The organism is Pseudoalteromonas espejiana DSM 9414 (assembly GCF_002221525.1).
Lineage (GTDB): Bacteria > Pseudomonadota > Gammaproteobacteria > Enterobacterales > Alteromonadaceae > Pseudoalteromonas > Pseudoalteromonas espejiana.
On sequence record NZ_CP011028.1, the window covers coordinates 1692130 to 1749800 of the forward strand.

Genomic DNA, 57671 nt, shown 5'->3' on the forward strand with positions numbered 1-57671 from the left:
CAAATAGCCATAGGGTCCCATTCTGAGGAAATAGAGATGCCTTTATAATCTGGATGATTTTTTTTAGGGCTAGAGCTGTAATTAGACTTGATTAACTCTATAGAGAATCCTCCAATTATAGAAATACCAAGTATCATTACAATAATTTTCAAACGTTCCATGATTTAATTCCTCCAAAATAAATTATCTTTATATTATAAATGCTTAAAGTGAAAATTAGTACTTTTTAGTTATCAATCTTTTTAGTAGCTTTACTGTTGAAATATTTATTAGTAATAAATATAATTACTGTTATTCAAGGTGATGCCTTGTTAATCAATCCTGCCCCACAGCTCAGTTATGCCGTGCATTCATTTCGATAGACCCACGTTACGGGACGACTCAAAACATTTGGATTTAATAAGTCCACTGTTAGTCGTTTCGCGACAAAGCCAACGGCTCAGGGACTAACGAAGGGTATGCTTTAAATGGCAAAGACTAATTTCTCAGCGTTAGACGACGACGCTAAAAAAGTATGGTCACGTGATACGTGGCACCAAGCACGCGAAAAAATGTTCGTGTCAAAGTTCATGGGCTCAGGCCAGAACGCAATGATCCAACGCATTACCGAGCTAACTAAGTCAGAGCGCGGTACAGAAGCGATTGTGACATTAGTACCTGATATGCACGGTGACGGTATCGTTGGTGACAACGAATTAACTGGCAACGAGGCAACGCTAACAGCTCACCAAGATAAGGTTGAGGTTGACCAACTTCGTAACGCGGTTAAAAACACTGGTAAATTAAACGACCAAAAAACAGTTGTTAACTTCCGCGAACAAGCTCGTGACCAGCTAGCTTACTGGCTATCAGACCGTATGGACCAAATGACGTTCCTACAATTAGCTGGCCTAGATTTCGCGCAAACTAACGATGGTCGAGTACGTCCTGGTCAGGGTGCGAATGACGACAACCTTTCAGACTTAGCGTTCAACACTGCGGGCGGTCTAGCACCGACTTCTGAGCGTCACTTAATGTGTCTTAAAGGCGGTCAAGTTGTTGATGCTGATACGACTGCGATCACCGCTGACGACAAGCTGGGCTACGACCACATTGTGCGCCTGCAAGCAATTGCTAAGACTCGCTATATTCGTGGTATCCGTGGTAACGGCGGTTCAGAAGTGTACCACCTGTTCCTACACCCAATGGCGTTAGCAACGTTGAAGCTAGACCCAGACTTCAAAGAGAACGCGCGCCATGCTGGTGTTCGTGGTGATAGCAACACGCTATTTGCTGGCGGTGAGTCATACATTGTTGATGGCCTACACATTCACGAGTTCCGCCATGTACCAACTACTTTAGGCGCAGATAGCGGCTCTAAATGGGGCGCTGACGGCAGCGTAGATGGTTGTATGGGTCTGTTATGTGGTGCGCAAGCATTAGGCTTCATTGACCTAGACACAGCGTCTTGGGATGAGCGCGATCACTTTGACTACGGTAACAACTACGGTATTGCTTACGGCAAAATCTTCGGTATGAAGAAAATGCAGTTTAAGGACGCTAAGAAGTCTTTAGACCGCAACGTTAAGCAAGACTACGGTGTTTTACGTATCGACTTCGCTATCTAAGTTAGGCCAAGGGAGTGAGTCGACCACTCCCTTTCAAATGCAAGAGATTTATAAATGAAAGTTAGAAATTTTACACGCCAAACAATCCGAGTGACAGCACCAATCGGTGGTCATGTATTACTTGTTCGTTCAGGTGAAACTCGTGATGTTCCAGCGCATCTTGAAGATGCAGCTATCCGTTCTGGCCTAGTTCCATTAGAAGATATTGAGCTGCAATCGGAGCGCGAGGCAGCGATTCTAGCGGAAGAAAAAGCTAAAGCTGAGGCACAAGCCAAAGAAGAGGCGAAAGCTGCTGAGGAGCAAGCTGCGGCGCTAGAAGAAGCGGCTCGTAAGGCGAAAGCTAGTGAAGCTGCGAAGAAGGCAGCTGCAACACGCGCAGCGAATAAAGCGGCTGGTAAGTAATAGAGGCATATTGTCATGTTAACCGTAGGAACAATACTAACAAATCGCGTCCGTGTCCTTCTACGAGACATTGACGAAGGCGGCGTACAGTGGCGTGACCCAGAGTTGATCCAATGGTTCAACGAGGCATGTGCTGAGGTCGCAAGAGTTCGCCCAGAGGCGTGTAGCACTACAGGCCCATTCCAACTACAGGCTGGCTCAAAGCAGAGTGTGGCAACGCTAGGTGCGTCACGTGTGCTTGAGGTTATCTGTAACATGAAAGATGGTGCGGAAGGTCGCGCTGTTCGTCACGTTGAGCGCTCTACGCTAGATAACGAAGACCCTAATTGGATGGCGGGGAGCAAGACTGACACCGTATTTCGCTACAGTGTGAGCTTGACTGACCCACGTTCGTTCTACGTTTACCCCCCGGCTGACGGCACAGGTAGCTTGTTGATGGTTACAGGTACTACGCCAGATGAGGTTGAGTCACTAACCGACGCGTTTCCGCTACCGTCGATGTATGCGGCTTGTGTGGCTAACTACATTCTGCACCGTGCGTTCGCTAAGTTCACTGAGTCGGAGTCTATGCAGGCTCGGGCACAAAACTACTACAACGTATTTATGGCGCAGATTGGTGATACTCAAGCAAGCATGGAGAGCGACAACGCCAAGACCCGTGACCCAATAGGGGCGTAGCATGGCGAACGTTCAAGAATGGGTTGATAGCATCAGAATGGACGTGCCTGAGCCACTAGATACAACGGTGGCTCGCCAAGTTAGGTACGCTATTCAAGAGTTTTTCAGGGCATCCGAGGCATGGCTACACACGGAGCGCATCGAGCTTGTAGAGGACAATGCGCCACTTGAGAACATGCCTGATAAAACGTATGTCGCTGCTACCAAGTATGCCTACTTCGAGCCAGAGGACAGAGATGGGCGTTACAAGCTTGTGAGTGAGCTACCCCATCGGTTAACACCCGCAACACGCGTAGGGTGCTTTGCGCACAGTGGCAATAGAATCCTTTTAGACGCTTTTGAGAAGGGTACGCTTGAGGTGTCGGTTGTTGTGCAGCCCAACCGTAATATCGAGAGCGTACCTGACTCGCTAGGTGATAAGTGGTTCGACGTTATCCGACGTGGCGCTGTTGCTCGTCTGCTGTCTATGCCTGAAAAGGAGTGGTCAAACCCACGTGCTGCGGCCACCTATGAAGCGCACTTCCGCGAAGGTATCGCAAAAGCCAAGCGTGAGGCGCGAGACGACCGCAGTAGGCCAAAGCGTTCTGTTAGGTTCAATAAGGGTTTCGCATGGTAACTGACCCATTTGCAGTAGATGATATTGAAATGGTGTTCCCTGTGATAGAGCCGTATATCGAACGGCTCTATCGTTGTTTTGGTGGATACCCTGTGGAGGAGGTTAAACGCCTTCTGACTGTTCGAGCTGCAACGCTTCATCTAGTCGGTGATAACGCGTTTTTTATAGCGCAGTGGATTGACGACAAGGCGCATGTATTGTGTGCCGCAGCAATGAACGGCCACGCGGGTAATTGGCCTGAAATAATGGCAAGTGTGTCCGACTACCTTAGCAAGCTGGGGTGTAAGAAGTTCACATTTACAAGCCCACGTAAAGGGTGGTCGAAGGTAGCGGAACAGGTTGGTTTTAGTGTTGAATCTGTAACGTATGTGAAGGAGCTTTAATGTCTAGTCCTGACAAACCTAAAACATCTGAAGGTGAAAAACTACAGGTCGAGCTTGCGTCAAAAATGTTTGATGAAGGCTCAAAAGTAAAAGAGGCAACGCGTGACTCGTTCATGGCCTCAAATAGACGCGACAATCGTTCACAGCTTATGGCTCGTGTTGGTGCGGATTCCGCGAAAGTGAGTAAAGAGCGATTGCAAGAGTCCCGTCGACAAGGATCATACAAGACCGTAGACGGCGGAGTCGATGTTAAATCGGCTGGTATTGCGGCAACGGGCAAAGGTGGCCGTTCGTACTATACAGAGGGCGATATTGTTCGTCGTGATACGTCAAGCACAGAACGTGTGGCTCGTAGCATGGGTGCAGAAGGCCAACAACGTTCAATGAGCGACTTTGTTGAAGACAACAAGAAAAAACAGGCGGTCTTTGATTTAATTGGCGCGGGTGTGAACGCATACGAGTATAGCAAAGATTCAGGCAAGAGTGGTAAAGGTGACACAGGTAAAACGTCTGGAAATGATGCCAACGCAAGTGTCGCGGATATTTTAGGAGCGCTTAACTAATGGCTACAGCTACCAGCGAAACTAGCACAAACGATACCCAGTATTCTAAGTTTCCTTGGAATGCGAACAGTATGGGCAGCATATTTCAGTCGTCTACTGCTTCGGTGGTCAATAACATGATCAACAAGGCAAAAACGACGGTTGCTTCGGAGCTTGATTATGAGGCAGAGCTTGAGCGCATGTACCAAAACCAAATCACTGACTACGAGCAGAACACTCTCCCGATTATTAATGACTTGCTGGACGAGGCTGAAAGTACGTCGATTGTTGATAGGTCTAGGCAGTTAAGCGCTGGCCTTAATGCTAAAACGTCTGAGGTGGCTAGCCGCCAACTAGGGTACAGCATGGGTGGACAGTTGGCCTCGCAGCAGAACGCGTTAGCACGTAGCCAAAACAGAACGGTAGCGGCCTCTCGCTCAGCTACTATGACTCAGGCTTACGAAGATCAACGTGTTAAACAACAAGCGGCACGTACGCAGCTTATGTCTATTAGTGAACAGTTACAGTCATCGGGTACAGCTTCAATGTCGCAGGCGTACCAAGCTAAAGAGCAGCGCGACGCGGCTTACAAGGCAGCTAAAGGCGGCTTTATGTCACAAGTTGGTGCAGTGGCCGGTGGTGTTATCGGTGGTGTGTTTGGTGGCCCAATGGGGGCGGCAGCTGGTGCGTCAATCGGTGGCGCGGCAGGCGGAATGATAGGGGGTTAATATGGCAGGTTATGGAATGCGTGACGGCTCGGCCATTATCAATGCGATAGGCCAGTACGCACAATATGCGGAGCGACGCGAGGAACGAGAGTACCAACGTGATCGGCAAGAGCGCCTAGACGCGGAGAACATGCGTCGCCAGCGTTTGGCAGATGAGCGCAGTAGTGCTCTGTTTGAGCGCCAGATGAGCGAGTACGACTATAAAGATGCTGAGCGCCAAAGAATTGCGGGTGAGCGCCAGCGTTTACAGGACGCGCGACAGGGCTATGTTGATGATGTTGTATCTTCGGTCGACGAGCAGGAGCAGGCTGAGCTAAGCAGGTTCAATCGAGCGCTAACGCGTGATGGCGGCAATGTTGAAATCGCTAGTAATGGTGACGGCACTGTGTCATTTGCTGTACTCAAGTCTGACGGCCAACGAGCGCCATTGACTGTGAACCCGAATGACAATTCGAGTACGCCCCTTCGTGCAAAAGAAGAGGACTTAGAACGCCTACAGGCTCATGCAGCGAACAGTATTCGTGTAGCGGAGCAAAACGGTGTAGACCCTGAACATCATGCAGCGTATGTACGTGCGGGTTTTACAGCTGATGAGAACGGTATCGTGCGCGAGGCTTCACGCAATGAGTTCATGGATAACCTCAAAAAGCAGGGCTTATTAGACGCTATGCGAGGCAAACAGGTTTCGCCAGATAGTGATGTACCTACGCAAGAGAACCTTGACCGTTCAGCTGCGGGGCAAGAGGCCGCTAGTGAGTCTAAGCGAGAGGGCGCTCGTCGTTTAGCGGGTGTTAGTGGCCGTGTCGCTGCATTGGAAAAGGCTTTCGGTAAAAAGGCGCATGGCGAGTCTGCTAGAGCATCGTTCAAGGATGATGTTGCAACGGTTACACCAAGCAACAAGGTAAGCACGCCAGAGGGCGCTGAGGACTTAGCCAAGACTAAGGCTGCGATTGATCAATCAGGTGAAGAACCGCCGAAGGTGAATCGCGCCCTAGAGCCAATAGCACAGGTTGAGGACGTTGAGCAAAAGTTGCAGGCCATTAAGGACAAGTACGCGGCTAAACGCAAGCGTGCCGCTGTTGTTGGTGAGCTTTACTTGACGGGCAATATCAACGAAAAGCAAATGCGTAACTACATGGATACAGGCGATATGCGTTTTAGTACGCATGATATTGAAAAGCATAGAGCTGATATTTATGAGGCGCAGGCGGGTGCTAAGGCCAAGGTGATTAAAGCGCGTAAAGAGCTACTTAACGCTCAAGTTGCAGCGGCTAAAGCCACGACTACTAATGTTGAGTCACAGGCAAAAGCGCTTAAAGACGCACGTAAGTACCTTGGTGATGTGGGTGCATCTGTGGCTGGCTATATTGGTAGCATGAAAGGCTACAAGTCTGATCAAATCAAAGGGCTTGAGGCACAAATTAATATCCTTGCCGACCGCTTTATGGCTAATGGCCGCTACAGTGTTGAGGCTATGAGTACGCCAGAATTTGCTGCAATGTGGTCGCATGGTATCGAGTCTTACCTTCGTGCCGAGCCTAACGCTGACTTAACGGTGATGAGTGTTACGCCTTACATCACGGCGGTTGAGGCTAAGTATAAGCCAGAAACGGCTAATACGATCAAAGCTGTTAGCACGTACTCAGGCCGTGGGATTAGTGAGGTGAGAGACGCGTACAACAGCAAATACAATGAAAATCGTATGGAGTACGAGAGTAAAGGTGGTGAGTGGAATGCTGAAACTCAGCGCGATTTCGACGAGCTGTTCAAGGAAGAGTATCTTTATAAAAAGTAGTAACACTACTAAAAAATATAACAGTATTAATGTTAAAATCCCTAGCACTAAAGAGTGTTAGGGATTTTTTTATAAGTATGAGTAATTTCCTAGATGAGTTAATCCGAAGGGGCGAGGGCAGAGGTGACTTTGCCAAGAACAAACCAGAGGGTGCGATTGATGATGTTGAGCTGCGGGATGGCGACAGTGGTGGTATTGGGGAGCAAAAAGACGCGCGTTTTGAGGGCTTCAATACCGTTGAAAAACCGCATGATTGGCGTAGCGACAAGCACCCGAACGCAGATGACGCTCAGGCCGTAACGCAGGGCCTGCTTGATGAAGGTGGCTACGTTGTAAGTGGTGATGAACGAGGCAACTATGGCCGCTCATTGTCGCGTGTTTATGATAAAAATGGCAACGACATTGCGGGTCGCATGGTGGAATCAGGTGCAGCAGCGCCAGACAGAAGTGTTGACGGTACGCAGGCTGAAATGCTTGGTATCGCACGTCGAGCGCTAGGTTTTGCCCCGTCAAGCGACGAGAAGATGAATGAAGTAGGCCAGAAGATTCGTGAGAGCAACGATGAGTTCAAGCCGTGGGAAAACGCTATTCTTGAGTCAAAGGTGTATGACCGTCGCTCAACGTTCGAACGCGCATTCGAGCGTGGTACTGACGAGACTAAGGCTTCACTAGGCGGTGCGCTTAACTACATTGGTGAAATGGTAGGTAACGACGAATGGGTCGAGGAAGGCCGACAAATTGCTCGCAGGCATGGTGTAGATGCGGCCTTGAACAAGCGTAAGTTCGAGAATGTTGACCAAGTTGAGGGCTTTAGTGACGCTTTAGACTATGTGGTCGAAACTCTTGGCGAAGCCGCCCCTGGTCTTATAGTTGATGCGTTAGCTACTGCGGGTACTGTGGCAATCGGTGCTGCGACAGGTGGTTCAGGCGCGATTGCGGGTGCTGGCTTAATGGGGGCTATGAGAGCTACCGCTGGTCGGGCGCTTATGAAAGGGGCTAAGGCTGGCCTATATGCTGGTCCTGCGGTATCGGGATTCGTACAGGCTGCGGGTGCAATGGAAAACCGCTTAGATAGCACTGGCGAAGGTGAACATACAGCAGCTTCAACGTTGTCAGGTGTCACTGGCGCTGCGCTAAATGCACTGCCTTTTGTTGCTGTTTTTGGCAAATCGCTAAAAGCTAGTGGCCTATCTGATGAGGCGGTGAAACCAGTTCTGGATGCCCTTGCTAAACCGTCTGTGGCTAAGCGCCTTAAAGACGTTCTAGGCACTACAGCAATCGGTGCTGCGGCTGAGGGTGTAACTGAAACAGCACAAGTGATTACAGACGAAATCATTGCTACGGAAGTGGGTGATGATGAGTGGCGACTAGAAACGCGTGATGCTGTTGAAGCAGGTATCCGAGCTGTTATCGGCGGTGGTGCTATGGGTGGTATCGCGTCTACAGCGGGTAATACCGTTGGCTTTATGCGCGAGTACAACCAAGCACGTAAAGGTGCTGATGCCGAGGGTGAAACAGTAGATGCCGAGGGCTGGAGGGCTGACACAGTGGAAGAAGTTGAGGACGACGGCGTACCGTTCTCAGGCGATGATGCACTTGAGCAGAGTGTTGAACGAGCGGCTAAGAAACGCCCTAAAAGCAAGCCCAATGCGAAGGAAGGTGATGATGAGCCAAGCGTTGTAGGCCAAGGCCAATTTGATTCCCTCACCGCACGCGATGTACCTAACCTAAGTAGCGACCGTTACGACGAATTGCGCGAAATACTTGAGCCGAAGGGCAAGCCATTATCGGAGGCTGAAATAGGTGCGCTTGTGGATAATGGGACACTTACTGACGAAGAATTGGCGCGTTACGCAGCTGATAGTCACTATGGCGCAAGTACACCGCTAAGTGGCGGTTACGATAAAACGCGTGGTGATGAGGCGCTTGCTCGTGTGTTCAAGCAGGTTGTTCGCCTGTCTCGTGATGGCAAACTTAAGCTAACTGAGCAGGAACGTAACCGTTTAACCGAGGCTGAGGAAGAAAGCACAGACACCGCGTTAAGAGCGGCACTTGGCGCTATTAACCCAGAGTTCAACAACATTGTGTACCGCAATGCTAATCAGTTCGATGGTCGCGCTATGTTCCGTGACTACGTCAAAATCAAACGCGACCGAGTTAAGAACCGTGAACGTATCAAAAAAGAGGCGCAAGTTGAGAAATCAATCGAGAACGCGCCGACAGTTCAAATCCCAAAAGGTGAGGCACCAAAAGAAAAACCAAAAGGTGTCGTAAAAAGCGCACCAGATTGGATTAAAGAAGGCCGTAAGCCGAGTAAAGAGGAAGTCGATGAGGCTATGTCTATGCTCGATAATGCAAAGGACAAGCTCAAGGTTAGAATCAGAAGTGTCATAGAGGGCAAGGGCAAAAATACTCAGGCCGCGCGTGACATTTTCGCAGTCGAGGTGGCTAAGAACGCTAAGCAGTTAGCCGAGGTAGGCCAGCACTATGACTTTGAATCGACGGGCTCTATTGAGGCCGACAAGCTCACGCTACTTAACAAGATTGTTGATAGCAGTATCGCGGGGACAAAACCCGATGTGGCTAAGCCTAAGAAAAAGGCGCAGAAGCCCACTACCACTGAGGGTAAGGTTGAATACCTTAAGCAAGAGCTTGGCACACGTACAGCGAGTGACGGGGATATGGGCAAGCTGCTTGAATCACATGAGCAGTACGTTAAATTCGTCAAAGATGGTGATGCGGTCGACCCAGCTAAATTGTCCGATACTGCGCTTAACACGCTAAAACAACGTGAGAAGTTCGCTGATAATGAAGCGATAACTAAGCAGATTGACGAGCTACAGGCGCGTGTTGATAAGTTTGAGTTCATTCAATCATTCCGTAAAGCCGTTGACTCTATGTATGACGAGACCGCAGCAACTAAGTCGCAGCGTGAGTTAGGCGAAAGAACAGACCAGCAAGTCGCCTACGCTGAGCGTGATGAAAATGGTGATGAGCGAAATGTCGGTGACGTTCAAGGTGTTGTGGACACCGGTGATAACGACCTAGAAGTTGCGGCCAACTACACCCGTAGAACGCAAATGGCCGAGCGTGTCTACAAAGAGCTAAAGAAAATCAAGGGCATGAATAACGCTGCACTTGTTAAGTTCATGCGTGAAACGGTTAAGCCTACAGAGCGCGAGGCAGCACTTGGCGACCGTCTACCTAAGCGGACCCGTAAGCGCAAGCCTATTGATAACCAAAAAACGACGAAGGACAGCCAGTTCGATCAGTTCGATACAAGCAAGCCGTTATTTACCTATGGCGACCAAGAAAAGCGACCAGATACCCGCCACTTGTCGAAAGGCACGGTGAACCGACTTAAGGAGCACCTTGAGAATGAAGATTTTGAGGCGTTCGGTAAGCTACTCGAAAAGACGGGTATTATGCCTAAAGAGGCCACTATTGGTGAGGCCAAGATGACACCTAGCGAGCGCCTGGCATCGGTGGCTCGTAACTCGTTCGCAAGCAATAAGCTATACAGGGCAGCTCGCGCACGTTCGGGTGATAAACGAAGTGATCGGGGTCTTGTAGTCCGTGACAACGAATCGGGCAAACCGTTGAATGTCGACCTAGATGCAGTTACACGCTGGGTATTACGTGAAGATAAAATCGACCTAAATGACGGCGACGCAAAAGTGAACGAGGAGCTTGCAACTGCGGTGCTAAGTGGTATCTCAGCGTTGGCAGAGCTACGCCTTAGCGATGGTCGCCCTATGTTCAGCTTTAACCTAGACACTATCCGCGATAGCGCCGTTGTGTACCGTGTCGATGGCGATAAGCTGGCCTCAGTGACAATGGGTTCTATCCGAAATGGCATAAACTACAAAGGCAAAAAACGTAGCGAGGAAATTGATGTTGTCCAGCCCAAGCATGTTGACAGAGAACAGCGCGCTACGCTCCGTAAAATAGGGATTAAGCTATCAGATAAGCCTGAGTTCAATTCTATCATTGCAGCGGCTGAGAATGCCGTAGCGGTTGGTGATTTGCTACCTAAAGAGCTGGTTGCTCTTACTTCGTCAATAGAGCATAACCTAAGAGCTAACCGTACGCTGTCTGACTTGATGCCGGAAGATATAGGCAATGTGTACCGCGATGAAGTGTCTTACGATGATATTGCTTCATTGATTGCCGACTCAGTTAATGAGGGGAAAATCACTGAGGAGCGCGGTGATGAGTTGTTGCTTGACGCTAAAAACCGTGTGTTCGACAAAGAATTCGAACAAGCGGCTAAAGACAGTGGGGAGTTGACGATCAAAACACAGCGTATTGATGACGAGTTGGCAAACCGTGATGACGTCTCTATGGTGAACAGCACTCGCGGTGTTTTGCATAAGTCTAAGCGTAAAGCCAAGATAGGTGCGGGCAAACAAACAGCTGTTAGGCGATCACTTCAGGAAAGCGTTGAAGCGGCTAGGGCTGATTATGAGCTAGCTAAAAAAAGACCGGATAGAACTTCGCCAGAGGGCATCGACGTAAAGGCTAAATTAGTCGCAGAGGCTAAGCGAAAGTTAGATATAGCTGAAATCGCGCTTAAAAGCTATAGGGACACAGAGGTTGGCAAAGGCACGGACATGAGCAAAGGCCGTAAAATTCAACTTAACCGCAAGCTGAAAAAAGTCGTGCAGCGTAATCGAGGGCTAGCCAAGAAATCTATGTTCCGTTTCTTTGAAATGACGCGTACTAGGCTAAACCGTATTCACCCAGAGGCCGCAGCGAGAGCTGATAGCTTCACGTCGATCCAGAGAAATGACACGGAGTATTTCGCTTCACGTATTGGCAAAGAGGTTGGCGATAACAAGGCTATCCAAAAGGGCTATGAGGACTCACTGAAAAAGGTTAAAAGCCCAGAACGCGACAAGTACGAAGCTTTTATCTCAAAACTAAATACTTACGTTAAGAAACACGACAAAAACTTTAAACCGGTATTGTCTAAGGTTCATTTAGACTTGCACGCTGTTGAGCGAAATAGGGAAGGTTTCTTGTCGATACTGCGGGAGGCGGACGTTAAGAACCCAGAGGCGGTGCTTGATTCAATACTTGATGGTCGGGGCTACCCAGAGTTCGCCATTAGGCCAGAGCTGTCTAACCCGCCAAGGTCAGGCCGCAAGGTGCTAGAGCCACTTTACGATAAGTTGAAGGAAGGGGGGTTCGCGGATACTGATGCGCCTAGACACCTACTGCGCCTTGTTAACTCGTCGACTAGCTGGGCTGCGTGGAATCAAACGCATGGCGGCACTAAAAATGGCAAGTGGGATTCAAATGCTGAATTTGAGCGCATTCAGGGCGAGGTGCATTCAGGCAATCGTCAGGAGTTCGCCAAGTTGTACCAAGGCGTAACGGGGCGTTTGGGCATGAATATGTCACCTGTCTTACGTGGTGCAAACTCTGCGGCGCTGGCCTTTCAGTCGGCTACGGTATTGTGGTTCACTGGCCTAGCGAGTGTGCCAGAGGTTGCTGCGACTTATGCACGTATGCGCGGTGATACTAATGGTATGCTGGATGATGCAAAGAGCGTGTTGACTAGCGTTGGCCGTGAGAAAATGTTTAAGGTCGCACGAGACTTTGACATTATCACTGATGATGCAATCGAGCACTCGCTACAAGAAATGTATAATATGAACGACTTAACAATGGGGCGTGTGTCGCAGAGTGTGCAAGCGTTCGTGTTCAAATACAACGGCCAGAATTACGTAACCAAAATGACGCGTGCAATAGCGACTAAGGCTGCTGAGCGCTACCTTGTGCGTGCTGTAGAGGACGGGACAGACGGTGAAAAACGATTAAAAGAGCTAGGTGTAACTGCGGCGGATGTTAAAGTGTTCGCGTCGGATGCAGACTTAACAAGTCCTGCTGGCAAACGCTACCGTGATGCAGTTCACAAGTTCGTTAATGAGGCCGTGACTAACCCACGTTCTACGCAGTTACCGCTTGTGGCGAATGACCCGCGTTTCTTGCTTGTTACTACGCTTAAAAAGTTCTTCTACGGCTTTTACGACAACGTACACAAGTCGTTGGCTAAAGGCTTCAAGGACAAGAGTTCAAGTGTTGACCCTTGGAAAGCGGTCGCTGTTACGGCGGCGGTTGCGCTCCCATTAGCACTTGTTGCGGAGCTTATACGTGAGCAAATCAGATACCCGTTTGGTCGCCCTAAGTGGCAGGGTGAGCGCGATATAGCTGATTGGGGAGGCAGTGTCCTCGCTGCTACTGGCTTACTTGGTCCCGCAACGATGGCCGAGTCTATCTACGCGGGTACAACGTATGGTAATCACCCCGTAGTGGCGGCTTTGGGTCCGACTGCACAGTTCGCTGTCGATGTGGCTACGCTGGAAATGCAACCGAGTCGTGTTGTCCCGCTGGCAAACCAGATACCTTGGATGGCTAAGCCTATCAATGAGTCGGTCAAGAATTTAATTAAATAAAACAGTAATACTGTTATAATGCCGCATAAGTAATACTAATATTTATGGGGCTTTTTCATGGCAGAACCAAGAACAAAAAACTTCAAGCCTTCGGAGCTACGCTGTAAATGTGACTTTTGTAAGGGTGAGGTGCCAAATGAATGTGATCCGTATGCTTTGCGCATGTTGCAGAGAATACGTGATGAAGTTGGACCACTTGGCCTAAGTAGTGCGTACCGTTGCGCAAGACACCCAGAAGAGTCAAAAAAGGCGAGTCCTGGTCAACACTTCAAAGGTGTCGCTTTTGATATTCTTGTGCCGTGGGGCGTAAAACGAATGCAGATTGTCGAGCTTGCTCTAAAACTTGGGGCTAAAGGCTTCGGCTTTGCCAACTCGTTCCTGCATATCGACTGGCGCGTGTCGGGTGAACCTGTTAGTTGGACGTACCATTAATGAAAATCTTGTTTAATGCTTTTCTAGGCACTGCGCCTAAGTTTGACGAGGAACAACTGCCAGATGGTTACTCTGTGGTGTCGAATAACACCAAGTCAGAAAGAGGCATTCTTGAACCGTGGGCGCTCCCTACGTCATTGGGCAGCTTTGGCCGTAGCGACACGAAGTCTATGCACAAGTACCGTGACCAATGGTTTACGTGGCCTGAGATCACCTACGCGGTTAATGCACCGCTCAAGAATGATGCGTACGATTACGCACTGTTCGCGTCGGCAAATAGTGAGCCTAGAGTGGTTTACAACCTGAACGCGGAGGAGGGAGTCGGTCCTTATCCTGCGGTAACGTACCCGCTTAATGTGCCTGTGCCAGAGAAAATAGATTCTGTGATCACCGGTGACGCGGAACATTGGTACTACGAGCCACAAGAGGAAGGCGTAGACTCAACGGGTGACACTGATGGTGACGGCATCGTTGGCCTAAAGCCATCCCAAGACCCAGAGGACAGTGAGTATGACTACTCAGAAGTTGCGTACTCGTACTGCTATGTTGATGCTTGGGGGCGTTTAAGCGCGTTGGCCGACCCTACGGATATAGTGAAAATCCGTGAATGGGAGTACGTCAATACGACTGCGGTTACGCTTACTTTCCCAACACCGCCAGATACGCTGTTGCTAACTGACCCGTTGCGTGGGACAGATGCCAAAATCCGTGTATTCAGAACCAACTTAGCTAGCTCGGGTACGGCTGTATACCAGTTCGTTGCAGAGATACCAGCGACGCAGAGCACATACACAGACACCACATACAGCGGTGACTTGTTGGACTCGCCTATCAACGAGGATTGGGTTGGCGCACCAGACTTGAATGCGGAGCTTTACCCGAATGGACCGATGCAAAAGGTCGTCGTTATGGGTTCAGATATTCTCGTAGGCCACAACAAACGAATCTTGTGCTTTGCTGAACCAGATGCGTTCTACGCGTGGCCTGTCAAATACTACAAGGTGTTCCAAGAGGACATTGTGACGATTGAGACTTCGGGTTCAAACCTTGTTGTGCTGACAACTGGCGTACCTTACGTGGTGCAAGGCGTTCACCCTGAGTCGATGGATGCAGCGAGGCTGGCAGACCCAGTTCCCTGCTCAAGTCCGCAGGGGGCGACCGAAGTTGCGGGCGCTGTCTACTTCACCAGCGAAACGGGGCTACACCGTATCGAGGGCTATTCAATAGCTAACGTGAGCACCGGTTTCATTGACAATGATGCGTGGCGCAAGCTTGACCCTAGCACGATGATACTTGGTAACTATGACAATAAAGTCTTTGTTCGTTGCCCTACGGTGGATAAAACGCTCGTGTTTGATGCGTTAGACCCAAATGCAGGCATCAGAACGGTTGACCTAAGAGCTGAGTCGTTTGTTGAGTTAGAAGAGACGAATGACCTAGCTTACGTTGACAGTGATACCCGCGAGTTGATGCTTTTCGATTCGTCAGAGGACGGGTTCATGGAGTTAGGCTGGGAGTCAAAAACATATCTGTTCAATGACCCTGTTTGCTTCAATATCGCTAAGGTGCGTGCTAACACTTACCCCGTTAAAGTTCGTGTGGAATATGACCATGCCTCAACAGGTGAAACGGTTGGCTACACAAAGCTTGTTGAAAGCCCTTCGTTCTTCTACTTGCCGTTCAATAGCCGTGCTTTTCGTTGGCGTACAGTCGTTGAGCCGATTAGCCAAGCGGCCAAGTTAGAGGTTCGCGACATTCAGCTTGCGCAATCACCGGAGGAGCTTGTATGAGTCGAGCTTTACCACCTGTACCTAAAGACGTATCCCGCTCTGTTTCGCAGTTCCTTAACTCGCTGCGTGAGACTGTCCAAGTGCAAGCGGGTATGGGGCGTGGTAACGCGCTAGACCGAGCTGTTACGTTCAGAGACTTAAAAAAGTCGATAGGGACTGATGATTTATCGTCTATCGCTACAAAGTCGGCTACAGGCGTTGTTACGGCGTTTAATGACCCTATGCCGACGAAGCCGACAAACTTCGCGGCGTTCGGTATGTTCAATATGGTGGGTCTTGAGTGGGATAGGCCAAAAGCCGATTGGTACGCGGCCACCGAAATATACCGTGTTGACGTAACGGATGACCCAACGGCCACGCCTGTATTCAGCGAGGCTGAGTACGTTGGCGCGTCGGCCACTGGATTCTTTTCAGATTTGGCTGAGCCTGCTAGGTCTTTTGTTTATTGGGCTAGGCACTTAAACCGTGATTACCAAGCAGGTGACGTAAGCTCGCCAGAAGGTACACGGGCGAGTACGTCAGAAAGTCCAGAGCAAGTGTTGGTCAAGTTCAGTGAAGAGATTACGGATAGCAATAACTTCAAGTGGCTGCGCAGCGACCTAAGCATAATGGACACGATAAACCGAACGTTGCAAGGCAGTGGTTTAGGTGATTCAGGTCTTGCAGATTTGATCAACGGGAGCGCTTCACTTAGCGATATGCTTGCCGAACAAGCTATGAGCGAGGCGCTGTCTAAACACACGCAGACAGAGAGCATCCAACAGCAGTTTGCAAAGAATTACGCGCGTTTGTCGGGCGGCATTCATGCAGCGGTAAACGCTGACGAGGCTTATGTGCTGCGTATCCAAGAGCTTGAGTCTAAGTGGGAGAATGACCTTGGCAACATAGTCGACTCAAAAATCAGTGAGTTCGATACGGTGCTAAGTAGCTCGGAGGGTGCTATCGCACAGGCGATTAGAAACTTCACTGTTGACTACAACGGCACAAACGTAAGCCTACAGCAATTGGCGAGCACTACAGCGTCGCAAAGCGGAGCTTATGAAGCACAATGGGGTGTGAAAACAAATGTTGCTGGCCTACAAGGTGGCGTGGGCTTCCTCAATGATGGCACTAAGACAAGTTTTGTTGTTGATTCGCAGACCTTTGCGGTAACGGGCGGTAATGAAAACGTGTTCCCGTTCATCGTCAAAGATGGCAAGACGGTTATCGACAAGGCGTTCATCCAAGACGCAGAGATATACAGCCTTCTTGCTTCAAACATCGTTGCAGAGCGCGTAAAGGTCGGCCTTTCGTTCTCGTCGCCCAGCATTACGGGTGGTTCGATTGATGGGGCTAAGTTGACGATTGGTGACAAGTTCTCTGTTAGCCAAGATGGGATCATGCGAACACGCGACGGCTTTTTTGAAGGTAACTTAGCGGCCAAAAGCGGATACCTTGAAAATGTGCGTATTGACGAGTCTTGCAAGATAGAGGGCACGCTATACGCGCAGAACATCGAGGGCGACATAGTTGACCGTACGGTAATCGTTGTTGACCGCGAGATTGAAGTTGGACCGAGCGAGGTGTTTGTTTTAATCGAAGGAACAATCGCCCCTGGTCTTTTAGGCGCTACCGAAGAACGCGTACTTGTTGTTAGTGGCATAGCACTAGACCACCAAGGCGGCGGTGGCTCTACGAGTAACTTTGACGTTTATCTGAGGCTTGATGGCTCGGTTGTGCAGAAGTTCCATTCACACAACGTTGAGGAAGAAGGCTCAGTGACAGTGCAATTGGGCTGCCATATCCCTAAAGGCACTGCGGAGCATACGTTTGCCGTGGAGCTTAGGCCAGACGTAAACGATCACATTTTAGTGCAGCAGTCAGCGATTGTTGCGGACGTATTTAAGACGGGTAGCACGTTTAAGGACGTGTCCGGCCTTCACTACTAGAGGTAAAATTTTATGAGTAAATGGTACAGAACAGGTGTTGTTAACCTAACCAAAGATAGCGATATTATTGAGGGTATCGGCACATATTGGGCGTCGGCTGCAAACAAGCCTTCTGAGGGTGATATGTTCGTCCTTGATACCCGTGTTTATGAGGTAATGGAGGTTATTGATGACTCGACAATTCGCATTGATAAACCATATAACTTAGCTACAAAAAGCAACGTGCTATATGGTATTATGCGCAGTGTTTCAGCAACCACAAACACACGACTTGCAGCGCAAGTCAGTGATACATTAGAGAAGCTAGGTAATCGCGTTACTGTCTCTACTACAGCCCCTAGCGCGGGGCAGGGTAAAGATGGTGACATTTGGATTGTCGCAGCCCCCTAATGGAAAACCGCAATGTCGGCTATAAAAATAAACGGGACTTGGCAACGAGTCTCGTCAATAAAAATAAAACAAAACGGGGTGTGGAACGACCACATCGCGTTGTATGCGAGGTTAGACGGTGCTTGGCACCTGATAGACCTAGCTGCTGAGGCTCAAGGTCCAGCCTACCATGTCTGGAAGGCATACGCTGATGATGCACTCGGCAATGGTATTAGCCTTTCCCCAGAAGGCAAAGAATACATAGGCTTTGCTGTAGGTCAACGAACGGAAGAACCTGACCTATCAGACCCGTCGCTTTATGATTGGTCCCTAATCAAAGGTGCGGACGGTAAAGACGTAGACCCCGAAGTCTTAGCAGAAATACTAGAGAAACAGGACGGGTACAATAGTTCGTTATATGATGTTAATGATGGCCTGTCTACAGTCGAGCAAGCTTTGGCGGACGCTGATTCTCGCTTAAAAGCTGCTGATGTGGCGCTCAGCCAAGCCCTCCAAACCGCACAAGTAGACTTCTCAAGCTCAGTGGATTCGTTAAATGAGTCTATTGGCGAGGTCGAGAATGATCTGCTAAATCTAGTTAGCCTAAGTGGCGAGCAAGGTTCGTCAATCACGCAGCTTGAAAATACTACTGATGAACAAGCGCAAAAAATCGCTGTGCTTGAGACTAATGACGGCAGCACTCGCTCACGTGTAGCTTCGTTAGAGTCAACGTCGGACGAACAGGCTACACGCTTGTCTAGTCTTGGTGTTTGGGACGGTGAATCGTTCGCTACAATCAAAACGCTGGAAGAAGCCGATGCTGAGAATGCTAGCTTGATCCGAACACTCGAAACGCGTGGAGAAGAAGCGGATTCTAAGATAGCATCACTTGAGTCTACGTCGTCAAGCCATGCCTCAAGGTTATCTACTGTAGAAACGAGGTCTACCAATGCTCAGAACCGTGCGGCTGCTCTTGAGGAGACGACGCGAACTCACGCAACTCGGCTTACGAACGTTGAAACGAAAGCGGACGATACCGAGTCTAAGGTATCTACGTTAGAGCAGACGAGCGAAGGTCATGCAACGCGCTTAACAAACGTTGAAACCAAAGCTACAACGGGTGTTAATAAAGCTAACGCCGCCCAAGCTTCTGCTGATGTGGCGAATGAAAGCGTTAGCGAAGTAACTAACCGTGTTTCTACGCTGGAAGAAACAAGCGAAGGCCATGCGTCACGTTTAACTAATGTTGAGACGAAGGCCACGATTGCTGTATCAAAAGCAGATGCAGCGCAAAGTACAGCAAATAGTGGTGTATCAAAGGCGAATGCTGCGCAAACTTCGGCGGATAATGCTCAGGACTCGGCGGACAGCGCGAATACAAAGGTTACAGCGGTAACTAACCGTGTTTCTACGCTGGAAGAAACCAGCGAAGGGCATGCGTCACGTTTAACGAATGTTGAAACAAAAGCCACGTCAGCGGTCACTAAGGCCAATAACGCACAGAGCACGGCAGACACCGGTGTTAGCAAGGCTAACGCAGCGCAGTCGTCTGCAAATGATGCCAATACGAAGATAACGTCTGTTACTAACCGCGTTTCGACGCTAGAAGAAACAAGCGAAGGCCATGCGTCACGTCTAACAAACGTAGAAACCACAGCTAGCAGCGGTGTTAATAAAGCAAATGCAGCGCAGTCTACGGCGAACTCTGCAACTACTAAGGCTAACAACGCGCAAAACACCGCGAATAGTGGGGTGAGCAAAGCAAATGCTGCACAGGCTAAAGCTGATTCGGCTTACAGCAAAGTTACTGCGGTTACGTCGCGTGTCAGCACCCTTGAAAGCACGACGGAGACAATGGCAACAAAAGTCGATGAGGTTAGCTTTAGCCGTGCGAACCTTGTAACCCGTGGCGTGTTCGGCTCTAACCTAAGCCGTGGTGGTTGGACTTCTGGTAGTGTTGTCTCAACGCAGGCCGTTGGCATCCCTACATTGTCGGGTCGCCCGTACGTCCTAAAACTTACGTCTCGTGATTGCTATGACTACAACGCTAAGTTCCCGATAAGTGTCGGAGACAAGGTGTATATATCGGCGTGGGTATATACCACGGACACTAATGTTTCGTTTAACATTGGTTTTAGGCAAGTTCTTGACGGCGTGGAGCAGTCAAGTTGGCCTACGATTATCCGCACGTCTGACCGCTCAGGTAAGTGGGTATACGTAGAAGGAACGTACACGCATACAGCCAGCGGCTACAATGGTCTAGCTCCGTTCTTGCAACTTGGTGGTAGTGGTACTATGCCACCGGTATATATTAGTGACATTGTTTACAGTCGTAGTAGCCATAGTGGTGCGCTAGCTGCTGTCACTGATGAGTCTAAAGCCTATGTTGACCAACAAACAGGTGAGCTAAAGGCTGAACGTGTGATAAAGGCCGATGCTAACGGTAAGGTGTCGGGTATCCACTTACTAGCTAAGGGCAGTGGTGCTGATGCTGGCGGTAAGTTGTACTTCCAAGCTGATGAAATAGCTATCGTTCCTCCTAGCTGGAACCCTAGTACAGAGGCGGGCAAGACGAAGTTCCCGTTCTACTTCTCAGAAGATAGAAGCTTCATGTACCTTGATGAAGCCATGATTCAAAAGCTTTCTGCGGAAACAATTGATAGTGGTCGATTAGCGGTAGATGGCCTTACAGTGCTGTCTAACGACATTTCAGTGCCAGCGGGTGCTATTAGAGAGCACATGATTGACCCTTCGTTCAAAGATGGCATCGTTCGTGTGAACCCGGATGCAACTATTCAAGGCGGTACTAAGTCTGTCTCAGCAACTGGCATAGGCCAAGGTAAGAAGATTACTGTCCCTGCGCTTGAGTCAGGCGGTAGCGCCCAAACCATGACAATCAGTGTGGTCGGTCCGAATGAGGTTAACCGTAAAGACGTACAGTTTGACCTTGAGATGAAGCTAAATGGTGCGCCTTACAACTTCACTAGCGGCCAGTCTAAGATTCGTTTGAGTTCGACTATCACTTATTCGACCGAGGACGGTGGCACACGCATGTACCGCTCGTCGTTCAAGTTCGAGGACCAAGTAATCTTGCCTGCACCGACAAAGGGCAACGAATACACGTACGAGTTCATCATCACAAACATGAGCTTTAGCCCTGCGAACACAAGCACGTACAACTTTGCGGATAAGCTAAAGTTCTCAATCTCTGTGTCTGAGCCTACGGTGTCTAGTGGTGGTTTCATTACGGACGTTCGCTGGTCTGAGGTTAAGGAAAAGCCAAGTTTTGTGTCACTAGACACAGAGGGGAATAGCTCGTACCCGCGCATGTTCGCTGGCAATAATCCTGCGGCCTCTAACGTCTGGCTGCGTGTCCCAGCTACCAGCGGAGGCTTACTCCCTTACAGTAATGGAAATAGCAAACTAGGCACTAGCACTTGGAAGTTCAAAGAGATCCACTCAGTTAACTTCTATGAGAACGGGACTGCGCTATCGTCTAAATACCTTGGCAAGAGCGCTACAGCAGTCAATGCGAGCAATGCTGATAAGCTAGATGGGATTAACTCAAGTCAGTTCCTGCGGAGTGACCAAGGCGGGTCAATCGAGGGTCCACTGACTATTAGACACACTAATGTTCAGTTAAACCTTGTAGACACAACTTACAGTAATCACTACTGGCAGTTTGACCACCAAAACGGTGTGTTGGGTTTTAGGTATGATGGTGGTGATATAGCCTTTCAACTGAATAGAACAGGGGAAGCTGCGTTTAACCACAACTTATCTGCTCCTAGTATTACTGAAGGTGGTACATCATTGTCATCTAAATATCTGGGCAAGACAGCTACCGCAGTCAACGCGAGTAATGCTGATAAGCTAGATGGCCTCCATGCTTCCGCTTTCTCTCGTAGTGACCACGGCCATACGGGTCTAAGTTCTAACTCTTGGGGCGGTATAACATCAAAAAACGGCAGTGGTTACATTGACTTTGGCCCCGCGAATACAAGTTACGCGCACATATACACTGATCGTCCAGCTTTTTACTTCAATAAAGAGTTGGAGGTGAACGGCAGCCGTGTGTGGCATAACGGCAACACAGGCTCTGTCGCTAAAAAGTCTAGTGCAAACGTGTTCACCGCAGGACAACAGATAGACGCGACAGGTACGGTTCTTACGCTTGGCGGTTCTACTAAGCAAAATAGCGCCGACGTTAGCATGTACATAGGTAACTCCATAGGTGACTACGGGTTCTACTTCGTGTACCAAGGCTCTAAGGGCGGAAATGATAATGCGCTACTCATACAGTCGACTAATCAGGGCGCACCTAAGAGTATATTTAGCGCAAAGCAGGACGGTTCAACGACCCTGTACAGCACCACAACCTTTAATTCATCTACTGTGTTCCTTGGGCCTATGTACGTTAGAAACATCATACGTATATTTTCAAGCAATGGCGCTAATCAGCGAGTAGACACACGGGACGAGGGGGACGAAGGTAGAGCGCATTGGTATGGCCAAACTACATCAGGAGGGACAAGGGCATTCAAACATGCTTGGTACGATGGTTCTGATTACGTGAACGTGGACGTTAGTGGTCAAACTGTTAAGTTCTCAGGCGCTGTGGACGCCCAAGGAGGACTGAAACAGGACGGCCATACGATACTAAATGGCAGCGACACTTGGGTGCGCACTAAAGGTGATCAAGGTATCTACTTTAGTTCATACGGTGGCGGCTGGCGCATGACGGATAGCACTTGGATACGTGCGTATGGTAATAAAATGCTGTACATCGAGAATGGCAGCACATCGTCTATCCGCACTACAGGTGGAGTCCATGCAAACCAAGGATTCCGTAGGGATAACAACGGTAGCTCATGGATCTCTCAGCGTGACAGTACTCAAGTGGCTGTCTACAACTCTGACGCGGTAAAAACGGACTCGTATGCTGCCGCGATAAGACAGAGGCACGCTAGCTACACATGGTCAGTAGGTGGGTTAGGTAATCGTTATTTCGGTTTCTTTTCGTACACCAATTCGCGGACTAGCAATGGTACTGATGGCTATTTCCGTATGGACTATAGAGGTAACTGTACAGCGAGCGGGACGATGTACGCGCCTGACTTCGTAGCGACTTCTGACAGACGTGTTAAGGACAACATCAAGGCTATCCCTGATGCCCTAGAGAAAGTCTGTAAGTTGACGGGCAACACGTACACTCGTAATGACCTAGAAGATAGACCGTCTGCTGGTGTTATCGCGCAGGAAGTGCAGGAAGTGCTACCGGAGGCGGTGACTGAGACTGATGGGACGCTCCAAGTCGCTCATAATGGTGTGATTGGACTTCTTGTTGAAGCCGTAAAAGAGCTTACAGCTAAAGTTAATAAATTGGAGGCAAGTAATGGCTGATACCATTGAAATCGAGATTGATAGAGGGCGTCTAAACGACGTCCCCTACACCATATACGTAGAGCGCGGCACTATCGTTAGGTTTGCTAATATCAGCAGCCTAACGGCGCTGCATGTTCGTGGGTTCTCTAGCAGCTATTGGACAAGTACGTCCACGGCCGTAGTGGAGAATGGCTCACCTAAGACGTACTATGTTAAGAGTAATGCTCCAATTAGCACTGACCAGCTAGAGGTGTATGACCCGTCGAATAAGTCGACACGGAGCTTCACAATACAGGTCGTCTCGTCAATAGATAAGCCGAACCCCTATTGGATGTCGCCAAGCACCATAGATACATCATATTCGGGGCTCAACGCAAATGAGTTCGTGGTGAGCCAAACCTATAGGCTCGCGACAGAGGATAGAACGGTGGTGCACTTGCGCAGCGATAACCCCGAAGTGCGTTTTAGACTCATAGATGGCAGCTTTGAGGGTAATTGGGTGACGGACTTGTTCATGAACTCCGTTTACCGTCGAGACTTCCAGATCGCGTATAGAGCACCGACCGAAGCTTTTACCACTAAGACAGTAACGGTTCGGATAGGCAGCCGTACGTACACTGTTAGCCTAAGCACCGACCGAGAGCTTGTCCCCGCAAGCCACCATGTTATAAGCCTTGGGCATACGTCGGGTAGTATATCGCTACTTGATATTAAAAATTTTTTCGGAGGGGACGGCAACCTTAGAGACTACTTTAGGAAAGGGCGGAACGTCCCCGATATGGCTGCCAATTCAGGTATCCCAACGTCAGGGGATTTGCGCATTACCGACTTTAGGGGTGCGGCCACAGCATTTTTTATTGCTGTCCACCCGTCGGATAAACCTTTCCGCCAGCTGAGCACTTCCTATGGCACAAGGAGTGTGGGCGTGGGCTGGAACATTTGGAGCGGTGAAGTTGACGATTGGGATTTGGGATATAGTAAGTTTATCAAGGACAACGCGGAGTTCAGGTACACGCTTAGCTACCAGTTCGGCAGTGGCTATGGGACGACTAACCCCGCTGTAAAACCCAAGCTATCGTCAAATACCGGTAGCCCAGGCACTTGGTCATCATCGAACAAGTCGGTGAGTGTCACAGTTACAGCGCAAAAACGTGAAGAATTTAGGGTTATCTGCACAGTGACAATGTATGCTAGGCACAAGAATTACCCTGATAAGACGCTGAGCACTTCTGCCAGTGTTACCGTACGCGCCGTTGGAACGTAGCTATATTTTAACAGTGATACTACTTTTTTAGTGAGTAGTAGCGCGTTATAATCGTGGCTCACTAATAATAAGAGGCTTAAAAATGTTTACAGCAGCATTTACAGACCCACAGGGTACTGAGTTTGAAGCAGCAGTGTTTCAGGTTATCCGCTCAGACTTTACGGCGAACACAAGCGAAGCGTATGTATATGATATTCGCGAGGGTAATGGCACGATTGAGTCGGAAAACGCAAGCTTTTCGCTTAACTACCGCATTGGCTACTGGCCGTCGCAGGCGTCAAAGGATAATGGTGCAGCGCCATATATCCTAATCGACACTGAAACGTACAATGCGGATTTCGCTAGCTATGCGCTACCAGCCGAACAGTACAGCGGGCTAAGTGCGGAAGAAGCGGCGGAGCTTCACTGCAGGACAGAAGTGATCGGGGTTGAATAATGGATGAAGTACAAAAGCTACAAGCTGAGGTTATTCGACTAAAGGCGCGTGTCCTAGATGCGCAGGACGAGCAGCGTGGGCTGTCTGAGGTTCTAGGCGCTATCGCAAAGCGTGTCGGGTTCAAGGGGCAGAGTTTAGCCGAATTGGTTGAGGCTGTACCTGTTGTCGAGCAAACGAGTGAGGTGGAAAGTGCCTAAATTTTTCGCTTTTCTAGTAGCACGTCTATTAACAACCAAGTTCCTTACAAAGCTGTTCCTAACGTTGTCGGGAATCCTAGTTGAAAAGACAAAGGTTAAGTGGGACGACAAGCTACACAAAATTGTCAAAGAAGCGCTGGAAGATAAGTAGCGCAAGAAGATTATAACCCCGCCTAGTGTTCTAGGCGGGGCTTTTTTATGCCAAAAACGTAGACACAAAGATCCCCGTACTTTAATCTTAATAGCGGGGGGTAATCACTATCAGGAGTATGACCATATGAGTGATTTAGAATTACCCAAGGGTATAACAATACACAGAGACAAGCTGCGTATTGCGTTTCGCCCACCGAATGAAAAGAACCAGTGGAAACGATCATTAGGAATACCACCGACGAAGGCAAATATCAAGGCCGCAGAGCAAATGTTGAACGCCATTAGGCGAGATATTAGCTTAGGTCAATTTGATTTGTCACAGTATTTCCCGAACGACCCAAGTTTGAAAAAAGACGAGCGGATGCTGGGGCCAATTATCAGGGAACACTTCATCAAGGCCAAAAAAGGCCGCGTTAAGGGTTCTACCCATAATTCATACAGTATTAGGGCGGAGTGGGTGATAGAGAACTACGGCCACATAGATGCGGCAAATGTCTCACCAAAAGAGGCTATGGAACTCAGGGAGGGTATTATCAGTAAATCGCCGTCCCCCGAGATAGCGACTTTTAGACTGTGGCTTATACGTTTCGCAGTGACACGCGCAGTAAGAGCACTTGTTCTTGAGGAAGATAGGTTTGGCCCCATGCTTGACTCAGTAGAGTCAAAGTCTAAGGCTTTAACGCTTGAGGGGCTACGTAAAGGTATTGAGGCTAATGAGGTGTTCACTATTGATGAAGCCGAGCGGATAGTAAAGGCTTGTTCAAGCGAAAACCGTAAGCGACTAGTTACTTTTCTTTTCTGGTCTGGTTTAAGACCAGGGGAGGCAGCAGCATTAAGGAGAGAGGACATATGTCTACCGTATATAATTGTAAAACGCACTTTAACCCAGTACGGCGACGAACAATCGCCGAAGAGTGGCCGAGCAAGAAAGATATACCTTCCGTCCTCCGCGAGATTGGCCTTAGAACAAGAATTGCGGAGTCACGATTCCGAGAGGGCTTGGGTGACGAGCTTGGGGAAACCTTACACGTCGTCAAGACTCTTCACCACCAAACATTGGAAAAGGATACTTGACAAGGCGGGCTTAGCCTACCTAGCGCCTTACACTACTCGACACAGCTTTGCTAGTTGGATGCTAAAAGCTGGTGAACCTGAGTCGACAGTTGCAGCCCATTTAGGGCATACTGATACCGCAATGATTCGTAGGGTGTATGGGAAATTCATTCCAGACGCTAAACCTGTTTGGACCCTTGATGACCCCAAAAAAGTTGAGATAGTTAAAAACTCAATGATTTCAAAATCCTAGATGAACTGCTCCTAAAAAGATATGTTTTAAGCACACATACTTGAATCCCAAGGCGCTGCTTAAAGCGCCTTTTTTTATGTTTAAATTTTACCTCGCTGAGGTTTTCTTCGATTAAAAAATAGTCGCCTTTGTTGTTTCTTACCTTGCGTTTATAGGCTAGATTTGTTTTTATAATAGAAACATAATCTAGGATGGATAAATCGATGAAAAAACTTTTACTCGCACTTTCTCTAGCTTCAACCTTTACTCATCTATCAGTTTCAGCAGATGACTTTGTACCAGCACAGGTGATAAATAAAAATTACGACCAGCTCACTAATACGTCACCGCGTGCATCAAGGTTAGAAGGCATTAATTTAAGCAGCTACGTGGTTGATGAAAACGGGCAGGTAAGTGATATCGAAATTGTGGCCACGGCAGGGCAAAAAAAATATCAGCGAGAAGCTATCGATTACGTTTCTAAACTTAATTATAAAAGTGCACAACTTAATGGCGGCGCTGTTTCTTCAGCTAAAACTATTACGGTAAGCTCACAAAATGTACACGCTAGTTTTTCTAATGATCAGGCATCTCCAGGGTTTTTCAACGATTATGAGAAAGCCAGCCAGCTTATTGATGAGAAAAAGTTCGATGAAGCTAAAACGTATATTACTGAGCTTGAAAACGAGCATACTAAAAATACGGTTGAAATAGTTTTACTCGCGTGGCTTAAAAGTCAGCACAGCTACTTTGTACAAGACTGGAAAAGCTTTGATGAGCATATTTATGAAGCGTTTTTATTTAGGGGTAACTTACCCGATCAAATTAAAAAGCGAGTGATTAAAAATGCACTACAGTGGTTTATATCAAAGCAAGACTATGTGCGCGCTTATGATGCGATTGAGGCATTGGGCGATATAGAATCTATAACCTTTTCAGAGCAAAATAAAGCACAGTTATTAGCGCAAGTGAACGATATATATAAAAATTCGGGTGATATAAATCAGCAAATATTGCTTGAGTCTGAGCAGGCTGTTTTACCTTTATTATCTAAAAGTGAAGTTGAACTAAAAACTGACAAGCCTTTATCTAAAGTACAGCTTCGCTGTGAAAATAAAGTAGTGGATTACGATACAAGCGCTATTGATAAAATTGTAATTTCGAAAAACGATGTTCGCTGTGGACTGTTATTGAAAAGTGCTCAGGCTCAAACAGTTACAATTAAACAAAGTGGTGAAAGTTTTTTATAAAAACTTACTAAGCATACTTACTAATTATAACCCCGCAGACTAATGCGGGGTTTTTGTTTTTAAGGTATTTAAGTTATTTGAGGTATTTAAAGTATTTAAAGTTTATATATATTTAGAAATTAGGCTGTGTTTGTTATTTCGCTTCCAAGTAATGTAGCGCTTAGCAAGTAAGGTGGTAAGCCCAATCACTACAGCTATAAATGTAAGTGTTGCAATATAGCTCATTCCATAACCTGTTGGTAAGCCCACAAGGGTTTCGCCGTAGGTCATATCGCTAAAGTTAAGCCCTAAAACAGGAATTAATAGCCAGGCTATTGCATGCAGTAAATACAAATGTACAAGGTATGAAAACATACTGGTTTTACCAAGTACTTGTAAAAAGCCACGAGAAAAGTCTACTTTAAAGTGGCTCAAAAGCTTAAGTGCTATAAGCCCCAAACCTACTGTTAACAGCATAAACTGTAAGGAAAGAGGGTATTTTGTTGGGTTTAAAAACGACATAACTGTATCAGCAGTATTACTATGAACTGTAAATATTGAAGTATCACCGTATAAATTAAAACCGCGTAGCACTGCATATAAAGCTAAGCAACTTATACCCAGTAAAGCTGCATGGTTTATTGCTTTTGTACTGTATTCTTTCGCTTTGTAGTAAACACCGGCGCAATAAGCCAGTGCCATTAAGCCTACAATAGGCGTTACTGGGTAGGTTGTTCTCATTTTTAAACCGAAAGGCAGTTCGAGTACATTTTTTTGATGAGCGATAGACCAAAGCGTATTTGCTAGAGTATTAGGCTCAAAACTTACACCATCAAACATATTGTGGCCAAAGACTAATAGTAGGCCCACTATAAATACAGCATGTAAGCCAATTAAACGAAGCAGCCCCAGCATTACAAAGCCCCAACCTATAGCCCAAATAACTTGTGCGTATAACATAGGAAATAACGGGTTAAAGCTCCACGACCATGAAACGATGGTAAATTCAAACAAAATAAGTACTAAACCGCGGACAATCAAGTTGTGTGAAAATGCTCTGCTAGAGGTGTATTTATGCTCGGTTATAGCCGCAGACAGCCCCGCTAAAAATACAAAAAGAGGCGCACAAAAGTGCGAAACAAAACGGGTGAAAAAGGTTAGGGGATCAGTCCCCGGAATAGTCATCGGATCGGTTACTGAATAATTTAGGCAGTAATACATGCCATGGTCTATAACCATAAATATTATAATAATACCTCTAAGTAAATCAATGTGATGCAGTCGAGGCGTTGCGGGTAAGGTCGACATTATTAAGCTCAAAACGCGTGATGAAATTTGCCGGTATTATATGTTATATGATAACGCCATGCGAGTTTGAGGGGGTTAGTTTATGTGTATGTAATCTAACTCTTTAAAGTTGGTAAAAAGTTTAGTATCCAGATTTGTGGCTATTTAAACTTTTTAACGTACCTGAGTGTTATAAAATTAATAACAGCGAGCAATATCGCTATTTCATAACGGCTATACGCTACAGCAATGCCAATTAAACCCATATTCCAAATACTTGCTGCGGTTGCAGTGCCTGATGTTGATTTATTATTTTTTAAAATTGCACCACCGCCTATAAAACCAATACCAGTAATTATGCCTTGCAGCATTTTAGATTGCGCCTCAGCACCATCTAGCACTGACATCGCTATTAGCGCATAACCACACGATGCTACGGCAACTAATGGAAAAGTTCTTAATCCTGCACCATCGTGGCTGCGTTCTCTATCGTAAGCCATAGGAAGAGCAAGCAAGTAGGCTATGCCAAGGTGAATTAAATTATCGATGATTTCGTTCCACTGTAAATCAATTTCCATTGTTATTCCTATTGATAAAGTTTGTAAATTAATAGCAATAGATAAGCCAACTATAAACTAATTATAAAACAGTAACTTATTTGTTTGGTGTGTAGCAAAAGTTAAAAATACTAGAAACATTTACACAATCAGTTACGCTTTTACTCAATAACAAATATTAATAGTAATATGCAGAAATAACTGAGTAGGAGTGAGTTTGCAGGGCGTTGTAATAACGGGTGTTACGTTATTTATGACGATATTTTCACTTCAAAAACCCTTAATTAGCTCACTCAATAAAGCAAGCTGGTATAAGAAGATTTGAACTGTGTATTAAAGCGCCGTATTCTTTTAAACATAAATAACATATGCGCGAGAACCACTTGCACTTAACAACTTCCAAGCTTGAACAAACAGCCTTATTACTTTGCATTAGCCTATCGGTTATCGCTTTTTTATTTCCTGAATTACTAACAGCAAACTTACAGCCAGTTATTAATGATTTATTAGGCTTGTTAGGAGCACCATTTTTTATTTTGGTAAATCTTTTATTATTTGCGGTAATTGCCATTGCGATTAGCCCAATTGGGCAACGTAAAATGGGTGGAGAACATGCCCAAATTGAATTTAGCCTGTTTGGCTGGCTTTCTATGCTTTTTGCTGCGGGTATGGGGTCTGGGTTAATTTTTTGGGGCGTAGCTGAGCCTGCACTTCATTCAGTTAATTCTGTACTAAAACAAAGTTTATATGCAAACACTCAAACGAGTGGCTTGGCGCTTACACTTGTAAATTGGGGAGCACATGCTTGGGCGCTGTACGCGGTGTTTGGTTTAGTGTTAGGAGGGCTTAGTACTAAAAGTGGTAAAGCCGGCGATATAACCGCGCCCGTTATTAATTCAACCAAAGGGGTTATTAATAGAGGTTGGCAATTAAAGTTGAGCTTTAGTATTAAACTTATAGCCATATTTGCAATATTTTTTGGTGTTGTAGGGACTATTGCAAACTCCACGTTATTGCTTCGTAAAGGGTTGGAGCTAAAGCTTGGCGTTGAGTCGGTATTGCTTTCGGGTTTTATTATAATTAGTTTAATCGTGATTTTATATACGGTTTCGGCAAAGCTTGGCCTTAAAAAGGGTGTGCAAGCGCTGAGCAAGTTTAATGTGTTTTTAGCTTTTGGGCTGATTATATGGTTATTGTTTTATGTACCAGCAAAACCAATTATTGATATAGCAATAGGGGGAACTTGGGATTACATTCAACTTATTACTACTGGTACTTGGCAATTAGAAAGCGTACTTAAAAACCCTGAGTGGGCAAATGGTTGGACCTATAATTATTATTTTTGGTGGTTAGCTTGGGGGCCATTTGTGGGTGTGTTTTTAGCTAAAATAAGCCAAGGTAGGCCTGTATGGCAATACATTATAGGCGTAGTCTTTGTGCCTACTTTTGTAACCATAATATGGTTTAGTGTTTTTTCGGGGTCGGCTATAGCGTGGGACCAAACGCATAATGTAGGTATTTTAGCGGCCATTAAAGCCGATTATACCCAAGGGGTATTTGTATTTTTTGAGCAGTTAGGCTGGCAAGGAAGTATTTTAATTTGGTCAAGCTTGCTGCTTTTGCTGATTTTTGTAGCAACATCGGCAGACTCAGCAATCCTTGTAATAAAGGAATTAAGTTCGTCAAATAAAAACATGCATACTAATGACACCGTAAGTTTATATGGTTGGTCTTTTGCTTTAGGTTTATGCGCCTTTGTATTACTTGTTCAAAATAACGAGCCACTCAATAGAAGCGTTGCCATTATTGGTGCGCTTCCGTTTTTGGTTATTTTTATTTTACAGCTGGTGGGTTTTATTAAAGAGTTTATAAGTGAATTTAAGCACTAGAGCTTACATATTTTTACAATACTATTTATAAAGCTGTATATAATTTAGGTAATATTTTGATCAGGATGAATCATGAGAACACTAGCTATATTTTTATGTGTTATTTATCTAAGTGGCTGCACCGTCGCTGGAGCTATAATTGACGGGCAAGCACAGTTAAATGCACGTGATAATAAATATAGTAATAGTCCTGCTCGTTCAGAGCCCTATAAAAATCCACTCGAACCTGTTCCTACAAACAAAAATGGGTTCAGTTTTACCGATATTGGATTGCAAATAGATTCATTACTGATCAATTTAGTCAAAGGTAAGGGCAATAACAATACGGTACAGGTATGTAGGCAAGTGAGTAAGGTATTGAAAGAGTGTGTAGAAGTAGATAAATCAAATCTACACACTAATGAGTCTACGCAGTCAAAAACTGACTATGAAATAATAAGTGTTGATCAATAAAAGTACTTATAAAAAAGTAGCTATGGTCGTAACCTGCTTGCATTTCAAGAGTGAGCGGATAGCCTTTGTTATTAGCAACTGCCACTAAATTTTGTGGTTTAAGTTGCTCTTCTAAAAAGCCATCAGCATCGCCTTGCGTGGCAAGCATTGGAATAAACTCATCTTGCTTCGCTTTTTTCATCAATTCGCAGGTATCGTATTGCGCCCAAAGGGTTTTATCTTTACCTAAATACCCTGTAAACGCTTTAACGCCCCATGGGCAATCAATTGGGTTTACAATAGGGCTAAATGCAGAGGCACTGACATACGCTTGTGGGTTTTTAAGCGCGATCATTAATGCGCCGTGTCCGCCCATAGAGTGACCACTAATTGCTTTAGTACTTGTTACCGGAAAGTGCTGCTCTATAAGTACTGGGAGCTCGTCAACCACGTAGTCGTACATATTAAAATGTGTATTAAAAGGTGCTTGCGTTGCATTTACATAAAAGCCAGCACCTTGACCAAAGTCGTAATTATCATCATTGGGTACGTTATCGCCACGCGGGCTTGTATCGGGTGCAACTATTGCAATTCCTAGCTCGGCAGCTTTTTTAAACGCGCCCGCTTTTTGCATAAAGTTTTCGTCTGTACAGGTTAAACCCGATAGCCAATAAAGCACAGGGACTTTGTTTGTTTCGCTTGCACCTGGTGGTAAAAATACCGCAAAGCGCATAGTGCAATGTGTACTTGTTGCTGGGTGAGTATATTGCTTATGCCAACCACCAGCTACTTTTGTACTTGAGATATTCTCTAACATAATAATCCTTAAAAGCCGCAAACCTTTAGGTTTTACGGCTTTTTATTAAGTCGTTTACTAAGTGCTTATTAGTAATGAATTACTGTACGAATGCTTTTACCTTCGTGCATTAAATCAAATGAGTCGTTAATTTGTTCAAGGCTCATTGTATGAGTAATAAAGTCGTTTAACGCAAATTCACCCGCCATGTAGCGCTCAACTATTTCAGGAAGTTGCGAGCGACCTTTAACGCCACCAAATGCACTACCACGCCATACACGACCAGTAACAAGTTGGAAAGGACGAGTAGAAATTTCTTGGCCAGCACCAGCTACACCAATAATTACCGACTCACCCCAACCTTTATGACAACACTCAAGTGCAGAGCGCATTACATCAACATTACCAATACATTCAAACGAGTAGTCAACGCCACCGTCAGTCATTTCAACAATCACTTCTTGAACTGGCTTATCGAAATCTTTAGGGTTTATTAAATCTGTTGCGCCAAGTTTTGTCGCAAGGTCAAATTTACTGGTGTTAATATCAACACCAATAATACGACCAGCTCCTGCCATTTTTGCACCAATAATTGCTGATAAACCAATACCACCTAGGCCAAAAATTGCGACTGTATCGCCAGGTTTAACGTCTGCCGTATTTGTTACAGCACCCATACCTGTTGTTACACCACACCCTAATAAACAAATTTCTTCAAGCGACGCTTCTTTGTTTACTTTGGCTAGTGAAATTTCTGGAAGTACTGTGTACTCAGAAAACGTTGAGCAACCCATGTAGTGGTAAATTGGCTGGCCGTCTTTAAAAAAGCGTGTTGTGCCATCTGGCATTAAGCCTTTACCTTGGGTTTCTCGTACTGCTGAGCACAAGTTAGTTTTGCCAGATGTACACATTTTACAAACGCCACATTCAGCTGTGTATAAAGGAATGACATGATCGCCGACTTCAACACTTGTTACACCTTCGCCAACTGCGTATACAACGCCTGCGCCTTCGTGGCCTAAAATAGCTGGGAATATACCTTCAGGATCTTCACCCGATAAAGTAAATGCATCGGTATGACAAACGCCAGTAGCGGTAATTTTTACCATTACTTCGCCTTTTTTAGGCATCATCACATCAACTTCTTCTACGCTTAATGGTTGGTTAGGGCCCCAAGCAATTGCCGCTTTTGATTTTATAAATTCAGACATGTGTTTATCCTTTGTAGTGGTATTAAATATAAATTGTAGACCCAATTTGTTTGGGTGATGCGACTATTGTATTTGTTTCTCAGATAATGATAATCTCTGATTTATTAAAACACTTTTACAGTATGGTAATAATGGCGCGCTGGGACGGGATTGACGAATTTATAGCGGTAGGCGAAGAGGGTAGTTTTACCGCAGCTGCTAACTTACTGGGTTTATCGGTTGCGCATATTAGCCGCCATGTAACCGCGCTTGAGCAGCGCTTGAACACTCAGTTACTTACTCGTACTACACGCAAAGTTGTACTTACTAAAGAAGGCGACGCCTTCTTACATCAAATAAAACAACTGCAACACGCCATGGACGATGCAACACAAAGCTTAGCTACGCAGCAAACAACGCCAAAAGGTAAAATAAAACTTACTGCGCCGGTTATGTACGGCGAAAGCTTTATAATGCCAATAGTGCATAACTTTATGCACGACCACCCCGATGTTGAAGTTATTGCAACACTTTCTAACGAGCAAGAAAACCTACTCGAAGGCGGTTACGATTTAGCAATACGTCTTGGGCACCTAAAAGATTCAAGCCATAAAGCGCGACGTTTAAGCTCAAGGCGGTTTATTATGTGTGCATCTCCAGAATATTTATCTCGTTTAGGGCAGCCTCATACGCTGGGCGAACTTAGCCAACATCAGTGTTTAATTGGTAATAGTAGTTATTGGCGAGTAAACGAAAATGGGCGTGACAAACACATAAAAATAGCAGGGCGGTTGCGCTGTAATAGTGGTTGGGCATTAGTTGACGGAGCTAAAAAAGGCTTGGGTATAGTGCAGCTTCCTAACTACTACATAGAAAACGAATTACGGACGGGGGATCTTATACCTATTTTAACGTCGTATCAGAGCGATCAAGAAGGGGTTTGGGGGGTATATCCGCCTCGCCAGTTTGTGGCAACCAATGTACGTGTGCTGCTAGATTACTTAGTTACGGGGTTAAAATAAAGTAAGTTCAAATTATAGCCAAGTATAAGATTTATAAATTATTTCTTACATTTATGGTCATATTCAATTCATCTTAGTTCGTGCTACTATAGCAGCACACTTTTAGCATAAATGTTTTAAATAATATGTTTCAACCGGTTAGCTTATTTATAGGGCTCAGATATAGCCGCTCCTCAAAAGGGAATGCGTTTATATCGTTTATTTCGTTTTTTTCTATTGCCGGAATTGCCATAGGCTTAATGGCCTTATTTACTGTAAGTAGCGTAATGAATGGCTTTGAAAATAGCCTAAAAACAAATATGTTAGGGCTTATTCCGCACGTAGAAGTGCAAGCAGATAAACACACCAGTGCACAAATGAGTGCGCTAAAAGCTGACTTAGAACGCTCTGAATATGTTGATCACGTAAGCCTTTACCGCCACGGCGAAGCCATTTTACAAACTAATAAAGACCTTCATGGTGTATTGCTTCAAGGCTTATACGATAATAACGACTCCCTTTACAAAATTACCGATAAAGTAGTGCAAGGTAATTGGCAAAACGTATTAAGTGAAAATTACAATATTGCTATTAGCCGCTACTTAAGCCGTAAGTTAGGAGTAGGTATGGGGGAAAAGCTACGTGTTATTATGCCCAACGCTTCTACCTATACTCCACTTGGGCGTGTGCCTAGCCAACGTTTATTTAAAATAGCAGCAATATACGAAACCGGCTCCGAGATAGATATGGGCCTGGCGTTTACCAGTGGTGCCTCATTACAGCGGGTTTTAAAACTTAGTAAAAATACGGCGCCTAACTTAAGCATCTCTTTATATGAACCTTTTGAACTTGCACAATTTAAACAAGACAGCCAATTTATTCTAAATAACTTTGCCGTCACTGATTGGCGTAGCAGCCAAGGTACTTTATTTGCTGCAGTGGCAATGGAAAAACGAATTATGTCTATGTTGCTTGGGCTTATTGTACTGGTGGCTGTGTTTAATATTGTTTCTGCGCTCACTATGATGGTAAGTGAAAAGCAAGGCGAAGTTGCGATATTACAAACACTCGGCTTAACACCTTCACAAGTACAAAAAGTATTTATGGTACAAGGACTTTATAACGGTGTAATTGGCACCGTTATAGGATCGTTCTTAGGTGTGGTATTTAGTTTATATATTAATGAGTTACTTGCTGCTGTGGGGCTAAACCTACTGGCGGGAGTAGAGCTTCCGGTTAAATTTGATGTGTTAAGCCTTGTTGTTATTGCTATTGCTAGCATTGCCATGAGCTTTTTAGCCACTTTATATCCTGCGCGTAAAGCCGCAAAAGTAAAACCAGCAGAGGTATTACGTTATGAATGATTTAGTTATTAGCTGTGAAAATTTGATTAAAATTTACCAAGATGGTCAAAACCAAGTTGAAGTACTCAAAGGCGTTGATTTAGCCCTTAACCAAGGCGAAATGCTGGCTATTGTAGGCAGCTCTGGCTCAGGTAAAAGTACTTTACTGCATATTTTAGGCACTCTTGATACTGCAACCTCAGGTAGCGCAAAAATTAAAGGCCAAGAAGTAGCAAAGCTTTCACGCACTGAGCAAGCAGCATTTAGAAATCAAAACTTGGGTTTTATTTATCAGTTTCATCATTTATTAATGGAGTTTAGCGCAGCAGAAAACGTCGCAATGCCACTACTTATTAAAGGATTAAGTGCAAAGGCCGCAAAAGCACAAGCGCTTGAGATGCTAGATAAAGTAGGCCTTGCTCACAGAAGTGAGCATAAACCATCGGCACTTTCAGGTGGAGAGCGCCAACGTGTTGCTATAGCGCGTGCTTTGGTAACCAAACCTGTATTAGTGCTTGCAGATGAGCCAACTGGTAATTTAGATAAACAAAATGCGATTAAAATTTACGATTTAATTAATGAGCTAAATAAAAGCTTAAATACCAGCTTCGTGGTGGTTACTCACGACTTAGAGCTTGCCGATAAACTCGGTAAAATAGCATATTTAGATGATGGTAAATTAGCCATTAAAGAGTCGCAGCATGTTGCTTAGTGTATTTTTAAGTGAACGCTTTAGAGCATATTCAGGCCATAAAGACGAAAAAAATGCTTTTGTAAGCTTTATTGCCAAAGCCTCTACTGTTGGCATTTTACTTGGTGTTGCGGTTTTAATCGTTGCACTGTCGGTAATAAATGGCTTTGAGCAACAGTTAGTACACCGGCTATTGAGTGTGGTACCGCAAGTTGAATACGTAGCGCCAAGCAGGCCAATCGCAAATTGGCCAGAAAAAGTAGAGCAATTACAACAGCAACCTCGCGTTAGCGGCGCAGCGCCGTTTATAGCGGTTAATGGTATGGCGCAGTTTAAAAGCCAGCTTAAAGCGGTAGAAATAAGAGGTGTAGAGCCAAATTACGAGAGCAACGTATCTGCAATTAACCAATTTACACAAGGTACTCTCGTTAGCCAGCTTAAATTAGACGATGTTATTTTAGGTCAGCAAATAGTAAAGCAACTCGACGCTACTATTGGCGATAACGTTACGTTGCTCATTCCTAAAATTAGTGAGCAAGGTAAGTCGTTATTGGCCCCTAAACGCGTAACGCTAACACTTGCGGGTGTAATCGAAATGGGAGGACCAATAGATAGCTCCGCTGCGTTTATTCATTTAAATAAAGCACAAAGCGTTTTAGGTTACGATAATAGCCAAGTAACGGGGCTTAGATTAAGTGTTGATGACGTATTTGAGGCGCATCAAATTGCAATGCGAGTTGGTCAAACCATTAGTGATTATGTGTATGTGTCTAGCTGGTTTAGAACCCAAGGCAGCTTGCATCAAGATATACAAATGGTACGTACCATTGTTTATATAGTTGTATTTTTAATTATAGCGGTAGCCAGTTTTAATATTGTGTCCTCCTTGGTAATGGAAGTACGCGAAAAGCAAGGCAACATAGCTATTTTAAAAACAATGGGCGCTAAAGACAGTACTATTTTAGCCACATTTGTTATGCAAGGTTTAACGCAAGCTTTTGTTGGGGTACTACTTGGCACATTAATAGGGGTTGTACTTGCGCTTAATATAAGTGAGCTTTTTACTTGGGGGAGTCATTTATTTGGTGCCAACCCACTCGAAGGCGTTTATTTTATTGAGTTTTTACCCAGCAAATTGGTGCTTAGTGATATAGGTATAACAGTTATAGTTACTTTTTTACTTGCTGTGCTCGCCACTATTTATCCTGCGTGGCAAGCAACTCGAGTAGACCCGGCAAAGGTGCTTGGTAATTAACATTACTAAAATAATAGGGTCGGGTTTGTAAAGCTGCTAAACTGCGCGCTTCTTTATTGTTAAGCGCTACTGTTTAGCCTTACACCCCCTTACTCAGGAAATTACTTTGACAAATAACGATATTTTACGCCGCCTTCGCTATACCTTTAATTTAACAGATACAGCCATGGTTGATATTTTTGCTGCAGCAGAGGCTACAGTGACAACTGAACAAGTCATTGCATGGTTAACTAAAGAGGGCGATGAAGGCTTTGTAAAAATTTCTGACACTGAGTTTGCAACCTTTTTAAATGGCTTTATAAATACCAAACGCGGCAAGCGTGACGGCGAACAACCACTACCAGAAAGTAAGCTAAATAATAATATTATTTTTATGAAGCTGCGTATTGCGCTAAACATGAAAGCAGAAGATGTAATAGCAACGCTTGCGCTTGTTGACTTTGATTTAAGTAAACACGAATTAAGTGCGTTTTCTCGTAAAGTAGAAAACAAGCATTACCGTGTGTGTAACGATCAAATACTGCGTTTGTTTTTAACAGGCGTTCAGCAGCAATACCGCCCTGCAGAGTAAATAAAAAAAACAAAAAAGCTCAGCAATTGCTGAGCTTTTTTGTGTTTAGGGTGTGTGTTTAAGCTTTTTGTTTAAGAGAAGGCTTTGTCTGATAGCGCTTCTTGCATTTGCTCACGCATTTTAAACTTTTGTAGTTTGCCTGTTACCGTCATAGGGTAACTCTCTACAAAACGAATATACCGAGGCATTTTAAAGTAGGCGAGTTTGTCCTTTAAAAATGCACGAATTGCTTGTTCATCAAGTATTGCATCTTCTTTTGGTTGGATCCACGCGCATACTTCCTCACCGTATTTTTCATCACTGATACCAAATATGGCAGCATCTTGAATGCCCGGATAGGTATATAAAACTTCTTCTATCTCGCGCGGGTAAATATTTTCACCACCACGAATAATCATGTCTTTAATACGGCCAACAATGCTGACAAACCCTTCGCTATCCATAACACCTAAATCGCCAGAATGAAGCCAGCCGTCACTATCTATTGTGGCTTTTGTTTTTTCTTCGTCATTCCAGTAGCAGCGCATTATGCCTGCGCCTTTTGAGCATACTTCACCGGGTAAACCTATTTTTTGAATATTACCGAGTTCATCAATAATTTTAACCTCAGTATGTGCAAGGGCGCGCCCAACAGTTGTTACTTGACGCTCTATTGATGAGTCTGTTTCAGTAATGTTATTTATAGGGCTGCATTCTGTTTGCCCATACGCAATTAAAACCTGATGCATATTCATTTGGGTTTGAACTTTTCGCATGACTTGCTCAGGGCATGTTGAACCTGCCATTACACCGGTGCGTAAAGTGCTCAGGTTGTAATCGTTAAAATTAGCCAGCTCTAATTGGCTAATAAACATGGTAGGCACGCCATGGAGCGCGGTACATCCTTCTTGCTGAACAACATCAAGCGTAGTTTGTGCATCAAAAGCATCACTTGGATAAACGGCCGCAGCACCTTTAGTAACACATAATAAGCTTCCCAATACCATAGCAAAACAGTGATACAGCGGAACAGGAATACACAGTTTGTCTTGCTCTGTAAAATGCATTGCTTCGGCAACAAATAAGGCATTATTTAATATGTTTTTATGGGTAAGGGTCGCGCCTTTTGGGTTGCCCGTAGTGCCTGAGGTAAATTGTATATTTATATCTTGGTCGGCGTTTAAATTGGCCGCTATAGCGTGTAATTCGAGCTGGTGGGCAGGTGTGGCTAACTGCATAATATGTGTAAAAGAAAACATACCAGGGAGGGGATCATCACCAATACTAATAACGTTTTTAAGGCTCGGTAGTGCTTTTGAATCAAGCTTACCTGGGTCGCATTGTTTAAGCTCTGGGGCTAAGCTAGTTAGCATATCTATATAATTACTGCCTTTAAAACTGTTAGCTGTAATTAAAGTAGAACATTCTACGCTATTTAGCGCATAAGCCAGTTCGCTCGGGCGATATGCAGGGTTTATACACACCATAATGGCACCAATTTTTGCAGTAGCAAATTGAGTTAAGCACCACTGAATATTATTAGGTGACCAAATTCCTACCCGATCGCCTGGTTTTACCCCGCTAGCTAACAGCCCCATGGCTAGTTGGTTAACTTGTTGCTGAAATTCTTTATAGTTTAAGCGTACCCCTTGATGGCTTACTACAACAGCTAATGCATTTGGGTTTTTGTCGACAATAAAATCAAAGTATTCACCTATGGTTTTATTTACTAATGGGGTGCTTTGTGCCCCTTTAAAATAGCTTTGTGATAAAGGTAGGATGTTTATTAACTCCACTTCTTTTGCCGAGTTAGATAATGTGTGCATGTGCTTCTCCATGTTAATGTGTGTCAGTAACTAAGCTGTAGTTAAAATAAACACATATTGTCGACAAAGAGAAGGGCGGTTAGACTAATGTATTAACCATTAAATAAATTCTAAGCTTTAATTAGGCATAAAAAACGCGCCACTTGGGCGCGTTTTTACAATAAAGCTTTATATTACATTTCGTCGCTGCGGTATGTTTTTTTCATTATATAAACGTAGGCGTTTACGAATGCATTTTCTTGATATTTTTTAAGACCAGTGTCTTCAAACGCAATAGGAATTGGGTTACGTTTTACTTGCTCTTTAATTTCGGTCGTTGAGAACACGCGAACATCTAAGTTTTCAATTAATTGAATAGCAGTTTCCATTTTAAACCCCTTAGCGCTGCCCGCAAACTTACCTTTAGGTTGGCGTTCACGAATGGCTACAGAGTCAATTTGGTAGTCTTGCATTAATTTTGCAAAATCAAATTGAAATTTACGCATTATTTCAGTGTCGTTACCGTTACCTAAGGTAAAGCGTGTTTGGCGCACATCGCGAATATCAAATACGTCATTATCTTTACTTAAAATACAAAGTAGTACATCACTACCGGTAATTTCTACACCACATGTTCTCATTGCTGTTCTCTAATATAACTTAATTGCATCGTATTATACCCAACCTCTATTAAATTGCGAGGATAAGCCAATAAGTGATGCTTAAATAATACGGTATTTAAAATTGTCACATTATTGATTTAAATTACTTAACTAATAACTTAAATTAGCAATTTATTGCAAAATAACCCGTATTGAAGCTGCTTTGAACTTGTAATTGTTATTGTATCACGCGACAATATCTTTTTTTGTAGTTGAGCAGACTCAGCATCTACATTAGCCATATATGGCGAAAAATAGTCAATGCTTATTCGTAAAAGCGTTGTCGAGTCATTCTCATTTAATTAATTAAAAAATACACGTGATACATTGTAGGTGTCACCACTGTATGTAAGGATTTATAATGCCAGTTATTACTCTTCCTGACGGCAGTCAGCGTAGTTTTGAAAACCCTGTAAGTACTCTTGATGTTGCAAATGATATTGGTCCTGGTCTTGCTAAGGCAACCATAGCAGGTCGTGTTAATGGTGAGCGTGTTGATGCATGTGACTTAATTAACGAAGACTCTCGCCTTGAGATCATTACCGCTAAAGACGATGATGGCCTAGAAATCATTCGCCACTCATGTGCGCACTTAATAGGGCACGCAGTTAAGCAGCTTTTCCCAGACGCTAAAATGGCCATTGGCCCAACCATCGATAACGGCTTTTACTACGATATTGATATGGAACATTCTTTGTCTCAAGAAGACTTAGATGCGATTGAAAAGCGTATGCTGCAACTTGCAAAAACTAACTACGACGTAGTGAAAAAAAATGTAAGCTGGCAAGAAGCACGCGATACATTTGAAGCGCGTGGCGAAACATACAAAATTGAAATTTTGGACGAAAATATCGCAAAAGATGACCGTCCAGGATTATACCATCACGAAGAATATGTAGACATGTGTCGTGGTCCACACGTACCAAACATGAAATTCTGCCAAAACTTCAAAATAATGAAAGTGGCAGGTGCTTACTGGCGTGGTGATTCTGAAAACAAAATGCTACAACGTATTTACGGCACAGCGTGGGGCGATAAAAAGCAACTAAAAGCGTACTTAAAGCGTTTAGAAGAAGCTGAAAAACGCGATCACCGTCGTATAGGTAAAGCACTTGATTTATGGCACTGGCAAGAAGAAGCGCCAGGCATGGTATTTTGGCACAACGATGGTTGGAGCATTTACCGTGAGCTTGAAGAATTTGTTCGTGAAAAACTTCGTGAATACAGCTACGAAGAAGTAAAGGGTCCAATGATGATGGACCGTTCATTATGGGAAAAATCAGGTCACTGGGAAAAATATTCAGAAGCAATGTTTACCACTGAGTCTGAAAAGCGCGAATACGCAATAAAACCAATGAACTGCCCAGGCCACGTACAAATTTTTAACCAAGGTTTAAAATCGTACCGTGACTTACCGCTTCGTATGGCTGAGTTTGGTTGTTGTCATCGTAATGAGCCATCAGGTGCTTTACACGGACTAATGCGTGTACGTGGCTTTACGCAGGATGACGCGCACGTTTTCTGTACTGAAGAACAAGTAATGGACGAAGTTTCAGCGTGTATTAAGATGGTTTATGATACATATGAAACATTCGGTTTTGACAAGATCGTAGTTAAGCTTTCTACCCGCCCTGAAAAACGCATTGGCGACGATGAAATTTGGGATAAAGCTGAACTTGCATTAGCTGATGCACTTAAAGCAAATGACATCGAATTTGATTACCTACCAGGTGAAGGGGCGTTTTATGGCCCTAAAATTGAATTTACTTTGTACGATTGTTTAGACAGAGCGTGGCAATGTGGTACAGTGCAACTAGATTTTGCATTACCGGGTCGTTTAGGTGCTACTTATGTAGCTGAAAATAACGAACGACGCACACCAGTTATGATTCACCGTGCTATCTTGGGTTCAATTGAGCGCTTTATCGGTATTTTAACTGAAGAATACGCTGGTTTATTCCCAACGTGGCTTGCTCCAAAGCAAGTGGTAATTATGAATATTACCGATAAACAAGCTGATTACGTGCAAGAAATTGTACAAAAATTAAATAAACTTGGAATTAGAGCCGCTGCTGACTTGAGAAATGAGAAGATTGGCTTTAAAATCCGAGAACATACACTTAAGCGTATTCCTTACTTACTGGTTGTTGGCGATAAAGAAGTTGAACAACAAGAAGTAGCAGTACGTACCCGCACAGGTGAAGACCTAGGCAAATTTAATGTTGATGATTTTGTAGCTAAAATTAGCGAAGAAATTAAAAATCGACAGTAAAAATCGAGCGTGTAGGGCATATACAAACAGCCAACTGCACGCTTATATTATTGATATTCTTGGAGGAACGTACCATTAGAGGCGGCAAGAAAGGGCAACAAACAGCTCAAAAAAATCGTATTAACGAAGAAATCACAGCTCAAGAAGTTCGTTTAATCGACATCGAAGGCGAACAAGCTGGAATTCAGTCATTAAAAGACGCACAAGCTATGGCTGATGCAGCGGGTGTTGATCTTGTAGAGATTAGCCCAAACGCTGAGCCGCCTGTTTGTAAGGTTATGGACTACGGTAAGTTCATCTTTGAAAAAAGCAAAGAACTAAAAGAGCAGAAAAAGAAGCAAAAGCAAATCCAGATTAAAGAAATCAAATTCCGTCCTGGCACGGATGAAGGTGACTATCAGGTTAAGCTGCGCAACTTACGTAAGTTCTTAGAAGCTGGCGATAAAGCTAAGATTACTATCCGCTTCCGTGGCCGCGAAATGGCTCACCAAGAAATTGGTATCGAATTATTAAACCGTGTTAAGGCTGATTTAGAAGAACTTGCAGTAGTTGAGTCTTTCCCAAATCGTGTTGAAGGCCGCCAAATGGTTATGATGATGGCGCCTGTTGCTAAAAAATAATTTTTAGGCGATAATACGCACCGAATTTAGCTCAGGTACCCAAGTAATATGCAAATATTCACCTGTGCTAACCGGTTTTAAAGTAAAATTGCGGCATTTATGCTGGGTTTTCACCGGAATATGGCAGTAAGTTAGGCCTAAAAGTGGAGCTATAGAAATATATCTCACGCCTGCTTACTAATTTTTAAGCAATACATTTGGAGTTATTGCAATGGCTTATAAGCTAAAAAGTCACAGAGGCGCAGCTAAGCGTTTCAAGAAAACTGCTTCTGGCGGTTTCAAGCGTAAACAAGCGCATCTTCGTCACATTCTGACTAAGAAAACTTCTAAGCGTAAGTTACACCTACGTCCTAAGATGATGGTTCATAAGAATGACCATGGTCTAGTTTCACGTATGTTACCATTCGCTTAATAGGGGTTTTTAGAAATGGCAAGAGTTAAACGCGGCGTTGTCGCACGTGCACGTCACAAAAAAGTTTTAAAACAAGCGAAAGGTTACTACGGAGCACGTTCACGTGTTTACCGCGTAGCTTTCCAGGCAGTTACTAAAGCGGGTCAATACGCTTACCGTGACCGTCGTGCTAAGAAACGTACTTTCCGTCAATTATGGATTGCACGTATCAATGCAGCTTCACGTCAAAATGGTCTGTCTTACAGCCGTTTTATCAATGGTCTTAAAAAGACTTCTGTAGAAATCGATCGTAAGATCCTTGCAGATATCGCTGTTTACGACCAAGTTGCATTTGCAGCGCTTGTAGAAAAAGCAAAAGAAGGCCTAGCGGCAGCTTAAGCTTTTTTGTATAAGTACTAAAAAGGAGCCCTAGGCTCCTTTTTTTGTGTCTGTAATTTAATGTTTATAATACTAATCCGCAATTATACTCAATCATTTTTCGGGGCTAAAAGTGCCGCTACCTGTGTTAAAAAACACTCATTTAGAACAACTAAATAGCCAATTTTTTGCCTAGTTATTAACACATTTTTCCACTCTTAAAATAGATCACTTAATTAAGTGAATTGGTATAAAGTTGTTGGCTGTGTATTTTTGTTGAATCACCGCAGTTTTATAATATAAATAAATTTTATTGGTACAATTTGTTTATTAAAGTGTTCGTTAGAGAAAACTATGTTTGCAAGTCTGTTATTTTTATCTGCGGTAATGGCAGATAACAGTCATCTACCTCCATTAATTCCTTGGCAAGGCGAAAGTATTTCGCTGTTACAGCAACAAGGGCCGCTGACTACCGATTTTGAATTATCTGAAGGGCAAGCGTCGCCAAATTATAAAGACACCATGGCATTTATCGACAGGTTAGTTGCTGCCAACCCAACTCAATTTCAATCACAAACGATTGGTTATAGTAATAGTAAACGCGCTATTAAAATGTTGGTTGCCAGTGAGCAAGGCTTTTTTGAAGCAGGGCAAATGGCTAATAGCACTAAGCCGACTATTTTTATTCAAGCAGGTATTCATGCCGGTGAAATAGACGGTAAAGACGCGATGTTTATGTTACTGCGAGATATTGCCACAGGAAAACGCCGTGATATTTTAAAAAAGGTAAATATACTTTTTATTCCTATTTTAAATGTCGATGGGCATGAGCGCAGCAGTGCTTTTAACCGCATAAATCAGCGCGGGCCTGCAAAAATGGGCTTTAGAACAAATGCAAATAACCTTAACTTAAATCGTGACTATACAAAATTAGATACCCCAGAGGTTAAGAGTGTTTTAAGGGTTATTAATGATTACAGCCCAAATTTATATGTGGATGTGCATGTAACAGATGGCGCTGATTACCAGTACGATGTGACCTATGGTTATAACCCAGTATTTGCGAGCGAATCACCGGCGGTGTCTGATGCTTTAAATCAGTACTTTAAACCCGTTATTGACCAAAGTTTACAAGCGCAGGGGCACCAAGCTGGCCCACTCATATTTGTTATGGATAAGCGAGACTTTAAGCAAGGCCTTGCTGGTTGGGTAGCAACTCCGCGTTTTTCAAATGGGTGGGGCGATTTAAAGTCACTCCCTACCATTTTAGTTGAAAACCACTCATTAAAACCTTACAAGCAACGAGTACTCGGTACGTATGTGTTTTTGGATGGTGCAATTAATGCACTTTCTCAATACAGTCATGAGCTAGCTAATGCGGTAAAAAAAGAGCAAGAATTTGTACCAAAGCAGTTAATTGTAAAACGTAGTTACGCAAAACAGCCAGATATCATTGCCCAATTTAAAGGGGTTGAGTATTCATCCTCTGTGAGCGCGCTTTCAGGGCAAAATGAAGTTAAGTATTTAGGTAAAGCATTCACCTATACCGATTTACCAATTTATTGGCAAAAACAAGTGGAGCATGTTGTTGATGTGCCCGAAGCTTTTTTTATCCCGCCTGTTTATAGCAACATTATTGAAAAACTAAAGCTGCATGGTGTTTCTGTAAATAAGCTTAAAGGCGCTAATACACAGCCTTTAAAAGTTGCAAAAATACAAGACTATACATTTGATAAAGCGCCGTTTGAGGGACGCTTTAGAGTTACTGCTTCATTTGATTATGCACCTGCACCAAATGTAAATTTAGATGGCTGGTTTCAAGTGAATACGCAGCAAAAAGCAGGTGAGCTGGCTGTACATCTGTTACATCCAGAGGCACCAGATTCGTTTTTTGCTTGGGGAGAATTTAACACTGTTTTTCAACGTACGGAATACATGGAAAACTACGCTTTAATTCCGTTCGCACGTAAAATGCTAAAAGATAACCCCAAACTAGCGCTCGAGTTTGATAAAAAACTAAAAGATAAATCGTTTGCACAAGACGCAGATGCTCGCCTAAATTGGTTATACCAGCACACACCATTTTACGATGAAGCCTACTTAAAATACCCGATTTTAATGTCGTATGAGCAAAAAGTAGCGATTGTTGATCAAAAAGATAAAGAAATTTAATATGCACGTTATTACTATTCCTGTTACACCCTTTTCGCAAAATTGCAGAATTATTGCGTGTAAAAATACCCATCAAGCCGTTGTTATTGACCCAGGCGGAGATACACAAACAATAATTGCTGCGCTCAATGAGCACAATTATGCATTGAGCGCTATTTGGTTAACGCATGGGAATTAGATCATGTTGGAGCCGCTGATGAACTGCGTAAGTACTATAGCGTTAAAATTATTGGCCCTCACAAAGATGAACAATTTTGGTTTGAAAACTTGCCTATGCAAGCTCAAATGTTTGGTTTTGCGCCAATCAGTGCATTTTACCCTGACATTTGGCTTAATCATGATGATGTAGTAAGTGTTGGCAACTTAAGTTTTAGCGTTAAACATTGCCCCGGACACACCCCAGGCCACATTGTATTTTATCAACCTGACAATAAAAGCGTGATTGTAGGTGACGTTATTTTTAAAGGCTCTGTTGGGCGCACCGACTTCCCTAAGGGAAATAGTCAGCAGTTAATAGAGTCGATAAAAAGCCAAGTTCTAACACTTGACGACGATACACAAATCCTCGCAGGGCACGGGCCAGATACGAGCGTTGGTTTTGAAAAACGCACAAATCCGTTTGTAAGTGGTCAATTTGGTTAATTAAAATCGGTTAAAATGCAAAATTATTGCAGACGGGATTTTAAATTGGCTGTATAATTTAACCAGTTTATTAGATAAATAAGAAATAAAATGTCTCTAAATCACGTAGATCGCCAAATTTTGGCACTTTTACAACAGGACGCAAGCCTATCAACTGCTGAAATAGCAGACAAAGTGGGCTTGTCGCAATCTCCATGCTGGCGCCGAATCGCTAAACTTGAACAAGATGGCTACATTAAAAGCAAAGTTGCGCTTTTAGATGAGAAGAAACTTGGCTTCGACATGCTTGTTTACGCTCATGTACGTTTATCAAACCATGGTAAGAAAAATCTAGCTGAATTTGAAAAACTGATTATGAGCTACGATGAAGTAACAGAGTGTTACACCATGGCGGGTACTATGGATTTTATGCTGCGTATTATTTCACAAGGTATTGAGGGCTATGAGCACTTTGTACGTGATAATTTGCTAAGCCTAGAATATGTTCAAGAGGTGCACTCTAATGTAACGATGACCTGTGTAAAACGCAGCACGTCGCTTCCTCTATAAAAAATTACATAAAGTTGCGCTAAACTTATTGTGTAGCAAGCAACGCCGTGTGTTAATTGTTAATTGAGCGCTAATTTGGTAACATTTAGCGCTTTTTCGATCCTAACTAATAACCCCTTTGAGGAACTCAATGTTTAACTTACTCAGCAAAGCGCCAAGCTCTGCTAAAAACGATATTTTATCTGGTTTAACTGTGGCGCTTGCCTTAGTACCAGAAGCTGTTGCATTTGCCTTTGTTGCAAATGTTGAACCTTTAGTTGGTCTCTATGCCGCGTTTATCGTTGGTTTAATTACGGCTATTTTTGGTGGCCGCCCAGGTATGATTTCGGGTGCTACCGGTGCATTAGCTGTAGTAATGGTAAGTTTAGTACTCGACCACGGCGTTGAGTATTTATTTGCAACCGTGTTACTTATGGGGATATTGCAAATACTGGCGGGGATATTTAGGCTTGGTAAGTTTATTCGTATGGTGCCGCACCCAGTTATGCTTGGCTTTGTTAATGGTTTAGCAATTGTTATATTTTTAGCTCAGTTAGGGCAATTTAAAGTGCCTGACGGTGCTGGCGGTCAACAGTGGATGACAGGTAATCCTCTTTATATAATGCTGGGTTTAGTGGCTCTTACAATGGCAATTATTCACTTTTTACCAAAGTTAACAACCGCGGTGCCTTCATCGTTAGTCGCAATTGTAACTGTAACAGGCTTAGTGATTGGCTTAGATTTAGAAGCGCACACCGTACTTGATTTTCTAAAAGGTATGACAGGCAATGAAGCAGCTACCATTGCAGGCGGCTTACCTGAGTTTCATATTCCTATGGTGCCTTTTACTTTAGATACCCTTTATATTATTTTTCCTTATGCGTTAATTTTAGCGGCTATTGGTTTAATTGAGTCGCTATTAACACTTAGCTTAATTGACGAAATTACAGAAACCCGCGGGCACTCAAATAAAGAGTGTATTGGCCAAGGCGCTGCAAACGTTACCTGTGGCTTTTTTGGTGCGATGGGTGGGTGTGCGATGATTGGCCAGTCTATGATTAATATAAACTCTGGTGGTCGCTCGCGTTTATCGGGGATTAGCGCTGCGTTAATGTTACTCGCGTTTATTATATTTGCATCAAGCTTAATTGAAATGATTCCATTGGCAGCACTTGTCGGTGTTATGTTTATGGTGGTACTAGGTACGTTTGAATGGGCAAGCTTTAAAATGATGAAGCGCGTACCACTGTCTGATGCGTTTGTAATTGTGTTGGTATCGGGCGTAACCGTTGTTACCGATTTAGCCATTGCAGTGTGTGTAGGTGTGATTGTGTCGGCATTAGTATTTGCATGGCAACATGCCAAACATATTTACACTACAAACTACATTGATGAGCAAGGCGCTAAAGTATATGAGCTACATGGCCCGTTGTTCTTTGGCTCTGTTAAAAACTTTTCAGAGTTATTTGATGTAAAAAATGACCCTAAAGATGTCATTATTGAATTTAAACATAGCCGCGTGGCCGACCACAGTGCAATAGAAGCAATCGATAGCTTAGCAGATAAGTACACTAAAGCGGGCAAGCAGCTACATCTTCGTCATTTAAGTAAAGACTGTAGACAGTTATTACACAAAGCACGCGATTTAGTTGAAGTGAATGTAATTGAAGACCCTACCTATAAAGTAGCGTCAGATAAGCTCGCTTAATTTAAATTGTGTTATTAAATTTTTAAAAGCGAAAGGTAATTACCTTTCGCTTTTTTATGGGCGTTACTTTGCGGTAAGGCTCTTAAAATTTAAGACAGTTGGTAGTGCTAACACTTTGTAATACTCGATATAATAACAAAACCAATATTTAAATTAGCTTACTTAAATTTAACTTATTGGGTTTAACTAATACGGAGTTGTATTTTATTTTGAATTGGCAATCTTTGGTTGATAACAGGCAACGCTTTTTTTGGCTGCTGCAAATAGCTGGCTGGATAGGGTATGCGCTGGTAAATTATATCGGCTCAAAAGTGTTTGAAATGCGTGATATTTACGTATTTGTTATTTTATTAAATGCCTATGCTGGCTGTTTAATGACAGTACCGCTTCGTTATATTTATAGAAAAATTTGGAATGCCTCGCCTTGGGTTTTAATGTTAGTTGTGTTTGGCGCGTCTTATATTACAGGCACGTTATGGGCAATTGTTCAAAAATTTAATTTATGGGAAATATACCGCCATGGTTATCGCCCAGAAGATTGGTTTTATTATTTACAGCATGGGCTCGACTCTGTTTATATTATTTTATGTTGGAGTGGTTTATATTTTGGCATAAAGTATTATCAGCTATTACAAAGTGAGCGACAAAAAGCGCTTAAAGCGACTACAATGGCCCACGAAGCGCAATTAAAAATGCTCAGATACCAGTTAAACCCGCATTTTTTATTTAATACACTTAACGCTATTTCTACATTAATTTTGGTTAAAGAAAACAAAGATGCTAACTTAATGGTGGCAAGGTTAAGTGATTTCTTACGTTATACTTTAAATACCGACCCGATTAAGAAAGTGCCTCTTGAGCAAGAGCTACATGCATTAATGCTTTATTTAGAAATAGAGCGGGTTAGGTTTGATGAGCGCTTAAAAGTAAATGTAGATATAAGTGATCAAGCAAAAGAAGCGCTAGTACCTAGCTTAATTTTGCAACCAATCATTGAAAACGCAATTAAATATGCGATAGCGCATATGTCACAAGGCGGCGTGATTGATATTAAAGCGCAGGTTTTTGCCAACGAGCTACTTCTTGAAGTAGGCGACAATGGCCCCGGTACCGAACTAATAAACGGACAGCTTGTTAATGCGCAAGGTGTAGGGGTTGCAAACACCAAAGACAGATTAAAAACGCTGTATGAAAATAATTATTCGTTTGTATTATCACATAATACGCCAAGTGGATTGAAAGTTAATCTGCGAGTACCGTTTGAGAAGGCTGTGAAAAAATGACTAAAATTAAAACCATAATTGTTGATGATGAACCATTAGCAAGAAAGGGCTTAGCAGTAAGACTTGAAGAATACGCTGATATAGAAGTAATTAAACTATGTAGTTCGGGTGCTGATGCAATTGAAGCATGCAAAACTAATAATATTGATTTGGTATTTTTAGATATTCAAATGCCAGGTATGAATGGTTTTGAAGTGGCCAGATCACTTAGCGAAAGCACAAAGGCACTACCTGCAATTGTGTTTGTTACTGCATTTGATCAGTTTGCTGTAAAGGCGTTTGAAATTCATGCCCTAGATTACATTTTAAAACCCGTTGATGATAACAGATTAAAACAGGCGGTAGAAAAAGTGCATAGTTACTTAAAAACACAACAAGATAACGCCCATAAGAAAAAACTAGCGAGTTTTGTTGCCGGTATTACAGGTAATAACTGTGAAGAAATTCTAAAAAAATTAGCCACAGGTGATACCTTAACCGATAAACGTTACCCTGAGTCATTAGCTGTAAAGGAGCAGGGCGAAATTATCCGTGTTCCAGTGGCAACTATTCAATGGGTAGATGCGGCAGGCGACTATATGTGTTTACATTGCCAAGATGGGCAAACACATATTTTACGTAAAACAATGAAAGAGCTAGAGCAAGAGCTCGACCCCCATTTGTTTGTGCGTGTACATCGCAGCGCTATTGTAAATACAAAACAAATAAGCAAACTAGTTACACAAGTGAGTGGCGAATACTTATTAGTGCTTGAAAATGGGCAGGAGCTAAAAGTAAGCCGAAGCTACCGCGATAAAGTAAAAGCAGCGTTAGCCAGTTAGTTTAAAATTTTACAGACACAAAAAATGCGAGCTAAGCTCGCATTTTTTATATTAGACGTTTGATAACGGTATTATGCAACAGTCACAATTTTCATTGTATTAGTTGCGCCCACAGTTTCCATTGAGTCGCCGTGAGTAATAATTACTGTGTCGCCAGATTGCAGTGAACCTTGCGCTACTAACGTATCAAGTGCTGCTTTTACCATGCCGTCTTTTTCAGTTTTTGTAGAATCAAAAAATACTGGGTAAACACCGCGGTAAAGAGCTGTTTGTCCAAGCGTACTTGAATGACGAGATAGCGAGTAAATTGGTAAGCCCGAGCTAATACGAGACATAAGTTTAGCTGTGCTGCCTGATTCAGTAAGCGTAACAATCGCTTTTACAGAGTCTAAGTGGTTAGCAGCATACATAGCTGAAAGAGCGATAGACTCAGCATTATTAGAAAAACGGCTATCTAAACGGTGCTTAGATACATGCGTTTCCTTTTGCGACTCTGCACCTAAACAAACACGTGCCATTGTTGCTACGGTTTCTTCTGGGTAATCACCCGCTGCAGTTTCAGCAGAAAGCATAACCGCATCAGTACCATCAAGCACTGCATTTGCTACATCCATAACTTCAGCGCGCGTTGGCATCGGGTTATCAATCATCGATTCCATCATTTGCGTAGCAGTAACCACTGTACGGTTTAATGAACGAGCACGACGAATAATAAGTTTTTGCTTACCCATTAACGCGGCATCACCAATTTCAACACCTAAATCGCCACGAGCAACCATTACCGCGTCTGATGCTAATACGATATCGTCAACAGCTTCTTGAGTTTCAACAGCTTCGGCACGTTCAATTTTTGCAAGTAACTGTGCTTTTGAACCTGCAGCTTCTGCTAAAGAGCGTACATAGCGCATGTCATCACCACTGCGTGGGAATGAAACAGCAATGTAATCAACGTCAATTTCAGCGGCTGTGATTAAATCTTCTTTGTCTTTTTCGGTAAATGCTGGCGCTGTTAAGCCACCGCCTAAACGGTTAATGCCTTTATTGTTTGATAACACACCACCAACAGTTACAGTACAATGAACTAAGTGACCTTCTACTTGTTCAACAGTTAACTGAATTAAACCATCGTTTAATAAAAGTAAATCACCCGTAGTTACGTCTTGAGGTAACTCTTTGTAGTCAATACCCACGGCATTAACATCGCCTTCGCCTTTTTCCATTTTTGCATCAAGGGTAAATTTTGCGCCCACTGCAAGGTTTACTTTACCTTCTTTAAAGGTAGAAACACGGATTTTAGGACCTTGAAGGTCAGCAAGAATAGCAATGTGCTTGCCTAATTTACTTGCTATATCGCGTACAGCTTGTGCACGGTCTTTATGATCTTGTGCAACACCATGTGAGAAGTTTAAACGTACTACATTGGCGCCAGCGCGAATAATTTTTTCTAGATTGTTATCTCGATCTGTTGCAGGTCCAAGTGTAGCGACTATTTTTGTGCGTCTTAGCATCAAATTCTCCTGTGTGCTTAGATGTGTAAGCAGGTTGACGGTTATTTTGTGACTTTAAAATACTTATAACTTATGTATAAATATTTTTAGTTATAGGCAATCTAGTTAGTATTGCCACTATTTTATACAAAACGAATATGTCATCATTATGACACCGGTGTCAAAATCCGTCAATGATCTTAAATTCAAAATACAGTGAGTATTTGTAACCTCCTAAGCCTTATATTTGATACAATTGCAGTGCTTTTTACACGTGTAGTAAAAAAGCATGTGGCATTGGCTCAGTGTTAGCAATTTATGGCTGTATGAGTATAATGCACGCGGTATTATTTAATGAATTACTTAGTTTACTAACCAAATAGTTGTTACCGAGGAGGACACTAAATGCAAGTTGCATTAGTCGGGTTAGGCGTTATGGGGAAAAATCTTGCCTTAAACATGATTGAAAAAGGCATAACGTTAGTCGCATATGATAAAAACCCACATGCGGGTGAAGAATTATTAAGCTGTGCTAAGTCGCAAGGCATGGCAGATAGACTTCATATTGTTTCTGATTTAGGAGACATGGTAAGACGTTTAGAAGCACCTCGCTCTATTTTATTATTAGTGCCAGCAGGCGAGCTTGTTGATGCAGTATGTAACGAGCTTGTAGAAGCCGGCGTACAATGTAACGATATGATTGTAGATTGCGGTAACAGTAACTACAAAGATGGTATTAACCGTAAACTTAAGTACCAGAACAAATTTGAATTTGCCACTATGGGTATTTCTGGCGGTGCAGAAGGCGCGCGTCATGGTCCTGCAATGATGGCTAGTGGCTCAGAAGGCGGTTGGGAGCGAATCGAACCGTGGTTTGAAAAAGCAGCAGCAAGCTATAATGGCGAGTCGTGTTTTGCACGTGTAGGTCAGTCTGCAAGTGGCCATTTTGTAAAAATGGTACACAACGGTATCGAATATGCGCTTATGCAATTAATTGCTGAAGTATACCAACTACTGCGCATTGGTACGGGTCGTTCACCAAAAGAAGTAGCCGATATATTCAACGAGTGGTCAGAAGGTCAGTTAAATAGCTACCTATTGTCTATCTCTAGCCATATATTATCGCTTGAAAACAATAAACAAGAGCCGCTTGTTGATTTAATCGATAATAAAGTGGGCGCTAAAGGCACGGGCCTTTGGACAGCACAAAATGCATTAGAGCTTGGTATTGCTGTACCTTCACTTGTTGCTGCTGTACAAGCACGCCACTTAACTAATGTGTGTGATACAACAGCCGCACAAGAAATGACTTACGCTACAAAAGCAACAAGCAAAGTAGATATTGAACTTGATGAGCTAAAAGATGCATTCACATTGGCAAGTTTACTTGCTTATCGTCAAGGCTTAGCGTTAATTAAAGGTGCCTCTCGTACACATCAGTGGAAAGTAGACTTATCTAAAACGCTACAAACATGGCGTGCAGGGTGTATTATTCGCGCCGATTATTTAGATAGCGTTGCACAAGGTGTTGAGTTTATTGATACGCTTGAAAAAGAGTCTAATGCACTTCGTAAAGTTGCAGGCCAAGCAGTAATGAGCGGTTTAGCGTTCCCAGTACTTGCTTCTACGCAAACGTATTTAGCAACGTTAACTACACCAAGTAATGGGCATTTAGTACAAGCCCAGCGTGATTACTTTGGTGAGCACGGTATAAAAACTCACTCTGGTGAAATATGCCATTTAACTGATTTAGTAGAGATTGATGCTAAAGTTCGTTAATTATTAAACGCAGTTTAGTTAAACAAAAAAGGCACGCTAATAGCGTGCCTTTTGCTTTATAAAAGCAGGGGTTTAACGGCTCAATTCACCGCGCAGGTTGTCTTGCATTAAGTGGCGAATAGTCTCAATTTCAAGGTTTTGGCTAAACAAATAATGCAGCTTAGTTAAACAAGCTTCAAGGGTCATATCGTACCCACTAATAACGCCAATATTTAATAACGCATTACCCGTTGCATAACCCCCCATATTTACATGACCTTTTAAGCATTGCGTTAAGTTAATAATAACCATACCGCGCTTACTTGCTTCACTTAATACTTCTAAAAAGTCTGGGTCTTGAGGTGCATTACCTACACCAAAGCTCAGTAGTACAAGCGCTTTTATATTATCGTTTACTAAACTTTTTACTACGTCTTTGCTTATACCTGGGTATAAGTAAAGTACGCCAATAGGCTGAGGGGTAATGTTAGTTACCTGCAGTTCGTTTTCAACATATGGGCTTAGTTGACCCTTTATAAGTTGAATATTAATTCCTGATAATGCTAACGGCTCAAGATTAGGTGAGGCAAACGCATTAAAGCCGTCTGCATGGGCTTTTGTGGCTCTGTTACCTCTAAATAACTGGTTATTAAAAAACAAACTCACTTCAGCTATTGGGTAATTAGCAGCTAAAAACATGGCGTTTAATAAGTTTACTTGGCCGTCTGAGCGCAGTTGCGATAATGGAATTTGCGAACCGGTTACAATGATAGGCTTAGTTAAGTTCTCAAACATGAATGACAAAGCTGACGCCGTGTACGCCATGGTATCTGTACCGTGAAGTACTACAAAGCCATCGTAATCTTGGTATTTACTTTTTATATCATCAGCAATAAGTTGCCAGTGCGCAGGTGACATATCGGAAGAGTCGATGAGAGGGCAGTACTCGTGAATGTCAAAAAGGGGCATTTCGTCACGGTTAAATTCTGCGTTATTTACCACAGTTTCAGTTAAAAAACCTTCTGCCGGAATATAACCACGGCTCGATTTTTTCATACCAATAGTACCGCCAGTGTATGCGATATAAATGCGTTTACGTTTCATAAAAAAGCCCAGTAAAAAAAACTGGGCTTAGTATAACGTTTAGTAACTTTAAATAAAGCTACTTAGCTGATTATGGATGCTTTTATTGAGCAACGTTACACACTAAACAGCGGGCGTATACACCTTGTGGATCGTTGTAATCTTTAAGGTTAGCTACTTCGTTGCTTAATTGGTTAATAACGTTGTTAATATTAGCTTGCGTTGCTAACACAGACGCTTTTTGTGTGTTTAACCCCAGCAATGATTTAACCGACGCATTACCAAAAATGTCTTGGATCATTTTTTCTTGCGGGCTAAGGTCTTGCTTAATGGTTTTAACCTCATAGTGATTAAGCTTAGCAAGGGCTGCAGCGGCGTCTATTGCATCTTGCTTATCACCTAGTTTATCAATTAGGCCAAGGTCTTGTGCTTGAGAGGCAATCCATACGCGCCCTTGTGCAATTTTATCTACTTGCTCAGGGCTCATGTTACGCGCATCGGCAACCACGCTTAAAAAGCGACCGTAGGCTTCTTCAACGCTCATTTGAATAACTTGTGCCATTTTTTCGTTAAGTGGGCGAGTAATTGAAAAACCAGCCATTTCTGTAGTGGCAACACCATCTGAGTAAACACCAATCTCTGATAATGTGTCTTCAAAGGTCATAAAGGTACCAAATACACCAATAGAGCCGGTAATTGTACTTGGCGCAGCCCAAATCTCATTAGCAGCAGAGGCAATCCAGTATCCGCCCGAGGCAGCAACCGAACTCATTGAGGCAATAACTGGTTTGCCAGCGGCTTTAAGGGCTAATACTTCAGCACGAATAACTTCAGAGGCAAACATGCTGCCGCCGCCTGAATCAATGCGCAGTACAACAGCTTTTACTTTGTCATCTAGGCGAGCTTTGCGAAGTAATGCAGCGGTAGAGTCTCCGCCAATTTCACCTGCTGGGCGTTCACCATCAACAATAGTACCTTTTGCAACAACAACGGCGACTTTTTCGGTAATTGGATTGTCAAATTCAATTGGCGGTTTAACAAGGCTTAAGTATTCACGAAATGAAACTTGCTTAAATGTTTTGCCGTCTTCTTCTGCGCCAACTAAATCAATAAGTTGTTGGCGAATTTGTTGGCTAGTTTTAAGTGAGTCAACCCATTGGTGATCAAGCGCATATTTACCAGCGTCGCCATTCGCGGCTTGCATTTTTGCAAGATAAGTATCCATTGTTTCATCAAAGTTACTTTCATCAAACGGACGAACGGCAGCAACATCTTGCTTGTATTCACTCCAAAGTGCACCTAACCATACGCGGTTAGCTTCTTTAGCTGCATCAGACATATCATTACGGATAAACGGCTCTACTGCCGATTTAAACGTACCAACACGAAA

46 protein-coding genes and 1 pseudogene (2 of these 47 only partly in view) are annotated in these 57671 nt (G+C 43.9%); 37 read left to right on the forward strand and 10 right to left on the reverse strand.

All coding sequences use genetic code 11. From position 1 onward, the window contains the following. Nucleotides 1-161, reverse strand: the 5' end (the start) of a protein-coding gene (locus PESP_RS07805; protein ID WP_089347526.1) for a hypothetical protein. It extends 250 nt beyond the left edge of the window; the window shows 161 of its 411 coding nt (coding positions 1-161); its start codon is at nt 159-161; its stop codon lies beyond the left edge, outside the window. Nucleotides 162-467: 306 nt separating this feature from the next. On the opposite strand from PESP_RS07805, the gene PESP_RS07810 reads away from it, so the two are divergent. From PESP_RS07810 to PESP_RS07900, 19 genes are all read left to right on the forward strand, one after another. Then, complete coding sequence (locus PESP_RS07810; protein ID WP_089347527.1) at nt 468-1607, forward strand: N4-gp56 family major capsid protein; 1140 nt, start codon at nt 468-470, stop codon at nt 1605-1607. A gap of 90 nt (nt 1608-1697) precedes the next feature. After that, nucleotides 1698-2009, forward strand: a complete 312-nt coding sequence (locus PESP_RS07815) for a hypothetical protein (RefSeq protein WP_125939507.1) — start codon at nt 1698-1700, stop codon at nt 2007-2009. Nucleotides 2010-2024: 15 nt separating this feature from the next. After that, nucleotides 2025-2687, forward strand: a complete 663-nt coding sequence (locus PESP_RS07820) for a phage adaptor protein (protein WP_089347529.1) — start codon at nt 2025-2027, stop codon at nt 2685-2687. A 253-nt stretch (nt 2688-2940) separates the two neighbouring features. Continuing rightward, on the forward strand, nt 2941-3303 hold the full coding sequence (locus PESP_RS20385; protein ID WP_125939508.1) for a hypothetical protein: 363 nt from the start codon (nt 2941-2943) through the stop codon (nt 3301-3303). Then, the gene (locus PESP_RS07830; RefSeq protein ID WP_089347531.1) at nt 3297-3686 is read left to right on the forward strand and encodes a hypothetical protein; all 390 of its coding nucleotides are present in this window, start codon (nt 3297-3299) and stop codon (nt 3684-3686) included. Before PESP_RS20385 ends, PESP_RS07830 begins: the two co-directional genes overlap by 7 nt. Continuing rightward, nucleotides 3686-4249 (forward strand): hypothetical protein, encoded by a 564-nt coding sequence (locus tag PESP_RS07835; protein ID WP_089347532.1) that lies wholly within the window; start codon nt 3686-3688, stop codon nt 4247-4249. The genes PESP_RS07830 and PESP_RS07835 overlap by 1 nt, the downstream gene beginning before the upstream one ends. Continuing rightward, the gene (locus PESP_RS07840; RefSeq protein ID WP_089347533.1) at nt 4249-4956 is read left to right on the forward strand and encodes a hypothetical protein; all 708 of its coding nucleotides are present in this window, start codon (nt 4249-4251) and stop codon (nt 4954-4956) included. Before PESP_RS07835 ends, PESP_RS07840 begins: the two co-directional genes overlap by 1 nt. Nucleotide 4957: 1 nt before the next feature. Further along, the gene (locus tag PESP_RS07845; protein WP_089347534.1) at nt 4958-6751 is read left to right on the forward strand and encodes a hypothetical protein; all 1794 of its coding nucleotides are present in this window, start codon (nt 4958-4960) and stop codon (nt 6749-6751) included. A gap of 77 nt (nt 6752-6828) precedes the next feature. Further along, entirely contained in the window at nt 6829-13212 is a 6384-nt protein-coding gene (locus PESP_RS07850; protein WP_125939509.1) for a hypothetical protein, read from the forward strand. A gap of 57 nt (nt 13213-13269) precedes the next feature. Next, a complete protein-coding gene (locus PESP_RS07855; protein WP_089347536.1) occupies nt 13270-13644 on the forward strand; it encodes a D-Ala-D-Ala carboxypeptidase family metallohydrolase in 375 nt (124 codons plus the stop codon). Further along, nucleotides 13644-15434, forward strand: coding sequence for a hypothetical protein (locus tag PESP_RS07860; protein WP_089347537.1), 1791 nt, complete (start codon nt 13644-13646; stop codon nt 15432-15434). Before PESP_RS07855 ends, PESP_RS07860 begins: the two co-directional genes overlap by 1 nt. Then, the gene (locus tag PESP_RS07865; RefSeq protein WP_089347538.1) at nt 15431-17362 is read left to right on the forward strand and encodes a phage tail tip fiber protein; all 1932 of its coding nucleotides are present in this window, start codon (nt 15431-15433) and stop codon (nt 17360-17362) included. The genes PESP_RS07860 and PESP_RS07865 overlap by 4 nt, the downstream gene beginning before the upstream one ends. Before the next feature lie 12 nt (nt 17363-17374). Next, nucleotides 17375-17752, forward strand: a complete 378-nt coding sequence (locus tag PESP_RS07870) for a hypothetical protein (RefSeq protein WP_089347539.1) — start codon at nt 17375-17377, stop codon at nt 17750-17752. Nucleotides 17753-17764: 12 nt separating this feature from the next. After that, entirely contained in the window at nt 17765-23134 is a 5370-nt protein-coding gene (locus PESP_RS07875; protein ID WP_099052189.1) for a tail fiber domain-containing protein, read from the forward strand. Beyond that, nucleotides 23127-24380: a hypothetical protein gene (locus PESP_RS07880; RefSeq protein ID WP_089347540.1), complete on the forward strand. Its 1254-nt coding sequence runs from the start codon at nt 23127-23129 to the stop codon at nt 24378-24380. Before PESP_RS07875 ends, PESP_RS07880 begins: the two co-directional genes overlap by 8 nt. Before the next feature lie 82 nt (nt 24381-24462). Then, nucleotides 24463-24816 carry a hypothetical protein gene (locus PESP_RS07885; protein ID WP_089347541.1) on the forward strand — a complete coding sequence of 118 codons (354 nt, stop codon included), beginning with the start codon at nt 24463-24465 and terminating at the stop codon, nt 24814-24816. Further along, nucleotides 24816-25013, forward strand: a complete 198-nt coding sequence (locus tag PESP_RS07890) for a hypothetical protein (RefSeq protein ID WP_089347542.1) — start codon at nt 24816-24818, stop codon at nt 25011-25013. Before PESP_RS07885 ends, PESP_RS07890 begins: the two co-directional genes overlap by 1 nt. Before the next feature lie 277 nt (nt 25014-25290). Beyond that, a complete protein-coding gene (locus tag PESP_RS07895) occupies nt 25291-26472 on the forward strand; it encodes a tyrosine-type recombinase/integrase (protein ID WP_089347543.1) in 1182 nt (393 codons plus the stop codon). Between the two features lie 203 nt (nt 26473-26675). Next, entirely contained in the window at nt 26676-27701 is a 1026-nt protein-coding gene (locus PESP_RS07900) for an energy transducer TonB (protein WP_089347544.1), read from the forward strand. Between the two features lie 102 nt (nt 27702-27803). Here the strand turns inward: PESP_RS07900 and PESP_RS07905 are convergent, their stop codons facing one another. Both PESP_RS07905 and PESP_RS07910 read right to left on the reverse strand, forming a co-directional pair. Beyond that, entirely contained in the window at nt 27804-28988 is a 1185-nt protein-coding gene (locus tag PESP_RS07905; protein WP_089347545.1) for an acetyltransferase domain-containing protein, read from the reverse strand. A gap of 140 nt (nt 28989-29128) precedes the next feature. Continuing rightward, nucleotides 29129-29545: an MgtC/SapB family protein gene (locus PESP_RS07910; protein ID WP_058549073.1), complete on the reverse strand. Its 417-nt coding sequence runs from the start codon at nt 29543-29545 to the stop codon at nt 29129-29131. Nucleotides 29546-29907: 362 nt separating this feature from the next. On the opposite strand from PESP_RS07910, the gene PESP_RS07915 reads away from it, so the two are divergent. Both PESP_RS07915 and PESP_RS07920 read left to right on the forward strand, forming a co-directional pair. Then, nucleotides 29908-31413 (forward strand): BCCT family transporter, encoded by a 1506-nt coding sequence (locus PESP_RS07915; protein ID WP_245852161.1) that lies wholly within the window; start codon nt 29908-29910, stop codon nt 31411-31413. A 72-nt stretch (nt 31414-31485) separates the two neighbouring features. Next, nucleotides 31486-31866 carry a hypothetical protein gene (locus PESP_RS07920; protein WP_089347547.1) on the forward strand — a complete coding sequence of 127 codons (381 nt, stop codon included), beginning with the start codon at nt 31486-31488 and terminating at the stop codon, nt 31864-31866. Here PESP_RS07920 and fghA read toward each other — a convergent pair. Together fghA and PESP_RS07930 are read right to left on the reverse strand one after the other, a co-directional pair. Next, nucleotides 31820-32662 carry an S-formylglutathione hydrolase gene (gene fghA / locus PESP_RS07925; RefSeq protein ID WP_089347548.1) on the reverse strand — a complete coding sequence of 281 codons (843 nt, stop codon included), beginning with the start codon at nt 32660-32662 and terminating at the stop codon, nt 31820-31822. The two genes, PESP_RS07920 and fghA, sit on opposite strands and share 47 nt — an antisense overlap. A 68-nt stretch (nt 32663-32730) precedes the next feature. Continuing rightward, nucleotides 32731-33852, reverse strand: a complete 1122-nt coding sequence (locus PESP_RS07930; protein ID WP_089347549.1) for an S-(hydroxymethyl)glutathione dehydrogenase/class III alcohol dehydrogenase — start codon at nt 33850-33852, stop codon at nt 32731-32733. A 131-nt stretch (nt 33853-33983) separates the two neighbouring features. On the opposite strand from PESP_RS07930, the gene PESP_RS07935 reads away from it, so the two are divergent. From PESP_RS07935 to PESP_RS07955, 5 genes are all read left to right on the forward strand, one after another. Next, complete coding sequence (locus PESP_RS07935; RefSeq protein WP_174694394.1) at nt 33984-34853, forward strand: LysR family transcriptional regulator; 870 nt, start codon at nt 33984-33986, stop codon at nt 34851-34853. 125 nt (nt 34854-34978) lie between these two features. Further along, entirely contained in the window at nt 34979-36196 is a 1218-nt protein-coding gene (locus tag PESP_RS07940; RefSeq protein ID WP_089347551.1) for a lipoprotein-releasing ABC transporter permease subunit, read from the forward strand. Beyond that, a complete protein-coding gene (gene lolD, locus PESP_RS07945) occupies nt 36189-36887 on the forward strand; it encodes a lipoprotein-releasing ABC transporter ATP-binding protein LolD (RefSeq protein ID WP_089347552.1) in 699 nt (232 codons plus the stop codon). Before PESP_RS07940 ends, lolD begins: the two co-directional genes overlap by 8 nt. Then, nucleotides 36877-38121 carry a lipoprotein-releasing ABC transporter permease subunit gene (locus PESP_RS07950; protein ID WP_089347553.1) on the forward strand — a complete coding sequence of 415 codons (1245 nt, stop codon included), beginning with the start codon at nt 36877-36879 and terminating at the stop codon, nt 38119-38121. Before lolD ends, PESP_RS07950 begins: the two co-directional genes overlap by 11 nt. A 106-nt stretch (nt 38122-38227) precedes the next feature. Beyond that, nucleotides 38228-38692 carry a YehS family protein gene (locus tag PESP_RS07955; RefSeq protein WP_089347554.1) on the forward strand — a complete coding sequence of 155 codons (465 nt, stop codon included), beginning with the start codon at nt 38228-38230 and terminating at the stop codon, nt 38690-38692. A gap of 71 nt (nt 38693-38763) precedes the next feature. Here PESP_RS07955 and PESP_RS07960 read toward each other — a convergent pair whose 3' ends face one another. Both PESP_RS07960 and PESP_RS07965 read right to left on the reverse strand, forming a co-directional pair. Beyond that, nucleotides 38764-40497: an AMP-binding protein gene (locus PESP_RS07960; protein WP_089347555.1), complete on the reverse strand. Its 1734-nt coding sequence runs from the start codon at nt 40495-40497 to the stop codon at nt 38764-38766. A gap of 173 nt (nt 40498-40670) precedes the next feature. After that, complete coding sequence (locus tag PESP_RS07965; protein ID WP_089347556.1) at nt 40671-41117, reverse strand: DUF3010 family protein; 447 nt, start codon at nt 41115-41117, stop codon at nt 40671-40673. Between the two features lie 382 nt (nt 41118-41499). Here PESP_RS07965 and thrS point away from each other — a divergent pair, with 382 nt between their 5' ends. The 10 genes and pseudogenes from thrS (at nt 41500) to PESP_RS08015 (ending at nt 51953) form a co-directional block, all read left to right on the forward strand. Continuing rightward, complete coding sequence (thrS, locus tag PESP_RS07970) at nt 41500-43410, forward strand: threonine--tRNA ligase (protein ID WP_089347557.1); 1911 nt, start codon at nt 41500-41502, stop codon at nt 43408-43410. Nucleotides 43411-43469: 59 nt separating this feature from the next. Next, on the forward strand, nt 43470-44030 hold the full coding sequence (gene infC, locus PESP_RS07975) for a translation initiation factor IF-3 (protein ID WP_024034072.1): 561 nt from the start codon (nt 43470-43472) through the stop codon (nt 44028-44030). A 211-nt stretch (nt 44031-44241) separates the two neighbouring features. Continuing rightward, nucleotides 44242-44442 (forward strand): 50S ribosomal protein L35, encoded by a 201-nt coding sequence (gene rpmI, locus PESP_RS07980; RefSeq protein ID WP_004587840.1) that lies wholly within the window; start codon nt 44242-44244, stop codon nt 44440-44442. A 15-nt stretch (nt 44443-44457) separates the two neighbouring features. After that, nucleotides 44458-44820 carry a 50S ribosomal protein L20 gene (rplT, locus tag PESP_RS07985; protein WP_004587841.1) on the forward strand — a complete coding sequence of 121 codons (363 nt, stop codon included), beginning with the start codon at nt 44458-44460 and terminating at the stop codon, nt 44818-44820. 333 nt (nt 44821-45153) lie between these two features. Further along, nucleotides 45154-46971 (forward strand): M14 family metallopeptidase, encoded by a 1818-nt coding sequence (locus PESP_RS07990; protein ID WP_089347558.1) that lies wholly within the window; start codon nt 45154-45156, stop codon nt 46969-46971. A gap of 1 nt (nt 46972) precedes the next feature. Continuing rightward, nucleotides 46973-47613 (forward strand): annotated as a pseudogene (locus tag PESP_RS07995) (MBL fold metallo-hydrolase). 90 nt (nt 47614-47703) lie between these two features. Next, nucleotides 47704-48162, forward strand: coding sequence for an Lrp/AsnC family transcriptional regulator (locus tag PESP_RS08000; RefSeq protein ID WP_002960703.1), 459 nt, complete (start codon nt 47704-47706; stop codon nt 48160-48162). A gap of 130 nt (nt 48163-48292) precedes the next feature. Beyond that, nucleotides 48293-49849: a SulP family inorganic anion transporter gene (locus tag PESP_RS08005; RefSeq protein WP_089347559.1), complete on the forward strand. Its 1557-nt coding sequence runs from the start codon at nt 48293-48295 to the stop codon at nt 49847-49849. A 209-nt stretch (nt 49850-50058) separates the two neighbouring features. After that, complete coding sequence (locus PESP_RS08010; RefSeq protein ID WP_089347560.1) at nt 50059-51132, forward strand: sensor histidine kinase; 1074 nt, start codon at nt 50059-50061, stop codon at nt 51130-51132. Further along, nucleotides 51129-51953, forward strand: a complete 825-nt coding sequence (locus PESP_RS08015; RefSeq protein ID WP_089347561.1) for a LytR/AlgR family response regulator transcription factor — start codon at nt 51129-51131, stop codon at nt 51951-51953. Before PESP_RS08010 ends, PESP_RS08015 begins: the two co-directional genes overlap by 4 nt. A 71-nt stretch (nt 51954-52024) precedes the next feature. Here PESP_RS08015 and pyk read toward each other — a convergent pair whose 3' ends face one another. After that, nucleotides 52025-53461: a pyruvate kinase gene (pyk, locus tag PESP_RS08020; protein ID WP_089347562.1), complete on the reverse strand. Its 1437-nt coding sequence runs from the start codon at nt 53459-53461 to the stop codon at nt 52025-52027. Nucleotides 53462-53845: 384 nt separating this feature from the next. Between pyk and gndA the strand changes: the two genes are divergently transcribed. Beyond that, nucleotides 53846-55219, forward strand: a complete 1374-nt coding sequence (gene gndA / locus PESP_RS08025) for an NADP-dependent phosphogluconate dehydrogenase (RefSeq protein ID WP_089347563.1) — start codon at nt 53846-53848, stop codon at nt 55217-55219. Between the two features lie 72 nt (nt 55220-55291). Here the strand turns inward: gndA and ansA are convergent, their stop codons facing one another. Further along, nucleotides 55292-56302 (reverse strand): asparaginase, encoded by a 1011-nt coding sequence (gene ansA / locus PESP_RS08030; protein ID WP_089347564.1) that lies wholly within the window; start codon nt 56300-56302, stop codon nt 55292-55294. A gap of 82 nt (nt 56303-56384) precedes the next feature. After that, nucleotides 56385-57671, reverse strand: partial view of a signal peptide peptidase SppA gene (gene sppA / locus PESP_RS08035; protein ID WP_089347565.1) — the 3' portion only. The gene runs 579 nt beyond the window's last position; only the last 1287 of its 1866 coding nucleotides appear in the window; the start codon falls outside the window, past its right edge; its stop codon occupies nt 56385-56387.

What these genes read in the sequence shown, in the direction of transcription:
- PESP_RS07810 (WP_089347527.1), top strand. Translation starts at nt 468, where the DNA reads ATGGCAAAGACTAATTTCTCAGCGTTAGACGACGACGCTAAAAAAGTA.
- PESP_RS07820 (WP_089347529.1), top strand. Translation starts at nt 2,025, where the DNA reads ATGTTAACCGTAGGAACAATACTAACAAATCGCGTCCGTGTCCTTCTA.
- PESP_RS07830 (WP_089347531.1), top strand. Translation starts at nt 3,297, where the DNA reads ATGGTAACTGACCCATTTGCAGTAGATGATATTGAAATGGTGTTCCCT.
- PESP_RS07835 (WP_089347532.1), top strand. Translation starts at nt 3,686, where the DNA reads ATGTCTAGTCCTGACAAACCTAAAACATCTGAAGGTGAAAAACTACAG.
- PESP_RS07840 (WP_089347533.1), top strand. Translation starts at nt 4,249, where the DNA reads ATGGCTACAGCTACCAGCGAAACTAGCACAAACGATACCCAGTATTCT.
- PESP_RS07845 (WP_089347534.1), top strand. Translation starts at nt 4,958, where the DNA reads ATGGCAGGTTATGGAATGCGTGACGGCTCGGCCATTATCAATGCGATA.
- PESP_RS07850 (WP_125939509.1), top strand. Translation starts at nt 6,829, where the DNA reads ATGAGTAATTTCCTAGATGAGTTAATCCGAAGGGGCGAGGGCAGAGGT.
- PESP_RS07855 (WP_089347536.1), top strand. Translation starts at nt 13,270, where the DNA reads ATGGCAGAACCAAGAACAAAAAACTTCAAGCCTTCGGAGCTACGCTGT.
- PESP_RS07860 (WP_089347537.1), top strand. Translation starts at nt 13,644, where the DNA reads ATGAAAATCTTGTTTAATGCTTTTCTAGGCACTGCGCCTAAGTTTGAC.
- PESP_RS07865 (WP_089347538.1), top strand. Translation starts at nt 15,431, where the DNA reads ATGAGTCGAGCTTTACCACCTGTACCTAAAGACGTATCCCGCTCTGTT.
- PESP_RS07870 (WP_089347539.1), top strand. Translation starts at nt 17,375, where the DNA reads ATGAGTAAATGGTACAGAACAGGTGTTGTTAACCTAACCAAAGATAGC.
- PESP_RS07875 (WP_099052189.1), top strand. Translation starts at nt 17,765, where the DNA reads ATGTCGGCTATAAAAATAAACGGGACTTGGCAACGAGTCTCGTCAATA.
- PESP_RS07880 (WP_089347540.1), top strand. Translation starts at nt 23,127, where the DNA reads ATGGCTGATACCATTGAAATCGAGATTGATAGAGGGCGTCTAAACGAC.
- PESP_RS07885 (WP_089347541.1), top strand. Translation starts at nt 24,463, where the DNA reads ATGTTTACAGCAGCATTTACAGACCCACAGGGTACTGAGTTTGAAGCA.
- PESP_RS07890 (WP_089347542.1), top strand. Translation starts at nt 24,816, where the DNA reads ATGGATGAAGTACAAAAGCTACAAGCTGAGGTTATTCGACTAAAGGCG.
- PESP_RS07895 (WP_089347543.1), top strand. Translation starts at nt 25,291, where the DNA reads ATGAGTGATTTAGAATTACCCAAGGGTATAACAATACACAGAGACAAG.
- PESP_RS07900 (WP_089347544.1), top strand. Translation starts at nt 26,676, where the DNA reads ATGAAAAAACTTTTACTCGCACTTTCTCTAGCTTCAACCTTTACTCAT.
- PESP_RS07905 (WP_089347545.1), bottom strand. Translation starts at nt 28,988, where the DNA reads ATGTCGACCTTACCCGCAACGCCTCGACTGCATCACATTGATTTACTT.
- PESP_RS07910 (WP_058549073.1), bottom strand. Translation starts at nt 29,545, where the DNA reads ATGGAAATTGATTTACAGTGGAACGAAATCATCGATAATTTAATTCAC.
- PESP_RS07920 (WP_089347547.1), top strand. Translation starts at nt 31,486, where the DNA reads ATGAGAACACTAGCTATATTTTTATGTGTTATTTATCTAAGTGGCTGC.
- fghA (WP_089347548.1), bottom strand. Translation starts at nt 32,662, where the DNA reads ATGTTAGAGAATATCTCAAGTACAAAAGTAGCTGGTGGTTGGCATAAG.
- PESP_RS07930 (WP_089347549.1), bottom strand. Translation starts at nt 33,852, where the DNA reads ATGTCTGAATTTATAAAATCAAAAGCGGCAATTGCTTGGGGCCCTAAC.
- PESP_RS07935 (WP_174694394.1), top strand. Translation starts at nt 33,984, where the DNA reads ATGGCGCGCTGGGACGGGATTGACGAATTTATAGCGGTAGGCGAAGAG.
- PESP_RS07940 (WP_089347551.1), top strand. Translation starts at nt 34,979, where the DNA reads ATGTTTCAACCGGTTAGCTTATTTATAGGGCTCAGATATAGCCGCTCC.
- lolD (WP_089347552.1), top strand. Translation starts at nt 36,189, where the DNA reads ATGAATGATTTAGTTATTAGCTGTGAAAATTTGATTAAAATTTACCAA.
- PESP_RS07950 (WP_089347553.1), top strand. Translation starts at nt 36,877, where the DNA reads ATGTTGCTTAGTGTATTTTTAAGTGAACGCTTTAGAGCATATTCAGGC.
- PESP_RS07960 (WP_089347555.1), bottom strand. Translation starts at nt 40,497, where the DNA reads ATGCACACATTATCTAACTCGGCAAAAGAAGTGGAGTTAATAAACATC.
- PESP_RS07965 (WP_089347556.1), bottom strand. Translation starts at nt 41,117, where the DNA reads ATGAGAACATGTGGTGTAGAAATTACCGGTAGTGATGTACTACTTTGT.
- thrS (WP_089347557.1), top strand. Translation starts at nt 41,500, where the DNA reads ATGCCAGTTATTACTCTTCCTGACGGCAGTCAGCGTAGTTTTGAAAAC.
- rpmI (WP_004587840.1), top strand. Translation starts at nt 44,242, where the DNA reads ATGGCTTATAAGCTAAAAAGTCACAGAGGCGCAGCTAAGCGTTTCAAG.
- rplT (WP_004587841.1), top strand. Translation starts at nt 44,458, where the DNA reads ATGGCAAGAGTTAAACGCGGCGTTGTCGCACGTGCACGTCACAAAAAA.
- PESP_RS07990 (WP_089347558.1), top strand. Translation starts at nt 45,154, where the DNA reads ATGTTTGCAAGTCTGTTATTTTTATCTGCGGTAATGGCAGATAACAGT.
- PESP_RS08000 (WP_002960703.1), top strand. Translation starts at nt 47,704, where the DNA reads ATGTCTCTAAATCACGTAGATCGCCAAATTTTGGCACTTTTACAACAG.
- PESP_RS08005 (WP_089347559.1), top strand. Translation starts at nt 48,293, where the DNA reads ATGTTTAACTTACTCAGCAAAGCGCCAAGCTCTGCTAAAAACGATATT.
- PESP_RS08015 (WP_089347561.1), top strand. Translation starts at nt 51,129, where the DNA reads ATGACTAAAATTAAAACCATAATTGTTGATGATGAACCATTAGCAAGA.
- pyk (WP_089347562.1), bottom strand. Translation starts at nt 53,461, where the DNA reads ATGCTAAGACGCACAAAAATAGTCGCTACACTTGGACCTGCAACAGAT.
- gndA (WP_089347563.1), top strand. Translation starts at nt 53,846, where the DNA reads ATGCAAGTTGCATTAGTCGGGTTAGGCGTTATGGGGAAAAATCTTGCC.
- ansA (WP_089347564.1), bottom strand. Translation starts at nt 56,302, where the DNA reads ATGAAACGTAAACGCATTTATATCGCATACACTGGCGGTACTATTGGT.